A 47133-nucleotide genomic window follows, 5' to 3' on the forward strand; every position below is an offset into this window, starting at 1 on the left:
GAAAACGATTGATTGTCCGATAACTTGGTTCATAGCCTTGTGCCAACCACATCATCCGAATACTGTCCTTTAAAAGGGCTTCCATTTTCCGACCTGAAAAGACTGATTGGGAATAAGCACACAAAATCATTTTTAGCATCATGCGTGGATGATAAGCAGGACAACCTGTATTTCGAAGAAACGGCTGAAAGGCTTCATCGGGGATACTTTCAACTAAATGGTGAATGTGGAAAGCAATATCATTTTCTTGTAATTTTATTTCTAAATCTAGAGGCAAAACTAATTGATTCATGTTATAATATTTGAACATAAGGACACTTCCTTTGATAAAATTTTTTGGGGTAGATACTTAAATTTTATCAGAAGATGTCCTTATTTTTATTAAAAAAATAGTAATAGCCCATGAAATTTCATTCCAACATTTCATGGGCTGTTTCCATTTTAGAGGAGGGTTTTGTCCCAGCCTCTTTTTATTTTGAAAAACAACCGGAAAAAGAAAATTTTGGGGAACTTTGTAACCTTTTCCGCTTCCATTCGACTAATTGAACGAAAACAAAAAAGAAAGGAGAGAAAGCATGAAAAAAACCTTGTCAACTCTTTGTGCATTGGCATTGCTCGGCAGCTTTGCAGTGCTCCCGGACGCGCGCGTACAAGCGCAAGAAAACGCTCCCAACGAGACTGTGGAAAAAAAGGCGGAGGTTCAATTCAACTATTTTCAGGTGAGCGGAACAATCAGTAAAATCTCGAAACAAGAGAACGGCCAATTCTTTGCCACAATTGATTCGGAACAAAATCCTTTTGGTTTTTACTTCGATGATGAAACTTTGGTATTTGATAATGCCGGAAATGCGGTTGAATTGAAAGAGGGCATGAAGATAACCGCCTTTGTCGATGGTACAAAGCCGATGATCATGATTTATCCGCCTCAATATTCGCCGGATGTGGTCATTGTTAATACGGACAATCCGGGCACGGTTCAGTTGGACAAATTCGACCAAAAGTTTTTAAATGCGGCCAAAGATTTGTACATTCACTTTGATGAAAAAACGGAAATTATCAATTTATCCGGCAAAAAATTAAAGAAAGACTCGGTGATCGATAAGGAAGTACTGATTTTCTATGAAGTTGTGCTTGAATCCTATCCGGCACAAACAGGCCCGTCAAAGGTCATCGTGTTGGAACGGGATGAGAATGGGCAACAAGCATCAAATATAGAGAAAGCATATAAAATTGCGGAACAGGATCACTATTATATCAACAATGTGAAAATGGTGCCGTTAAGATTGATAGCCGAACAGCTTGGATACAGGGTGGATTCCACTGGGAATGGAGCGGTTGTATCCAAGGGCTGCGTTTTCTATATCATTACGAGAGGCAAAACAAGCTACATCCAAAACCAAACAACGAAGCAGTTCGCCAAGGCGCCTGCACTGTTGGAGCCACGTAAAACATACGTGCCATACGACTTTATCGAGGAACTTGCAGGGAATTAATTAGATACATCGGGTTACCAATCATGAATGGGACACTTCAAATCATTTGGGGTGTCTCTTATTTTTTTTGTTGAAATTATGAAAATTTTGTGACAACTTCATTTTTTTATTAATTGAAGTATGTGAAAACTATCATATTTGACCAAGTAAAATAGTGTGTTTTCCTTTTCACAATAAAAAGCTTGTGAAATCAAGGTTTCTATTGTGAAAAGTGAGTTATTTATTATATCAATATAATAAAAAATCCCGGTTTTTATAGAGAGTGAAGCCGTTTAAAAATCATGAAAGCGCTTTAAAAACCTTTGAATATCAATATTTTTTCGATGATTTACAAAAAATGTTATTGACTTCAATTGGGTAAAGTAATATTATACAAAAAACAATATTTTAAAAAGTGGTTGAGGGGATGAATAAGAATGGATTTAATGAAACAATCTTTGGAAATGCATCAGCGATTTAAGGGGAAAATGGAGATTATTTCAAAAGTGCCCGTAAATGATGCGCGGGATTTAAGTTTGGCCTATTCTCCTGGAGTTGCTGCACCTTGTCAGGAAATCGAAAAAAATCCAATGCGAGTATATGATTATACAATGAAAGGAAATTTGGTGGCGGTTGTATCTGATGGAACTGCCGTGTTAGGGTTGGGGGATATTGGTCCGGAAGCGGCACTTCCCGTAATGGAAGGTAAGGCGTTATTGTTGAAGCGGTTTGCAAATGTGGATGCGGTGCCAATCACATTAAATACAAAAGATGTGGATGAGATCGTCAGAACAGTGAAAGCAATGGAGCCTACATTTGGCGCGATCAATTTGGAAGATATTGCAGCTCCCCGCTGTTTTGAAATAGAAGAACGCCTTAAAGCGGAATGCAATATTCCGGTTTTCCACGACGATCAACACGGAACGGCAATTGTAGTTGCAGCAGGATTGGAAAATGCTTTAAAAATTGTTGGAAAACGGAAAAGAGAGGTAAAAATCGTCATTAACGGTGCAGGTGCGGCTGGGATCGCCACATTGAAACTGTTGAAGAATTTCGGCTATGAAAATATTGTCGTTTGTGATTCAAAAGGAATCCTTTATGAAGGCCGCGCTTCCATGAATCCGGTGAAGGAAGAAATCGCAAGGATTTCAAATCCGGAAAAATTGAAAGGGACATTGGATGATGCCATTGTCGGTGCGGATATATTCATCGGCGTTTCCGTTGCCAACATTTTGACGAAAGCCCATATCGATTCCATGAAACGGGATCCGATTGTTTTTGCATTGGCAAATCCACATCCGGAAATCACATATGAGAATGCGCAGCGTTGGGGAGTGCGAATCATCGGTACAGGACGTTCAGACTATCCGAACCAGGTTAATAACGTGCTTGCGTTCCCTGGTATATTCAGAGGAGCATTGGATGTGTTGGCTTCGGAGATTAACGAAGAAATGAAAATGGCTGCTGCCCGTGCCATTGCATCCCTTGTTGAGGAAAGTGAATTAAGGGAAGATTATGTGATTCCGAAACCATTGGATGAAAGGGTCGTACCGGCTGTTGCCAAGGCCGTGGCAAATGCGGCAATCGAATCCGGTGTATCGAAGCTCTACAGCAATCAACAAGCAAATGTCATTTAATGATTTGCGAAGGGATGATTATATTTAATCCTTTCGAAATATTCTGAACATTTTGGGATTAATATAAATACGGCTTGGAATTGAAAAGGAAATGCTTCCGTATCTTTTCAACTCCAAGCCTTTTGTCAATGATCAGAAAAAGTATGCGATTCCTAAGAACATGATGATTACACCGATAATGAGTCCGATGATGACGAATATGATTGTTAAAATAATAATGAATATCAATGCAGTGAAGAAAGATTTCCAATTGGAAAACTGATGCGCTTCAGCGATTGCCGCAATCATGATGACAATCGACCAGATGCTGACGGCAACGGTGAACAGTAAACCAATGATCGAGAAGGCTCCAAATTGATCGCTCATATTGAATAAACTTTCCGGATCGATGATCATCCAAAGCAGATAAATCGGAATCAACACGATGAATGGCCATGCGGTAAGGGAAGACGCTTTAAATATTTGTTCATAAGTACCTTGGCCTGAAAACAGTTTTCCGATGAGCCATACTCCTAATGCGGAAAAAGCATTGCTGATTATGCCAACGATCGGGGAAAGAATGATGGTGAGTAAAACGATTGCCCAAAGGGGGAAATCCGGATACAATCCCATGTCAATATATCCTGAAAAAAGGCTTCCAATATAACCGATGGATAAGAGTGAAATCACGAATGGGAATTTTTTATACTCTAATACATAACGTGCTGTCCGTTTCGGATGCAACCAAATGGTCAATAACGGATTGATTTTTTCTTGTTCTTGTTCTTGCTGGTAAGATTCGTTTTCGCTCATTAAAAAACCTCCTTAATATTCTCCCAATTTAAAGTAAAACATATTCCATATTTATGTATCAATAGGCAAAAAAAGCTAATTGCTGTGATAAAAATCACAACAATTGGCTCAAAAAATGTTATATATTTTAACCCCTTTTTTAAATAAATTCCCCTATTTTTTGAAGCGATTAATATACCCCTTCAGCAACCATACCGTTTGCGACTTTAATGAATCCCGCGATATTTGCACCAACCATTAAATTGCCTGGAGAACCGTATTTTTCAGCGCATTCTTTGCTTGTTCTGTAGATTTCTTTCATAATATCATGGAGTTTTGCATCCACTTTATCAAAAGACCAGTAAGTGCGGCTGGAGTTTTGCGCCATTTCTAAAGCGGAAGTTGCAACACCGCCCGCGTTGGCAGCTTTTGCAGGTCCGAATAATACACCATTTGCCAAATATTCATTGATGGCTTCCGGAGTTGAAGGCATGTTTGCCCCTTCTGCAACCACTTTTACGCCATTAGCGATCAAAGTTTTTGCAGATTCGCCGTCGATTTCATTTTGAGTTGCACAAGGCAATGCGATATCGCAAGGAATTGTCCAAATGCCTTTGCAGCCTTCTGTATAAGTTGCGTTTGGACGATATTCAAGATATTTTTTAATACGTTCGCCTTTTACTTCTTTAATTTCTTTGACTGCATTCAAATCGATGCCTTCTGGATCGTAAATGTAACCGTTGGAATCAGAACATGCAACAACTTTTGCTCCGAAATGTTGGGCTTTTTCGATAGCGTAGATTGCAACGTTACCAGAACCGGAAACAACAACTGTTTTGTCTAAGAATGATTCGTTTTGGTCGCGCAACATTTCTTCCACGAAGTATACTAAACCGTAGCCAGTCGCCTCTTTACGAGCTAAAGAACCGCCGTAACCAGGTTGTTTACCAGTTAACACACCTGCTTCGTGCATTGCTTTGATGCGTTTGTATTGGCCCCATAAATAACCGATTTCGCGTGCACCTACACCGATATCTCCGGCAGGAACATCGACATCAGGACCGATATGACGGTATAATTCAGTCATAAATGCTTGGCAGAAACGCATAATTTCCGCATCGGATTTTCCTTTAGGGTCAAAGTCGGAACCGCCTTTTGCACCACCGATTGGCTGTCCTGTCAATGCGTTTTTGAAAATTTGTTCAAAGGCTAAGAATTTCATGATGGATTCGTTTACGGATGGATGGAAACGGAGTCCGCCTTTGTATGGTCCAATTACATTATTGAATTGAACACGATAACCTTTGTTTACATGAACACGGTTTTGATCATCTTGCCAAGTTACGCGGAAGCTGATAATGCGATCCGGTTCAACGATTCTTGAAAGGATGTTGTGTTCGATGTATTCAGGATGTTGTTCAAATACCGGAACCAATGTGGAGAATACTTCTTCTACTGCTTGCAAAAACTCTGGTTGATAATCATATTTATTTTTGAGTTGGTTATAAACAGAATCGATGTACTCTTTTGCATTCGCTTTATTTTTTACAGTTGTTGTCATTGTTTGTTTTCCCCCTTAGAAATCTTATGAGAAAATGTTATTACGATTTTTCAAACAATTCAATCACCATTTTTTGTACTAAGGAAAATAAAATGTTAAATTATGTAAAATAAAATTATATTTAAATAATATTTATTTCCAAATATTAGTAAAGGGGATGGTGTGTATAATTTCCGTTCTAATTGATGCCGATGCCTGCCCAGTCCTTGATATTGCTGTGTTTGTTTCATCTCAATATGAGATAAAACCATTCTTGTTTTGCGATACTTCCCATCAAATAGAAATGGAGAATGCAATAACAATTCAAGTATCGGAAGGGCGGGATTCCGTTGATTTTGCGATAGTGAATGCGGTTTCAAAATACGATATTGTGATCACACAAGATTACGGTTTGGCTGCCATGTGTTTGGCAAAAGGTGCCTTTGTTTTAAACCAAAATGGAAAAGAATTTACAGATGAAAACATTGATCAAATGCTCTTTTTTAGGCATGAAAATGCAAAATTTCGTCGTTCGGGCGGAAAAACGAAGGGACCCAAAAAACGAACAGAGAAAAATAATTTGGACTTTGAAATAAAATTTCGACAAATTTGTGAACGGGCGCTTTTGGCGAAAAAGGAGGATGAAAATGCCTGACTTACCACGCAATCTTTCGGAAAATGAACAGTTGATGTTGGACAAAATGAAAAAATCTCAACCTGTATTATGGATAAACCCGAACAAAACGGATCAATTGCCACAAAATCATTCCTTTACTTTTCAGCATGTTCTTGAAGCGGAAAAACGCCTGAAAAGATTCAGCCGATATATACAGGTAGTGTTTCCCGAAACTCAAAAATTACAAGGGATCATTGAATCAAAAATAATTGAAATACCGAATATGAAGCCATTTATTGAGAAGAATGCAAATAAGAAGCTTTTGGGCAAGCTTCTATTAAAATGCGATCATGAATTGGCGGTTTCCGGTTCAATCAAAGCGCGCGGGGGCATTTATGAAGTATTGAAATTTGCGGAACAATGCGCCATCCAACACGGAATCATAAAAGAAACGGACGATTACTCCCAATTTGCCGGCGAAGAGTTTCAGAAGCTTTTCAGCCGATATAAAATTGCGGTCGGATCAACGGGCAATTTAGGGTTAAGCATTGGAATCATGGCCGCAAAATTGGGTTTTCAAGTGACTGTGCATATGTCCAAGGACGCAAAAGAATGGAAAAAGAATTTGCTTCGGGAAAAGGGTGTCCAAGTGATTGAATATGAGTCCGATTATAGTTTGGCCGTGGAAGAAGGAAGAAAGCAGGCCGAAAAAGATCCGATGTGCCATTTTGTGGATGATGAAAACTCCATCGATTTGTTCAGCGGATATGCTGTGGCCGCCCTTCGATTGAAAAAACAGCTGGAGGATTTAAAAATCCCGGTAGATCAAGAGCATCCTTTATTTGTCTATTTGCCTTGCGGAGTCGGCGGCGGACCTGGGGGAGTGGCATATGGATTAAAAGCTTTGTATAAAGAACATGTCCATATTTTCTTTGGGGAACCGACCGAGTCTCCATGCATGCTGTTAGGGATGATGACAGGGTTGCATGACCAAATATCCGTTGATGACATCGGATTAACGAACCGTACGGAAGCGGACGGGTTGGCGGTTGGCCGTCCATCGAAGTTTGTCGGGAAATTGATGGAACCGATTTTAAGCGGATGTTATACAGTGGAAGATGCATTTTTATTTGAAAGTTTGAAGGAAATGGTCCGGAGAGAGGGGATTTTTATGGAACCTTCGAGCCATGCAAGTGTATTCGGACCTATTCAATTGTTGAAGGAAGGCAAAGACTATTTGAAGGAACAGGGATTGATCGAGCGTTTCGATCAAGCCACCCACATTTTGTGGGGGACAGGCGGCAATATGGTTCCGCAAGAACAGAGGGACTCATATTTAAATAAAACATTGCGGTAACGAAAGAATTTTATGCATGCAAACAGTTTCAGGAGTGATGGCAATTATGGGATTTCGATTCCGAAAAAGTATTAAATTGGCTCCAGGTGTGAGGTTAAATGTCGGGAAAAAGGGTGTCGGCGTTTCTGTCGGCGGGAAAGGGGCGAGGATTAGTTCGAGCAGCCGCGGGACAACGTTTAGTGCGGGAATCCCCGGAAGCGGCTTGTCTTATCAAAAACAACTCACTTCCCGTTCCAAAACATCCCGGACAAACTACCAAAAAATTTTAAAAGAACAACAAAAACTTCAAGAACAGGAGAAAGCGAAAGAGATAGTCGGCATGTATGAAACGCTTATTCAATCCCTGACGAATCTCCATGAACGCGTTTCTTCCCCGATCAATTGGCATGAAATTGCATCTTCCAACCCTCCCTTTGACATTCATAGCGAAGAGGGCCCTACGGTAAAAGCATTGAAACAGAAGGCGGATCAGTTTTCGCCTTCTTGGAGGGATAAATTGTTCAATAGGGTGGAAGCGCGGAAGAAAGCCATTTTGGCAGATATCGAACTTGCCAAATTGGAAGATGAAAAGATATATAAAACTTGGGAGAATGACAAAAGATTGGCGGAAAAAGTTCTGGAGCATCAAAAGGATGCTTGGCAGGCCGTCATCACCAAATATGCTCCTTTTGAAGAGATTGAGGAACTCGGAAGCAAAGTCCGGTTTGAATTTGAAGGTCTTCGTGCTGTTGTGAAATTGGATATATTAAATCGTACGGTTGTTCCCGTCAATGTTCTGTCTTTAACAAAAACGGGGAAGCTCTCTGAACGGAAAATGGCAAAGGGAAAATATCTTCAACTATATCAAGATTATGTATGCAGTTGTACATTAAAAATCGCCAGAGAGTTTTTTCATTTATTGCCGGTCGATGAAGTGTTGATCCATGTATACGATGAGTCCCTTTCGGAGGAATCCAAGACATATGGATGCATTTTATCTGTCTTTTTCCCTGGAAATGAATTCCGACACTTGGATTTTACCGATATCGATTGTTCAGAGACCATTGAAAAATTCCCGCATCATATGCGGTTTTTAAAAACGAAGGGCTTTCAGTTTGTGGAGGAATTGAATGTATGAAAAAGTGGATCTGGTTTTTTTTGGCAATTATAGCTTTGCTGCTGTCATTGATCCAACCGGTATTGGCGATCGGATTAGGAATTGCCGTTTGGGGGCTTTATGAATGGAAGGTGAACAAACAATTAAAAGTTCATTCAAAAATGCCTCCCGTTATCTTCATTATTGGATTGGCTGTTGCAATGATAGGGCTGGCCAATATGGATGGACAAGAAGAAACCGTTAAGACAGACGTGGCTTCCGAAGAAAGGAACACTGAAAAACCGGAAGATGTGGAACTTGAAAACCATAAGGAAGAAAAGGAAACACTTCCGGAAGAACAAAAAGTGAATAAAGAGGATGAGAAGGGGACAGTTGGACAGGATAAGGAAAAGCTTTTGCAAAACTTGGGTCTAGCAGCGGCTACCGTATCACGGGTGGTAGATGGAGATACAATCGAACTTTCTGATGGCAGCAAAGTTCGATTAATAGGCGTCAACACCCCTGAATCCACTACCCGTACGGAACCTTACGGGAAAGAAGCGAGCAATTATACGAAATCAAAATTGGAAGGGAAAAAAGTATACTTGCAAAAAGACGTTTCAGAAACGGACAGATATGGCAGGCTTTTGAGAATCGTTTGGTTGGACATTCCGACCGATTTGATGGATGAAAATGAAATCCGGACAAAAATGTTTAATGCGGATCTTGTATTAAATGGCTATGCAGAACCATCCACTTATCCGCCTGATGTAACCTATGCCGAATATTTTAGAAAATTCGCCAGAGAAGCGCGGGAAAAGGGAACGGGGTTATGGTCTTATGGTCCGGAAGGGACGACGAAGGGGGACTTTGATAAGCAATCGGGTGGCTCTTCAACATCGTCTTCCGGTTCATCAAGCGGAACATCTGAACAGAAGTCGGATAGAGGCGCAACATCTGGGGGAACAGAAAATTTCAAAAACTGTACCGAATTGAGAAAAGTTTATCCGGATGGTGTTCCGGCAGGTCATCCTGCTTATCAGAGCAAATTCGACCGGGACCATGACAATTACGCCTGCGAAAGATGATGCAATAGTTTGGAAGAAGAGGGAATGATGAATGGGTCATTTTTCATTCACTCATTCTCTTTTTTGAAAACGGGTGTAAAGCGGGAAATCCAATCAGGGATGGACATTCCGCCAGTAGGATTGTCGAAGATTCCGCTAAAAAATTTCGGCTTATCCTCAAGTGTAAATCAGCATTTCACTTAAGGATAAGCCGTATTTTCATTCTGCCAAAATTTCTTTTACCGTTTCTTCCACTTCGCTGCGGCTCACTTTTTCCTTGCCATTTTTCAAAGCATCCAATGTTTTATGGGCAAGGGCAAGAGGTAAGCGGCAGAACAACAGAATGGAACGTTTCGATATATCATCCATATATTGATCGGCTTTTTGCAAATTTTCCTCGGTATATCGGAATAAATCTTCCCTCGTCCATCCTTGGGGGATGAAGCTTACGCCGCGTGTTTCCATATCTTCGTGTTGATTGCGCAAAATATTGACCGCTTGCAAGCCCCTGCCGTATCCGATTGCCAAATCGCGGTCCGTTTTGACTTGACTGTCCCATTCCCATAAATCTGAAAGCATGACACCGACAAGTCCTGCAACGTAATATGTATAATCGTCCAAATCTTCCTTTGTCCGGACTTGCCAGTTGGCTTTTGCCCATTTCGCCATACCAAAGGCCATTTCGCTGGCGGCATCACAGACGATTTTTTCGGATCCCGCGGGCAATAAAGAAATCCAGTCATTCATGCGCATCGTCACTTCAGGCATGTACTGCTTCACAGGCTCCAATAGTTGCAAATAACATTCATTATCAAAAGGTTCTTCCTTTAACAACCCGCTTACTTCCATTAAAAGAAAATGTTTCGTTTCGTTTGTCACCTCCGGATGCTCGTTGTCTTCAATTTCATCCAAAGCGCGCATAATCAAATAAGCATTCGCCACAGCCGTTTTCAAATCTTTCTTTAAAAAAGTAATCGGTATATAAAAGGTGCGACTCGTTTCTTTCAGTACTCTCATGGCATCTTTTTCGAGTGCTTTCATGTTCATATGACAAATAATCCTCCGATCATTACCCTTTCTATTTATCCTACATTAATTTTTTCAAAAAGAAAAACAAAACCTCTGAAATTATTATGGACAAGAAAAAGTTATTATTTTCATCCTTTGATTAATAAACACCGGAAATATTTTTGTGTAAATTTGCGTGTTTTTCTTTCAACTTTCCGATACAATGGGAGGGGATAGATTGATAGAAAAAAGGTGGATTCACTTGTGAGAAAGGAAACTTATATTTTTTTGGATATTGAGGCGGCTTTAGTCCGCGGAAAACAGCACATCATTGAAATAGGGGCGGTGAAATGGCTGCCGAATGATGAGGTTGAGTTTTTCTCGGAATTGATTCAGCCGTATAAATTAAAAAAATTGAGCAATAAAATACAGCAATTAACAGGCATCCAAACGGAAGATTTATTATCGGCCCCTTCCTTCAAACAAGTCATCAACCGGTTCAAGGAATGGTGCCAAGGGAATGCCATCTTCGTTACCTTTGGCGAATTTGACAGGAAAATTTTAGAAGAGGAACTTTTCCGCAATCGAATCCAACGGCGTTTTATATATCCAATGGTCGATTTTCAACAAAAATATATGATTGAGAATCAAATCAAGGTGCAACCGAGTTTGAACGAATTGATGGAAAAATTCGATATCGTTTCGGTTCAACAGCACCGGGCACTGGATGATGCAAAGACATTATTTCAAATTTTTAAATCTGTAGACGGCCATAAAGTCATTGAAAGACAAAAGACGAACCAATTTGCTGTATATTTGAGTGAGGTCCATCACGGCGAGAATGCAGCCGAGGTATATTTAACATATATCACCGGTGAAATTTTCCCTTCAAAAATCCACATCCATTCAATGGATACCATTCATAAGTCTTTATCGTATATAAAAAAAGAACGGGAATTCGTTCAAGAAGACGGCAGTGTTATCAAGACGGATTATGTTGAAGTTCTGCCAAACGCAGAGTTGGCCGAATATTTACGGAAAGTGGCCGAAGATATTGAAAATAAAGTGTTGATCACCCGTTCCGGTTTAAAACAAATTTCCCGCATCAACCGCCTGCATCAATGTGTCATGCCGAAAACGGAAGTGATGACATTGCAAAATTTGTTGATGGATGCCGAGGCGTTGAGCCAGTTTACAATCAATGGGCAGCCATTGGATACATATGAAAAATCTTTATGTAAATTATTATTCAGATATAAGCACAGACTAATCAAAGAATTCAAAAGAAGAAATTTGTTTGCAAGAGAAGGGGTAAAAGTTTAATTTTATCCACAAAAATTATATAATTTTACTATCATTCTTTTTTGTTTTGAATTTTAATAAAATTGTAAAAAAATATTGCAATAAAAAATTAATCCAGTTAAAGTGTAGAGAGGGAATCAATAAAGGAGAAAGTCTATGAGGAATACAATAGGAATTGATGCAGGCGGCACTTTAACGAAAGTAGCATTCTTGGACGATCATAATGAATTCCATTTTAAAGCGTTCCCATCAAAAGATTTGTCATTGGTGAAAGAATGGATTGAATCCCTTCCTGAAATTGAGGAAATCGGAATTACCGGCGGCAGAACCGAACAGCTTTTATCCAAGTTGAAGACCAATAAATCCATCGACTATGTTGTGGAATTTGATGCGACAATCAAAGGGGTAAAATACTTATTAAAAAAAGAAGGCCATAATATTCAAAAAAGCATCATTACAAATGTAGGAACAGGCACAAGCATTCATTATATGGAAAATGAAAATCATGTGCGCGTCGGTGGGACAGGCATTGGCGGCGGCACATTAACCGGCCTCTCCACCATCATTACAGGACTTACGGATTTCAGGGAAATTACAAAAATCGCAAAACAGGGGAAACGGGAATTCATTGATTTGTTTGTAAAGGATATTTTCGAAGGAATGGAACCTCCAATCGAGGGACATTTGACGGCAAGCAATTTTGGAAAGGTGAATATATTAAATCACAATTCGTATCCGATTCCTGACTTGCTTGCGACCATCCAAGCTTTGGTCGGGGAAGTGATTACGACTTTAAGCATCCAATATGCGGATATGAAAAAATCCGAAACCATCATTTACATTGGTTCCACATTGGCGGATAACGACCATTTAAAAGAAGTGATCGCCAATTACACCATTTTGAAAAAGCATACGCCCATCTTCTTGAATGATTGCGGATTTTCCGGAGCAATCGGGGCTCTATTGAATAAAGTTGAACAAAGAAAATTGCTTGAAGATAAAAATGGGATTCTTACTTGAATAAAGAAGAATCCCATTTATTTTTTATATTAAATTGTTTAAATCCCTTTTCGGATTGCTTGGCGCGCCAGCATATCAGCCGCTTTATTTTGTTGTTCCGGAATCCATTTGATAAAAAACAGCTCAAATTCTTCGATCAGTTTCAATGCGGTTTCCAAATACGGTTTGAACAGTTCGTTTTTCACATATTGCTTTTCAACGGAACTTACCACAATTTTCGAGTCGGAACGGATCGAGACGAAAGACGTTCCCAGTTTTTTCGCTTCTTCCAATCCGCGAATCAAGGCGATAAATTCCGCAATATGGTTGTTTGAATCGCCTATAAACTCTCCGATTTGAATGGAATGTCCTTCCCCTCTGATAAACAAACCGATTCCGCTCGGACCGGGATTTCCGCTGCTGGCACCATCGATGTAGACTTCTAACATATTTCCCCCATATTTTTTACATAAAATTATTTTCTAATCTTATTATAGCGCAAATATAGAAAATCAGTGAAAGGGAACGATTATGGATTTCAATTTTTTGGCCATCGATAATTATTTTTTGATCAAGTGAGATTTTTTCAACGTCAATTCCGTTTTATTAAGTGAAGAGGAAAAGGAGGAATAACATGGATGAGGACGTTCGTTATGTACGCCAAATCTTGGCAGGGAATAAGAGGGCATATATCCACATCATTGACCGATATAAAAATCCTCTCTATGCCACGATTTTACGGATGACAAAAAATCCGCAAACGGCGGAAGATCTTTTGCAGGAAATATTTTTTAAAGTATATGAACGATTGCCCAAATTTGATCAAAAAGGTTCCTTTAAAAGTTGGCTGTATCGCATTGCCATCAATCACTGTATCGATCAGCTCCGAAAAAAACAACCACAGACGGAACAAATTGAAGAGGCGGTCCTACATAGCAACGAAACACCGGAAGTAGTTTTATTGCAAACCGAGAAAAGCAGGGAATTGGAGAAAATGGTTTCAATATTGCCGGATGATGAACGGACCATTCTGCTTTTGCGTTACGCCAACGAACTCAGTTACGCCGAAATCAGCGAAACATTGGGCATCTCCCTGATAGATGTCCGCAATAAGTTATACCGCGCAAAGAAAAAGTTGCGGAAAAATGTTCAAGAAGGAGGGTATTCGTATGGTGTGTCCGAAAGAGGATAAACTGCTCGATTACGTTGAAGGGATTCTTGATGAGGATGAAAAAGCAATTCTGGAACGGCACCTTCATTCTTGTCCGTATTGCCAACAACAACTGGAATTTCTGAATAAAGAAAATGAACTGTTGGCACAAACGTTAAAGTTTCCAACGCTGCCCGAAGATTTCGCAGAAAAAATCGTGGACCAGTTGGAACCGTATAAATCGAAAAAGAAACGTCGTTTACCATGGATACTTGGTACGGCGGCAAGCGCACTCATTGCAGGGGGAATTTTGCTGTCAGTGAATCCAGGGTTTGCCAAACTTGTAGGGGGAATCTTTACGAGCGACAGTGTGGATGAAGGGTTGCGGATGGCTGCTGATACCGATATTGCCACACCGGTTAATCAATCTGTAACCGATGCAGGGATTACATTGGAAGTGGAAGATTTAATCGCGGATACTACAAGAATCGCCCTTTCATATCGTGTGACAAACGATCAAGGGAAAACGTTGAATCCATTTATCGACTTTGGACCTGAATCCATAAAATTATTGGATGAAGAGAATAAAGAAATCGAAGACATTTCGATCAGCTGGGCGCTTCATGATGATGATTACGGGATATTCGAACTTTCATTAGCAGATATTGAACATTTTGCTAAGGGAATGATCCGGTTAGATGTCGATCATCTTGCAGGGAAAGATGGACATTGGCAAATCGATATTCCGGTCGATTTATCATCCGCATACGGACATCAAAAAGTGGTTGAACTGAATGAATCGATTGAAATTGAAGATGTAAGAATAAATTTCAATCAAGTGAAATATGCGACATCATCCACAGAAATTGATTATACATTGGAATACACGGAAGATGCTAAAAAACGATTACAGCAACAATTGATGGCAAAAGAAAAACAATTCGGCAAAGAAATCATCGATCCGTTTTTCCCGTATTTCCCAATGATCGGTTTCCGCATTGAAAATAGCGGAGGGGAAGTGCTCGGATATGAAAACATTTATGCGGATGAGAACCGGGGACACCCTGTTTCGGAAAATGTGATTGGCGGCAGAGGCTTTTGGGATGGAAATCCCCGTGATTTAGTATCGGTCAATAACATCGATTCGTTTGTGCCGAAAAAGAATGCCGATGACGAGTTATTTATTGTGGTAGACACACTTTATCGCCCGACCGTTTCTGATTTTTCCATCACTTTCAAACCGGAGGAATTGCCGAAAACTTTCGATTATAATGGATATGAATTAACGATTGATTCCATTAAAGAAAAAACGGAAATTTCATTGGAAAAATCTTGGCTGCCAGTCCAAAGACATAAGACGGTTGAAATCAAAATGTCCGGTTTTGCCATACAAAAAGCGCCGGAATTGCGATTATGGGCGATTGTGGATAAAAGTGGAAAAGTATATGCCGTGAATAACACCGGCAATTCCGTATTCGATGAAAGAGATCAGCATGGCCGCTTCAAATGTGCAATTGAACTTTCAACTGAGGAGATGGAAGAGATTCCAGATGAATTGACGCTTCACCTCATCGCTGAAAGGGAAGTGATTCCGCTTCAAACGGAATGGCGGGTTCCATTATCTAAATAAGCTCTTCTTTGCAGAAGTTCCAGTGGTCATCCATTTGGGACTTCTGTTTTATTATTCCCCTTTTTATTTCGGGTATTGAATCGGCATTTTGTGAAATACTTTGCGTGGATTGTTTTATTGCGCAATAATTCATATTTATAATGAAGAAATGATGAAAAGTGCTTTGACAAATAAAAAATCCCGATAGTAAAATATAGAAACTAATAAAAGGGGGAACGGGTTTTGTGAACAAGAGTGCAGTGATTAAAGATATAGATGAATTGATTGATACCTTTTGTATAGATTGTCCCATCAAAAAAGAATTGCGGCAGACCCGGGGAAAAGCGGGAGCCCACCGCTTTTGTATAGAACAATGCAGTGTGGGGGAGCAATTAAAATTTTTGGGAAACGAGTTATTGAAAATGCAAGAGAAAGATTAAAATAGAACTTTAGTACCCTTTCTGTTTGATTTTTTGATAAAATAATGATACCATTATCAATGTAATATTAATACTCGCGGATATGATACAGTGGATTTCTACTAAAGCATATTGCGTGGGCATTAATTTACACGGTTGGTTACCATAGCTGAGCAGCTTCCGAACAGGGGCTGCTTTTTAATTATCATTGATTCTTTTGGTGAAATTGTTTTTTAAAATAGAAAATTTTCGATTTTAATAATGAAAATTGATATAAAGTTCAGTAAACTTAAGCTATAACGACAGATAAAATGATAGGTGATAGCTGTGAAGACATTGAATGGAAAAAAAGTGCTCATTACAAGCGGAGGAACCCTCGAAAAATGGGATCGGGTCCGCGGACATACCAATCTTTCAAAAGGAACGATGGGCTGCTTTTTGGCTGAAACGGCATATTCCATGGGAGCGGATGTGATCTATTTGCACGGCTATTTCACAAAGCTTCCTGAACATAAAGAATCCATGCGTTTAGTATGTTTTGAAGGTATTGAAGATTTGGGGGAAAAAATGAAAGAAATTCTCCAAAAGGAAAAAATCGATATCGTGATTATGGCAGCAGCAGGTTCTGATTGGATTGTGGACAAGGTTTATGATCAAAGCGGGAATTTATTGACGGAAAAAGGAAAAATGCCTTCCGATGAACCTCCGATCATCCATTTTAAAAAAGCGCCTAAAATTTTAGGGAAAATTAAAGGCTGGGATCCGGAAGTGCTCTTGGTCGGTTTTAAACTGGAAGCAACGGAGGATGTCGGCTATTTGATACAACGGGCAAAACTGCGGATGAAAGAATCCCAAGCGGACTTCATGGTGGCAAATAGTTCCCAATCCTTATACGGCGATGTCCAGCATTATATCGTCCCTTCCGATGGGGACCTCATTGAAGTTCAAGGAAAAGAACAAACGGCAAGAAAATTAATGGAAATTTTGGCTGAAAAAGTATAAAATTTAATGATATTGGAAGACTAGTCCCACTAGTCTTTTATTTTATCCAACAATAAATCATTTAAATATGTTTAATAGGGATTGGAGGATGGGTGGCATGTCACTTCAAAGTGTCAAAGAACATTTGAAAAAGTTTAACCGTGAACAAGATATATTGGAATATGATCAAATCAGTGCAACGGTGGACCAGGCTGCGGCCGCATTGAACGTTATTCCTGCAAGGATTGCCAAAACGTTGTCATTCAAAGATAAGGAAGGCAATGCTTTTCTCGTCGTGGCAGCAGGCGATGCAAAAATTGATAATAAAAAATTCAAATCCACATTTGGCGTAAAAGCGAAAATGTTGAGCGCGGAAGAAGTGGAACATTTCACTGGGCATGTAATCGGGGGAGTTTGTCCTTTTGGGTTGGCCCATGATTTGGATGTCTATTTGGATGTTTCGTTAAAGCGTTTTTCAACGGTGTTCCCTGCGTGCGGCAGCATCAATTCGGCGATTGAATTAACATGTGATGAGTTGTTTGAATATTCATACGCCAAAGATTGGGTGGATGTCGGAAAAGATTGGGATGCATCATTGACCGATATTGGCGAAATTGCGGCAACATCTGAAGTTTAATGGGGGATGAATATGTATTGGCTTGATCATATTGTTCATTTTGTTAAAGAGCCAAAATCCATGGCGGAAAAAACGAGAGAGCTTGGCCTTCATACGGTGGAAGGCGGAAAGCATGAAATGTGGGGAACGTATAATGCCCTCTGTTATTTCGGGTTATCCTACATCGAATTTATTGGCGTCTTTGATAAAGAACTGTTGGAACAATCTGCGAAAATTCCTTTCACTCTGCATGCGTCATACAAAAAACGGAACGAACAGGTTGGACTTACGCGGATTGCTTTAAGAACAAATTCCATCGAAGAAGACGCGGTAAAATTGCGGGAAAGAGGATATGAAGTAATTGGGCCGGATTCTTTTTCAAGGGTTCGGCCGGATGGAAGCGTACTGACTTGGAAATTATTGCATTTCGGAAAAAAAGATTCACCTTTTGAATTTCCCTTTCTCATCCAGTGGGATGGTTCCGACGAGGAACGTTACAATGATTTAGCAAAGAATGGAACTATTCAAAAACATCCGATCGGTGAAGTATCAATCAAGGAAATCTCTTTTACGGTCACTGATTTAAAGTGGGCGGAAGAGTGGGCCGATTTATTTCAGCATGAAATCGTGGAAAGCACGCCGGCATACATAAAACTGAAAGCGCCAAATTGCCATTTCAGCTTCAATTTGGGCCGGAAAAATGAAATTGCCGAAGTGACAATCGGCGGTGCAAAAGAAGAAAAGCAAGTGGTATTGGAGAAAGGAAAATATTTATTTGTTCGTTAAATCAATTAAAGGAAAATGCCTCCTAGATGAAGAAATATCTTCTTATAGGAGGTATTTTTTATGATAACCAATATTTTTGCTTCAATTCTTGTTTTGATCGTACTAGGTTTTTTCACTTTTGCCGGTGTTTTTATGGCATTGTTGATAGGAAACTTTGAGTGGATCCCATTCATGATCATATCAGCCCTTATTCTTTATTTGCTCTTTTTGGCCTTTTTGTTCCGCTTTTTCAAAACAAAGAAAAGGGTTCTGTGGTTTATCGGGATTTCTTTTGTTGCCCTTGCGGCCGGTTCTGTATGGCCGATTTACGAAAAATATATAGACAGCATTCCAACCGTTTCATCAGAAGTGGATATATTTGAATATATGCCTTTCGAGGAAGATTCGAAAGTGGTCTCTTTGGATGAGGAAGCATCCCTTCAGTTGACGGAACCGTTGCCGGTCATGGATGGAGCAACGGCATTGTATCCTTTGTATTCCGCCATAGCCCAAGCGACGTATCCAAAGAAAACTTACGATCCTTATAACAGTGAAGTGATGGTTAATACGACGCCGGAAGCTTATGAAAATCTGATCAACGGAAAAGTGGATTTGATTTTTGTCAATGAACCATCCAAAAATCAACTGCAACGGGCGAAAGCAAAAGGTGTCGAATTGCAATTGACCCCTATTGGAAAAGAAGCTTTTGTCTTTTTCGTAAATCAAAAAAATGAAGTGGATGGGCTGACACTGCAAGAGATAAAAGATATCTATTCAGGAAAAATTACCAACTGGAAAGAAGTTGGAGGAAAAAATGAGCCGATTCGTGCTTACCAACGGCCGGAAGACAGCGGATCCCAAACGGCGTTACAGTCGCTAATGGGGGATACGCCGATCATGGACCCGCCAAGGGAAAATGTCGCCAGCGGAATGGGAGAAATCATCAATGAGGTCGCCCAATACCGAAATTTTGAAAACGCCATCGGTTATACGTTTCGATATTATTCACAAGAAATGGTGGGGAATAAGGAAATCAAGTTATTGTCCGTTGACGGAGTGCCACCGACAAAAGAAACGATCCGCAGCGGAGAGTATCCGATTACCGGAGAATTTTATATTGTTACCGCGGGAACGGATAATCCAAATGTGCAAAAATTGATTGATTGGGTTTTATCTCCTCAAGGTCAAAAATTGATTGAAAAAGTGGGATATGTACCGATTCAGGAGGATTGAATGACGTGATAGCGGATTGGGAGAAGAAAAACTCTCTCTGGTCCGCTTTTTTGAAGCCTTGAGGAAAATGGGATGCAGGCCATCTCCATTCGGATCAATAGGCATTGGAATCCTTTATTCGGTTTTGATCGTTTGATGCGATCGAAACCGGATAAAGGATTTTTTTAAAAAATTTTGATAAAAAATAGATTAACCTATTGTCAAAAAATTTATACAATATATTAGTGTATATTAATATAATATAGATAAAGTTATGTTCATGCAGCAATCTGAGATATAAAGGTGAGATCTATGGCAAATATGGAAAAAGATAATTTGGGTTTGGCAAAAACGTTTATTCAGCAATTCTCTACCGCTTTAGATTTACAAAAAATTACGGATATGGATGCATTTTATAAAATTTTGGCTCCTCTTCTATATGCCATGAATCAATGGGCTGATATGACCATTATCAGCCGGGATGGCACAATCCTTTATGCAAATGAAGAATATTGTAAGCGCTTAAAATATGATCAAAATGAAATTATTGGGCTAAATGTCCGAACTTTTCATGCCGGATTTGAATCAAAGCACCTTTTCGACGAGATATGGGAAACGGTGAAATCCGGCCGCACCTGGAGGGGTGAAATGCAGCATAAAACAAAGGATGACAGCATCTTTTGGACTTCCACTATTATTGTGCCTTTTAAAGACGACAAAGGGAAACTGAAGTATATGATTGGATTCCATACGGATATTACTGAAATAAAGCAGCTTGAATCAAAAGGGAAATCGAATTTTATTCGAACATTGCAAAATCTCCAATATGGTTTTTTCAAAGTGCGAAAAGAGCAGGATGGTTCAATGAAATATACCATGTCAGAAGGAAGATTAATGGTTGAATTGGGGGGAAATACAGAGCGGATATTAATGAAAACACCTTTTGAAGTATTTGAACCAGACATTGCTGAACTGAAGCATACAATGTACATAAAAGCCTTTGAAGGGGAGAAAGTAAACTTTGAATTGGAGTTGAATGGCAAGCTGATTTACGTGGATTTAGATCCAATTATACATAACGGTGCGGTTATGGAAGTGTTTGGCACAATTTATGATTTTTCGGAATTTCGTGATGTACAGAAGCAGCTGAAAGTGAATGAAGAACGCTATCAATCTTTAATCCATTATAGCCATGAATATATTACGACCATCAATAAAGACGGGATTATCGTCGATATGAACCCGAAAACGATGGAGTTGATCGGCGTAAAGGAAGATATGTTCGGAAAATTGGGGTTGATTGAAGCCACCGTAGAAGAAGATCGGCCGATAATTGCGGAGTATTTTAACAAAGCGATCCGGGGAGAAGTGCAATTTTTTGAACATGAAGTGAAAAATAACGGACAACGGAGATTTTTAAATGTCACTTTGGTGCCAATCGTGGTGGATAATGAAATCGAAGGAGTCTATTCAATCGGCAAAGATATTACAGAACAAAAGCTTGTGCAAGAACAGAACGCCTATTTGGCCCATCATGATGAATTAACCGGGTTATATAATCGCCGTTGGATGGGAAAACAAATTCAGGAAACTTTGAAACTGGCGAAAGAAAACAATCAAAAGTTTGCAATTTTATCGTTGGATTTGGACCGCTTTAAATTTATCAATGATACGTTGGGGCATTTTGTGGGCGATGAACTGCTGCAGCAAATTGCGGAAAGGTTCCAACAGAATCTTCATAAAGACATATTTTTTGTAGCCCGGATGGGTGGGGACGAATTTATGATACTCTGTCCGAATATAGAATCGGAAGAGGAAGTGACTGAAACTGCCCAAAATATTTTGGACAGTTTAAAGCAGCCTTTTTATGTGCAGGGGTTTGAATTATTCGTAACCGCAAGTATCGGAATCGTTTTTCCATCCAATGATACGGATGTGACGAAGTTGATGAAAAGTGTGGATATTGCACTTTACAAGGCAAAAGAACTTGGCCGGAATATGTATCAAGTCTTTGATCGTTCGATGAACAAGGCTCATTATAAATCATTTATATTGGAGAGGGATTTAAGAAAAGCCATTATGAATGATGAGTTGGTGGCTTATTTCCAACCGAGGGTGGATGCAAAAAACAGGAAGATTGTCGGAGCGGAATCATTGATTCGCTGGAATCATCCGAAATACGGTTTATTACCGCCGGGTCAATTTATTCCGATTGCGGAAGAAACGGGCTTGATCGATTCCATTGGCGATTGGATGATGAAAAGGGTATGTGAACAGTTAGCATCCTGGAGAAACGAGGGATTTTCGCTCATTCCCATCAGTGTAAACATCACGTCCAAACGTTTTATTCAACAAGACTTCGCCGAAAGCATCCGAGAGTTATTAAACCGATTTGAATTGGAAGGAAAGTGGCTGGAAATCGAAATAACTGAAAACTCCATCATGCGCAACGAGGCAGTTGTACAAAAAACATTAAAGGAATTAAAAGAAATGNTAAAATCGATGGTGTAAAAATTGATCAAACCTTTATCCGCAATATATCCAACCATCCGGAAAATGCAAGTATCACATCAGCGATGATCAAAGTGGCACACCAGTTAAACTTGGAAGTGATTGCGGAAGGGGTGGAAACGGAAGAGGAATTAAATTTCCTGTTAAATGAAAATTGCCGCTATATACAAGGATATTATTTCGGCAGACCATGTCCGATTGAAGAATTCGAAAACATCTATTTGCAAAAGAAAATAAACATGATTTGAAAAACAAATTTTCATCCCGAATAATCATTGGGCTGTCTCAAATGGCAGCCCTATTTTTTGGAAGTTTACAAATACATATTGAATATTGCCAATTGAGGAAATTTGATATACTTATGGGGCATTTTTCTGGAATAATAGTATAATGGTGCTTGGATGTTTCAAAACAGATCAGCATCATAAAACATACGCTGGTGCAAATAATAATGTTCGTAGTAAAAAGGAATCATAAAGAATCACTGATGATGTCCGACAATAACCAAAAGAAAATTCGCATTATTATCATCGATCAGAAAGAGGAATTAGTATGACAATCACGAAACCTTTAACCGACTTAGAAATTGCTTACAACGCAGAAATAAAACCGATAACGGAAATTGCAAAAAGCGCAAATATTCCTGAAGATGCCCTTGAGCAATATGGACGCTATAAAGGAAAAATCGATCCGAATAAAATCCCAGGGGAGCCGAATGGAAAAGTGGTGCTGGTTACAGCAACCAATCCGACGCCGGCCGGAGAAGGGAAAACGACCGTTACGATAGGGCTAGCCGATGCTTTAAAACAATTAAATCAAAAAGTTGTGGTAGCCCTTCGCGAACCATCATTAGGTCCCGTTTTCGGATTGAAAGGCGGGGCAACCGGCGGCGGTTATGCCCAAGTGCTCCCGATGGAACAAATCAATCTGCATTTCAATGGAGACTTCCATGCGATTACAACGGCCAATAATCTGATTGCAGCCATCATTGATAACCATATCCACCAAGGCAATCAATTGAACATTGACCCAAGACGGATCATTTGGAAACGGGTTTTGGACATGAATGACCGTGCCCTTAGAAAAGTGGTGGTTGGGCTTGGAGGGCCGGCCCAAGGTGTGCCAAGGGAAGATGGCTTTGATATTACCGTCGCCTCCGAGATTATGGCAGTGTTTTGTTTGGCAACAAGCCTTGAAGATTTAAAAGAACGTTTATCCAATATTTTGATCGGATACACCTATGACCGAAAGCCCGTTTATGTGAAAGATTTGGGCATTGAAGGGGCATTGACCCTCATTTTGAAAGAAGCATTCAATCCAAATATCGTGCAAACGATCGAAGGGACACCTGCCCTTGTTCATGGCGGCCCTTTTGCAAACATCGCCCACGGCTGCAATTCCCTCATTGCAACACAAACGGCACGCAAACTTGCGGATATCGTGGTCACGGAAGCCGGTTTTGGGGCGGATTTGGGTGCCGAAAAATTCATGGACATCAAAGCGAGAATAGGCAATTTCCATCCTGATGCGGTAGTCATTGTGACAACCATCCGCGCATTAAAAATGCATGGCGGGGTGGAAAAGGCGGAGTTAACAAAGGGAAATGTTTCCGCTCTATTGCAAGGAATTTCAAACCTGGAACGTCATGTGGAAACGGTGAGAAATTTCGGCATTGAACCGATTGTAGCTGTAAACCGCTTTATCACAGATACGGAGGAAGAAATTCAGGCACTTTTGGAATGGGCAAAAAGAAATCATGTCCGGATGGCAAGAACGAATGTATGGGAAGAAGGCGGAAAAGGTGGAATCGACCTTGCCAAACAGGTGCTTGAGGTGTTGGATGAACCAAAACAATATGCTCCGTTATACGATTTATCCGATTCCGTGGAACAAAAGATTGCAACGATTGTTCAAAAAGTATACGGCGGTACGGGTGTCGTATTTACCGATCAAGCGAAAAAGCAGTTGAAAGTGATTGAGGAAAATGGTTGGGATCACCTGCCAATCTGCATGGCAAAAACCCAATATTCACTAACGGACAACCCAAAATTGCTTGGCCGTCCAAAAGAATTTGCGATTACTGTGAGAGAAATCATCCCGAAATTGGGGGCAGGGTTCTTAGTTTGTTTGACAGGTGAGATTATGACCATGCCAGGTTTGCCAAAAACACCTGCAGCACTAAATATGGACGTTGATGAAAAAGGAAATGCCATCGGGCTGTTTTAATATGGGAAAGCGAATTGAGAGAACACCTTGTTCTCCAATTCGCTTTATTTAATTCGGGCAACTCCTGAAATTAAATTGTTGAAGAAAAAAATGTCCCATCCGCGGCATCAGTGTAAATGATTCGATTGAAAAATTGCCATTTCGTTACAAAATATTGAACATTTTGTGAACTGTCATAATTGGTATAGCCTAAATGGATGAAAAGTGACATACTATAAAAGATTATTTCACCACTTGAATGAAAGAAATACTATTAGTAATGTGTAACCGATTACACATTTTTTCGGAGTAAGAATATGTAACCGATTACATATTTCATTAGCCCAAATGTGTAACCGGTACCACAATTTGCGGCGGGTGATTAGATGGCAACAATCCATGATGTAGCAAGAAGGGCCAATGTTTCTGTTGCAACTGTTTCCAGATACATCAACCAAAATGGGTATGTCGGAAAAAAATCAAAAGAAGCGATCGAGCGGGCAATCAAAGAGTTGAATTTCGTCCCAAATAATGTGGCGCGGACACTTTCAACCAAAAAATCAAATTTGATTGGATTAATCATTCCGGATATCAAAAACCCATTCTTCCCGGAACTTGCCCGCGCGGTTGAAGATACCGCTTACCGATTCGGCTATACCGTCATATTATGCAATTCGGATGAAGACCCTTTAAAAGAAAAACATTATTTGAAAGTGCTGACACAAGAATATGTGGCAGGCATCATCATCACTTCCACCGATGAAGGAATCAGCAGGGAAACGGATATTCCGATTGTTGCATTGGACCGTGCCCCAAAAACGGATATTCCATCTGTAACGACAAACAATAAGCTTGGGGCCGAATTGGCGGGCCGTTTTATGCTGGAGTGCGGAGCATCTGAACTGCTCATTTTAAAAGGGCCGAATCAATTGACTTCATCCGAAGAAAGGCTGGAAGGTTTTTTAAAAGCCGTTGAGGGAAAAAATATAAAAATACATGTTGTCGATAGTCCTTATGAATTGCATGATGCAGAAAACATAACATATGAATTTTTGCAGAAACATCCTAGCGTCGATGGAATTTTTGGGAGCAGTGATGTTTCGGCGATCGGTGCGCTGAAAGCCTGCGAAAAATTGGGGAAAAAAGTGCCGGATGAATTGCAAATCATTGGTTTTGACGGCATACAGCTTGGAAATTATACTACGCCGAGTTTAACAACGGTGGCACAAAAAATTTACCAATTGGGGGAAACAGCAACAGAATTGCTGATCAATGAAATTGAAGGAAAAAGCTTGGAGGAAAAAAATATTTTGATTAATCCGGAATTGGTTGTGCGTGAAACGACCCGAAAGGAGTTCAAACAATGATAACTGTAGTCGGAAGCATCAATATGGATTTAGCTGTCGAAACGGATATTTTCCCAAGACAAGGTGAAACGGTGCAAGGGAAACGGTTTTCAACAATTCCAGGCGGCAAAGGGGCAAACCAGGCCGTTGCGGCAGCAAGACTGGGCAGCCGGGTACGCATGATTGGAGCAGTTGGAAATGACAGTTTCGGGAAAGAACTTTACGACAATCTGAAAAATGAAAAAGTCGATGTGTCCGGAGTGGTAACAACAACGAATTCAACCGGAATTGCCAATATCTTGTTACATAATCGCGATAATCGCATCATCGTCATACCTGGGGCGAATTATGATTTAAGCAAAGAAATCATTGATGAACATATTCATCACATTCTGGAAAGTCAACTGGTGATGATGCAATTGGAAATTCCGGTAGAAACGATTGAACATGTGTTGACAATTTGTCAGGAAAAGCACATCCCCGTTTTGTTGAATCCGGCGCCAGCGAAAAACTTCAGGAAAGAATGGATGGATCAAATCACTTATTTGACACCCAATGAAACAGAATGTGAATTCATCTTTGGTGCCGATTGGGAAACGGTATTAAAAGAGCATCCGAATAAAATCATTGTCACATTGGGCAGTGAAGGCGCGGCATTTTACGATGGCAAAAAAATTGTGCGAATCTCCGGATATAAAACGGATGCCGTTGATACAACGGGAGCAGGGGATACGTTCAATGGCGCTTTTGCCCATGCGATTTGCAGCGGAAATACCATCGAAGAAGCGGTACAATTTGCCAATATTGCCGCATCCCTTTCCGTGGAAAAGTTTGGGGCCCAAGGCGGCATGCCAAAGTTGGATGAAGTATTAGCACGCTTAGGAGGACATGAACGTTGAAAAAACATGGAATTTTAAATAGAGAATTGGCCGGCCGGTTTGCCAAATTGGGACATACCGACCGGATCGTCATCGCCGATTGCGGTTTGCCGATACCGGATGGCGTGCCTTGCATCGATTTATCTTATAAATTGGGGGAACCGGGTTTCCTTTCCATCTTGGAAGTAGTGCTTGATGATTTGGTGGTCGAAGGTGCGGTACTTGCGGATGAAATCCAAACGGAGAATAGAGGGCTTTCAAATGAATTAATGAAAGCACTTCCAAATATTTCTTATGTTCCCCATGAGGAATTCAAACGGTTGACAGAAAAAGCGAAATTCATCATACGCACTGGCGAAACGACGCCTTATGCCAATGTCATTTTGCAATGCGGTGTGATTTTTTAATTGATTCCTTCCAAAAGTAGGTGATGAAATGATTGAAATGACAGGCATTTCAAAAGCGTTTAACGGCAATGCCGTATTAAAAAATGTTCAGTTTAATTTAAAAGATGGCGAAATCCATGCGTTGATGGGTGAAAACGGTGCCGGCAAATCGACATTAATGAAAATTTTGGGCGGCATCCATTCAAATGATGCTGGTGAAATCAAGGTGGATGGACAACCGGTGCACTTTAAATCCCCAAAGGATGCAGAAAAACATGGAATTGTCATCATCCATCAGGAATTAAATATATTGCCTGATTTGACTGTTGCAGAAAACCTGTTTTTGGGGAAAGAAAAAACATTCGGGTTTGGGATTTTGAAAAATAAAGAAATGGATCAGGAAGCCCAGGAATTGCTTGCCAAATTGGGTTTGGATATCCATCCGAAAACGATGGCCGGAGATCTTTCCGTTGGGAAGCAACAAATCATAGAAATTGCAAAAGCGATTGCAAGCAATGCCAAGTATATCATCATGGACGAACCGACTGCCGCTTTGACGGATCGGGAAATCCGAACATTGTTTGAAACCATTCGGGAATTAAAAGCCAAAGGAATTTCCTTCGTTTATATTTCCCATCGAATGGAAGAAATTTTCTCCATCTGTGACCGGATCACGATTTTGCGGGATGGTCAATATGTAGGGGAACGGAATATACCGGAGACAAACTTTGATGAAATTGTGGCCATGATGGTTGGAAGGGAACTTGGGGAACGGTTCCCTGAACGAAAAGCGGAAATTGGCGACGTTAAGCTGGAAGTTCAAAACTTGACGGTCAAAGGTTTGTTTGAAAATGTTTCATTCAACGTCCGCAAAGGCGAAGTGGTCGGTATGGCAGGACTGATGGGCGCTGGAAGAACCGAAGTGGCTGAAACCATTTTCGGCTACAGAAGAGCCCACGGTGGCGACATTTTGATTGATGAAAAAAAAGTTTCCATTAAAACGCCGATTGATGCAATGAAACACAAAATCGGCTATGTGACCGAGGACCGAAAAACAAAAGGATTGGTTCTTGATTTTTCCATCCAGGAAAATGTGTCCCTTGCCAACCTGAAAAAAGTATCTTCTTCGGGTGTGGTGAACAAAGAGAAGGAGACTTCCCTTGTCAACCAATATATTCAACAGTTGAAAATCCGCACTTCCAGTCCAAAGCAAAGTGCGAAATCGTTAAGTGGAGGAAATCAACAGAAGGTTGTGCTTGCGAAGTGGCTTGGCACTGAGCCGGAAGTATTGATTTTGGACGAGCCGACCCGCGGCGTCGATATCGGTGCGAAAAAAGAGATTTACCAGATTATTAATGATCTGGCACAGGCTGGTGTAGCGATTTTAATGATTTCATCCGAATTGCCGGAAATCATTGGCATGGCGGACCGTGTCCTTGTCATGCATGAAGGGAAAATAACGGGCCAAGTTTCAAAAGAAGAAATGACCCAGGAAAGAATTATGCATTTTGCTACTGGAGGTGAGCAAGTTGACTAAGTCGTCAAAAGAAATGATATCGAAACTGGGACCGTTAATCGGTTTAATTCTTTTAATTATCGTCGTAAGCATCATGAATCCCAGTTTTTTAACGATTTCCAATATTTTTAACGTGTTGAGACAAGTTTCCATCAGTGCCATCATCGCCTTTGGGATGACCTTTGTCATTCTCACAGGGGGAATCGATTTATCCGTAGGTTCCACGCTTGCATTGACGGGGGCTGTTGCCGCCAGTTTATTGGCAGGCGGAACGGACCCAATCGTTTCCATGGGGGTTGCGTTAATCCTTGGACTTGTGTTGGGAGCTTTCAACGGGGTGATTATTACAAAAGGAAAAGTGGCCCCATTTATTGCGACTTTGGCAACAATGACAATTTACCGGGGATTGACGCTTGTATATACAAACGGTAAACCGATTTCCGGTTTGGGAGACCATGCATCATTTCAATTATTTGGGAAAGGCTATTTCTTAGGTGTCCCTATTCCGGTGATCACAACTATCGTTTCTTTCGCCATTCTCGCTTTCATTTTGCACAAAACGACATTTGGCCGCCGGGTCTATGCGGTTGGCGGAAATGAAGAAGCGGCAAAATTATCCGGCATTAATGCCGACAGAGTGAAAATCGCAGTGTATGCCATTTCCGGATTCCTTGCTGCGTTATCCGCATTAATTTTAACTTCCCGCTTGAATTCTGCTCAACCAACGGCGGGCGAGTCCTATGAATTGGATGCCATTGCGGCCGTTGTATTAGGCGGGACAAGCCTGAATGGCGGGAAAGGTTGGATTTTCGGCACGTTAATCGGTGCATTGATTATTGGGGTTCTCAATAATGGTATGAACTTGATTGGCGTATCTTCTTTCTGGCAACAAGTCGTAAAAGGGATCGTCATACTGCTCGCAGTACTTTTAGACCGAAAAAAAGACTAAAAAGGAGTGTTTATGATGAAAAACATGAAGCTTTTATTTTTCGTTGTGATTGCAATGCTAGTGTTATCCGCCTGTTCGATGGATTCTTCATTGGAAAAAAAGGATGATGCGGCAAAAGGAACAAAAGAAGAAGGTTCTTACAAAATTGGTTTTTCCATTTCCACATTAAATAACCCATTCTTCGTCACTCTTAGCGATGGTGCAAAAGCGGTCAGCAAAGAAAAAGGCGTGGATTTAGTGGTTGTCGATGCGCAAGATGATGCATCCAAACAGGCTTCCGACGTGGAAGACTTAATCCAGCAAGGCATTGATTTATTATTAATCAACCCTGTAGACTCTTCTGCGGTTGGATCTGCCGTGGAATCTGCCAATGCCGCAGGAATTCCGGTCATTACGGTGGACCGTTCAGCAGACAGCGGTGAAGTGGTTGCCCACATCGCCTCTGACAATGTGGAAGGCGGCAAGCTTGCAGGGGAATATTTGTTGGAATTGGTAGGTGAAGGTGCCAAAGTGGCAATGCTTGAAGGCGTTCCAGGTTCATCTGCTGCCCGTGACCGCGGAGAAGGTTTCCTTAAAGCGGTGGAAGGAAAAGTGGATCTTGTTTCAAGCCAGCCAGCCAACTTTAACCGCAGCGAAGGATTATCTGTAATGGAAAACATGCTACAAGCCCATCCTGATATTGAAGCGGTATTTGCTCAAAATGATGAAATGGCTTTAGGTGCCCTTGAAGCGATTTCAGCTGCCGGCAAAGAGATTGTTGTCATCGGCTTTGATGCGACAGATGACGCATTGAAGAAAATTGATGAAGGAAAAATGGCTGCAAGTGTTGCCCAAAAACCTGAAGAAATTGGGAAAACTGCCATTGAAACGGCCGTGAAATATTTGAACGGTGAAAAAGTGGAAGAGTTTGTACCGGTTGAACTTGAATTGGTGACTAAAAAATAAAGGATGTAAGGTAGAACATAGTGGCGCGAGCTCGTGTTCTACCTTTTTTTTCATTTATTTTTTTTCTTTTTCTCTTCCACGATGAAGTTGTCAAGGGCAAGGAAACGATTGCTGGCAAACAGAAGATAAGCGGCCATGGCCATCAAAGCGACATCCAATTCATATCCATGAAGGAAACCGGCGTCATATTTCACGGTTGCAATGGCCCCCGCCATAAGCAGCACAAAAAGAAATGCGAAAAAGCGAATGGAAAACCCGATGATGAGAAAGATTCCGCCGATCGTTTCAAGACCGGTTACGCCGTAAGCCAATAGTTCTGCATACGGCAAATTGTAGTTGGCAAATCGTTCCGCCACCGTCGGAATCCCTTCCTGCCATTTTGCCAAACCGTGCATGATGAAAGTGGCCCCCAATACAAGCCGGAGAATAAAACCTCCAATTTCACTTTGCCTCAACACAATCCCCTTTCTACTTTTTTTACTATCATATTATCGCTCGTCCACATATAACACTGTTGCCCTGAATTTTCTAATCAGCCGTATCCTGAGTATAAAGTGCTTCTCCAATAAACAGGAAAATTGCATCATAAACCAAATGAGGGTTTGTCAAATGCCGAATGGTTGGGTTTAGAATTGGAAACAAAATAAAAAAACAAAGTTTTTTTATCGGAAAACTATTGACAAATGTTTCTCAGGATTGTAAATTGTTATCAACCAAATATTCGAACCGACTTTTCCAAAAGAGGTTTAACATTTTAGCGGATTATGATGCTGAAATTGTTAAACCTCTTTTGCTTTCCATCGTCGCTTTTCAGAATGTTTGCTTGAAGCAAAACTTTTGGATGCAGATGAAGGGCATGATGGATTCATTCTAAAATTTTGGTAATAAGTTAATTATTATTTATAAACCAAGTTATCTTATAAGAATAATAATATAAAAACGGAGGGTGATTTTGATGGCAACAAAATCAAAAATTGAAATCGTGAAAAAAGCGGGCCGCATCGGGGCAGAGGTGCATGGGGTGAAGTTGACGCCGGATATTGATGGGGAGACTTTATCACAAATCAAGGAAGCTTTAAATGAGCATTTGGTGCTATTCTTCCGTGGTCAAGAACATTTGGATGATGCTACACATGAGGAGTTTGCAAAACGTTTTGGTGAATTGTTCGCCCATCCAACAGTGCCGGTGAAGGAAAACACAGCAGCAATTCTTGAGTTGGATTCCCAATATGGGGGGAAAGCCAACTCTTGACATACAGATGTGACATTCGTTCCTGAAGTGCCCCGTTATTCCATCTTGCGCGGTGTGGAAATTCCATCCGTGGGCGGAGATACGATCTGGGCGAATACCCATACGGCCTATACTGATTTGCCTGAAGAATTGCAAGAATTGGCGGAAAAATTATGGGCAATCCATTCCAATAAATTCGACTATGCTGCTTTAGCATATGTAAACCAATCAAAAGAAAAAGCAAGAGAGTATATTGAAAAGCATCGGAGTGTATTTGCGAGAATCGAATATGAAACACGCCATCCGGTGGTAATCTTGCATCCTGAAAACGGCAAGAAACATTTGTTGCTTGGTCATTTCGTCCGCCAATTCGAAGGTTATTCAACGTCACAATCAGCGGCGCTTTATGAAATCTTGCAAAGCTATGTGACTCGCCCGGAAAACACAGTTCGCTGGAATTGGCAAAAAGGGGATCTTGTCATTTGGGATAACCTGGCATCCCAGCATTATGCAGTCGCCGATTACGATGAACGCCGCATCGTCCGCCGTGTGACGGTTTCCAAAAATACTCCGAAAAATGTGAATGGGGAAGAAAGTTCATTAATTAGAAAAAAATAAGGTAATAATTCACTTTAGATGAAGAAGATTTAGCTATGGCGTTATTATTAATTGGCGGGGAAGAGCAACTGGCGGATTTGATCCTGGGTTGCCACCTGAAAAGTGCATTGACACAGTGGCAAAGTTATCATTGATCCCTATGCTTACAGGTGATAACATTCCTTTTCCCGGCATATAATCTAAGCAGGAAGAAGTTTTACACGTTTTGGGAACTGATTCATTTTTTTCGACCTTATCCTTAGTATTTCAATAAGAATAAAAAGAAAGAAGTGGTGGTATGGCTAAATTAAAAGAAGACGTGTTAAAACAAATCATTAAACAATTAAATAATATAGATTACGGCAACTTATCAATTACAGTACACAATGGCGAAATTGTCCAACTGGATGTCACTAAAAAACAGCGATTCGACCGGGCATCGGTGGAAAGAGTATTAACAAAAGTTGCCCGTTAAAAGGAAGGCTGCCCAGTGGAAATCATGATTGGGCAGCCTTTCATATTGTTTAAGTTTCATTGAATCCAAAGTGTAATTTTATATGAAAGCCTTCACTTCAATTCCATTTTTCAGCAATTCCCCTTTGATAAATCTTGCAAAATCCACGGCATGTTCACCATCACCATGAATACAAACGGTATCCGCCCGTAAAAGCACATCCACGCCTTGGCGGGATTTTACTTTTCCTTCTTTCACCATTCTGATCACTTGTTGAACGGCTTCATTTTGGTCGGTAATCATTGCATCGGGCTGTTTTCGGGATGTTAACGTGCCATCCTTTTGATAAGTACGGTCAGCAAATACTTCGTGGGCAGTCCGAAGTCCGATTTTTTCACCCGCTTTTGTTAATTCGCTCGATGCAAGGCCGAATAAGATCAAATCGGGAGAAACGTCATATACCGCTTTTGCGATGGCCTCCGCAATTTCAGGATCTTTTGCCGCCATATTATAAAGGGCGCCGTGGGGCTTCACATGCTGCATTTTTTCTCCTTCAATCGTTAAAAAAGCCTGTAATGCGCCAATTTGATAGACCACCATATCATAAGCTTCTTGATAAGTGATGGCCATTTCCCTTCTTCCGAATCCCAATAAATCCGGCAATCCCGGATGGGCCCCGATTTTCACTCCATGATCCAGAGCCACTTTCACCGTTTCCCTCATGACGGATGGATCCCCCGCATGAAAACCGCAGGCGATATTCGCTGAAGAAACATATTGTAAAATTTCTTTTTGGTTGGCGAGCGTGTATCTTCCAAAATCCTCTCCGATATCACAATTCAAATCGACCCGGTTCACATCAATAACCTCCAATTTATTATTCCAGATACTCAATGGATTTATGGAAAAATATATCATAAAAAATGTGCTTTTGATATAATTCCTTTAATATTGATACAAATTGGAGGAAAGTAGCAAACATGGCCGTACAATTTAAACCACTGGGGGAAAGTGCTGTATTGGTCTATTTCGGAAATGCCATTTCAGAAGAGATCCATTTATCAATAAAAAAATTTCTTTCCCTTCTTGAAAAGGAGCCCTTCGATGGTCTGATAGAGGTTGTACCAAGTTATACGAATGTTTGTGTTTATTATGATGTAATGGCAGTGGATCAATGGGATATTGAAGGGCGCTCCCCGTACGAAAAAGTGGTCTCCCGGCTTCAAAGGCTGTTACAAAAAGAGATTGATTTGCCAAAGGAAAAAAACAGATTGGTTGAAATCCCTGTCTGTTACGGAGGAATCTATGGCCCGGATTTAACGGAAATTGCCCGAATTCACCATTTGTCTGAAAAAGAAGTCATTGAGATACATACAAAAAACGATTATCTTGTCTACATGTTGGGCTTTGCACCCGGATTTCCTTTTTTGGGCGGGATGGATGAAAGAATCGCAACTCCCCGCAAAGAAACACCCCGATTGAAAATCCCGGCCGGTTCTGTAGGGATTGCCGGAAAGCAAACAGGGATTTACCCCCTTGAAACACCTGGAGGGTGGCAAATCATTGGCCGCACCCCATTAAAATTGTTTCTTCCGGATCAAAACCCGCCAACGTTATTGCGGGCAGGAGACCGGATCCGTTTTGTCCCCATTACTGAAAAAGAGTTTATGGAATTAGAAGGTGAAAGGTCATGACGATGACAATACTGAAACCGGGTCTTTTAACGACGATCCAAGATTCAGGAAGAAGGGGTTTTCAGCAGTATGGCGTCATTGTTGGAGGGGCAATGGATACCCTCTCTTATCGCATGGGGGAAATGCTGTTACAGCAAGCGCCTTCTGCGGCACTGGAATTCACTTTAATCGGTCCGACGGTGAAATTTAATTGTGATGCGGTGTTTTGTTTGACAGGGGCCAATTTTCATCCGCTCTTGAATGAGAAACCATGCCGGATGTGGAAGCCGGTTTTTGCCGAAAAGGGCAGCATTTTAAAGCTGGGCTCCTGCAAAGATGGAGCAAGGGGCTATTTGCACATCAAAGGTGGAATTCAAGTCAAGAAAGTATTAAATAGTTACAGCACTTATATCCGTGCCGGGATAGGAGGATTTAAAGGCCGCCCTTTGCAAAAAGGAGACGAACTTCCAATTCCGGAATCGAAGCCAGTGCAAAAAGGAAAGTGGGGGATTCTTCCGGGAGATTGGTTGATTAAGAGTCGGGATGCGGAAATTCGGGTGGTAAAAGGGACGGAATATGATCGATTTGCGGAAAAAAGCAGGAATGCCTTCATCAATTGCATCTTTACGATTTCGAAAGATGCGGATCGCATGGGTTACCGTTTAATGGGGGATAGTCCACTAATTACGAAAGAACCTATCCAATTATTATCAGAGGCAGTCACCTTTGGAACCGTCCAAGTGCCTCCAAGCGGGCAGCCCATTATCTTAATGGCGGATTGTCAGACGACGGGCGGTTATCCTAAATTGGCTCAAGTGGTTTCCGTTGATTTGCCGAAACTCGCCCAACTTCAACCCTTTTCGAAAATACGCTTTCAACTCATTTCTTTGGAAGAGGCCCAAAAGTTGTACATTCAGCAGGAAAAAGCATTAAGACGATTGGAAATCATGCTTAAACATTAAGTTTTTCCAATTCCACTTGTATTTAACAAATCTGCATGTTACAATGTTACACGACAACACAATATATAGTATATTTGTTTATCAGGTTCTACTATATATAGTAGATTAAAAGGGAAATCAGTGAAAATCTGATGCTGTCCCCGCAACTGTAATTGCTGACGAAAAGTTCAAATCCACTGTGCCAATGGCATGGGAAGGGAACTTGTAGGATGATGCATGAGCCAGGAGACCTGCCTGATAAACGGAAATTGCTCATTTCTTCGGGGGCTAAGAAATGGAAGCAAAAGGTCCATTTCTTAGCGCCTGATTGTTTCCATTTCAAAGCCTTACCCGAAAAAGGGTATGGCTTATTTTTTTGTCATTGAATTGATGGAAAGGAGAAAGGATATGAAGTTATATTCCAAAAAAGTTTGTCCAAAGTGCATGTTGATGAAATTTGAGTTAAAGAAACTGGGTTTCGAAAGACAATATGAGGAAATAAACGTTGATTCCAATGAAGAAGCGAAAGAAAGATTATTGAAAGCCGGATTCTTTACTGTCCCGGTTATGGAAATTGACGGTGAGCTGATGGATGACATGGAAGAAGCCAAAAAAATCATCGGCATGATGAAGGTATGATCGCTTATGCCTCAAGAACCGGAAATGTGCGGTTTATCGTTCATCAATTAGGATTGCCGAACATTGAAATTCAAGAAGGGCTGATATTGGACGAACCCTTTTTGTTGTGCACTTATACCGATGGAATTGGGGAAGTGCCACCAATTGTAGAAGGGTTTTTAAAAAATAATGCCCACCTTTGCAAAGGAGTGGTGGCAAGCGGGAATTCCAATTTTGGTCATTCTTATTTTTGCCGTTCTGCAGATGTGATCAGTGAAACTTATGGCATCCCGATTGTTGAAAAGATTGAATTAAGGGGATTTCAAAAAAATTATCACGCCATTATGGAGTTTTATAAAAGAACGATACAAGGGGGGATTTTCAGATGAAAACATATTTAATGCTCAATAATGAAGTGTTGAATCACTATCGGCAAACGGGCCGCATCGACTTGGAGAAAGATCGGCAGGCCACCCGTCAATTTTTCTTCGAGTATATTCATCCCCGCATGCGCCAGTTTTCGGGCATAGAAGAAAAGGTTCGTTATTTAATAGAAGAAGGTTATTATGAGGAAGCTTTCTTGAAAAAGTATTCCATGGACTTTATCCGGCAAATATTTGAAATCGCCTATGCCTACCGGTTCCGTTTCCAAACGTTTATGAGCGCTAAAAAATTTTATGACAGCTACGCAATGAAAAGCCGGGATGGAAAGGAAATTTTAGAAACTTATGAAGATCGTATGAGCATTATTGCCCTTTATCTGGCGGATGGAAATGAACAAATGGCGGAAAAGGCGATCCGTGCCATCATGGAAGCTTTTCAACCGGCGACGCCAACTGCCCTGAACAGCGGGAAAAAAGCGCGGGGTGAATTGGTTAGCTGTTTCAAATTGTCGATGGATGATTCGATGAACAGCATTGCCGAAAACATTGGATATTGTCTGGAACTCTCAAGACTTGGCGGAGGAGTGGGGGTCAATTTGACGGATTTGAGGCCTTTGGGGGATCCAATCAAAGGAATCGCCAATCGGGCAAGCGGGGTCATGCCCGTTGCCAAACTGTTGGAAAACGCTTTTGCCTACTCCAATCAATTGGGCCAACGGAATGGCTCGGGCGTTGCCTATTTGAATATCTTCCACGGGGATATTGAAGAATTTATTTCTTCCAAAAAGCCGAATGCCGATGAAAAAATCCGGTTGCAAACTTTATCAACGGGCGTCATTGTACCTGATATTTTCTTTGAGCTGATGAAAAAGGATGAAGAGATGGCCCTTTTCAGCCCTTATGACATTTATCGGGAATACGGAAAAAGAATGTCCGAAATCAGCATGACGGAAATGTATGGGGAACTGCTCAATAACCCGAATATCCGAAAGTTGAAATGGATCAATGCACGAAAATTATATACAGAAATTAAGAAAAGCCAATTCGAATCCGGTTATCCATTTGAAATTTTCGATGACAACGTCAATAAGCGTCATCCTTTAAAACAATTGGGAAGAGTGAAGATGTCCAATCTTTGCACGGAAATTTTGCAATTGCAGCGGACAAGCGTCATTCATGACAAAGATGAGCCGAATGAATACGGATTGGATGTATCTTGCAATCTTGGTTCGTTGGATATTCACCATGCGACGAAGTTTCACCGTTTTGAAGAGCTGGTTGATACGGCAATGCGGCTGCTTACGCAAGTGTCCCTCATGACCAATATCAAAAATGTGCCTTCTGTCAGAAAGGCGAATCGGTTGATGCATTCGGTCGGACTGGGCGTGATGAATTTGCACGGCCATCTCGTTTCCCAAAATATTCGGTACGGTTCAAAGGAGTCCATCGAATTCATCGATTATTTCATGGAAGCATTGAACTATTATTCATTGAAATCATCCATGCAAATGGCGAAAGAAAAGGGAGAAACTTTTTTTGGGTTTGAAGAGAGCGAATATGCAAACGGCAACTATTTTGAAAATTACATCCATAAGACGGACAAAGAACCGGTTGGAGCGGTGAAAAGAGCCTTGGGAAACGTGCCGATCATCACCCGGGATATGTGGATAAAATTGAAAGAAGATGTCATGAAATACGGGCTATTCAATGCTTATCGACTGGCGATTGCGCCAACGGGTTCCATCTCATATATCCGTTCCTGCACCGCTTCCATCGCCCCCATTACGGAAAGAGTGGAAATTCGGGATTATGCGGATAGCCGCACGATTTATCCAATGCCATTCCTGAACAACGAAAATCAGGAAACTTATGTGGAAGCTTATGACCTGGATCCGTATAAAATGATTGATTTATATGTGGCGGCACAAAAACATGTGGATCAGGGCATTTCCATGACCGTTTATGTTACGGACCAGTGGACGACGGAAAGACTCGCCAAAGTGTATATTTATGCCTGGATACGCGGCATCAAAACGGTCTATTATGTGCGCCAACGACTACAAAAATTGGAGGAATGTGTAGCATGCACCATTTAACTTATGAAGCGGTGAATTGGAATCAGCCGACCAATGGCCTTGCCAAAGTATTTTGGGATCAGCAATGGAAGCAAATGTGGTTCCCGGAAGAAATCGCCGTGTCAAAAGATATACCGCAATGGAAAACTTTTGGGCATCAGGAAACGTATAAAAAGGTTTTTGGAGGCCTCACGCTGCTTGATACCATCCAAACCAATATCGGTATGAATGAAATAGCAAGGCATGTGCCGGATTTGCAAGTGAAAGCGGTATTGACGGTGTTTGGCGCTTTTGAAGCCATCCATGCCAAATCCTATTCCTATATATTTACAACCCTTTGCAACAAAGACGAAATCGAAGAAATTTTTCAATGGGTGAAAGAAAATGGACATTTGCAGTATAAAGCGCAAAAAATTGCGGAAATTTATCAAGCCATTCAAGAACATGATCCGGTGAGTTTATGGAAAGCCATGTTTGCCTCTGTCATGCTCGAATCCTTCCTGTTCTATTCCGGATTTTTCTATCCGCTCTATCTGGGCGGACAAGGGATTTTGCGAAACAGCGCAGAGGTGATATCCCTCATATTGAGAGATGAATCGATTCATGGAGTGGCTGTCGGAATCTTTGCCCAAAATCTATTCAACCAATTTACGAAAGAACAGCAAGAATCATTAAAACAATGGGGTTATGAATTACTGCTGGAATTGTACGACAATGAATTGCAATACACAGATGAAATATACAGGGGAACCGGCCTGGAGGATGAAGTGAAGGCGTACATTCGCTATAACGGCAATAAAGCGTTGATGAATTTGGGCTTGGATACCATGTTTCCGGAGGAGGAAATCAACCCCATTGTAATGAACGGAATCCGAAATGAAGGATCCACATACGATTTCTTTTCCCAAAAAGGTTCCACGTATGCATTGGCAAAAGTGGAACCGATCACGGATGATACATTCCGTTTTGATTTTTTGGCAAATGAATAAAAGGGACGGATTGCGTATTCCATTAAACTATGTTAATAATGTAAATGATAATTATTCTCAATAGAAAAAGGGGTTTGTTTTTATGTATACAGTGACAAATCGCATCAAAGTTAAAAAAGGATTTGCGAAAAAAATGGCTCCACGATTTACACAACCTGGCCCATTATTGACATTCAAAGGTTTCAAGAAAGTGGAAGTATTGGTGAGCACCCAATTTGAAGATTATGATGAAATGAGTGTAGTCATGTATTGGGATACACTGGAAGACTTCCAGGCATGGAGAGAGAGCGATTCATTCAAAGAAGCGCATAAACGTCCTGCAGGCGGAAGCGAAGAGAGTCCTACAATCGACAATATTGTGGTGATTGCGGAAGTCGCTTCCACATTGGAAAACAATTAATATAATAATAACCAAATAAAAGAGCCATCTTCAGGAAGTGGATGGCTCTTTTGATTTATTCCGATATTCATTAAAAATTTTGTAGGCTTCATCAATGGCACGTTTTATCATTTTATCAAAGGAATTTGTGGAATTTAACTCTTTTACAGCCGCTTTCACGAATTTTGATTGATCCTCCAAAAAGGCTTGGAGATCTTCCTCCGACCCTAAATGCGCATCAAAGTAGATCCGTCGTTTATTCCGTTCAATCATATGGGTTAAATCGTATTTTGTCATCACTTGCAAAATCCATTTATTTAAACCTGTAGCCAGTAAAAGAGAAATGATATAATATAATAATTCGGGGCGATTTTTTCGAGCTTTTAATTGATTAAAATGAACATTTTCTTGAAGTGCATTTAGTATGACGAAATTCGAGGAGTAGTATAGGGTTTTTTCGGCTGAGTGAATGATGTTATATTTATCGGGAAGTAATAAAAGCCAAATATTAAAGGCGATAATCCATGCATCTATGATATTAAGTGCTCCCTCTTTTACAAGATGATTGCATTGATTATACTTTTTTGCCAGGTTATTAAAATTGTCGATATGATATTGCTCGATATATAATAAGCTGCGATCTACTGTAATTTCCCTATACAACATTGACACCCCTTTACTATGAAAATCGGTAAAATTTTCCCCGAAAGTGGTTGAAGGATAATTGATAAAATACTTCTAATCTTAGTTTACCAAATTAATTTTCAAATAATAGACAAATTTTTTAAAAATAATAAAAAAGATACATTTTATCGACATTTTTTGAAATATTATCATTGATTTCTAGTAAAACTTAAAAAGGGTTATCAACAAAATTAATGCAAAAATAATATGTTTTCATAAAATAAAGAAAATATAGTTGTATAGTAGGATATAAGTCGGGAGGAAATAAAATGCAATCAGTATTTACTTTTAAACATATCGAACCTAAAGTGGAAAGTAAACAAAGTCCAGCGATCTTTTTGTTCCATGGATTGGGCAGTGATGAGGAGGATTTGCTGCAAATTATCGGGGGCATTCAGGAGGTTTGCCATGTTTTCAGTTTAAGAGGTCCGATCACCCATGATCCCGGTTACGCCTTTTATACGTTTGAGGAAGAAGGAAAGCCGGTACAGGAAATTTTCGATAAAGTGGTGGCCGTCACCAAAGATTTTATTTTGCAAGCGATCGACGAATATCAATTGGATCCGGAGAAAATTTTTGTGGCAGGTTTTAATCAAGGTGCTGTGATCGCACAAACTTTATGTGTGGCAATGGGGAACCGGATTAAAGCATGTGCTGCATTGTCCGGATATTTGCCGGACTTTGTCAAAGATCAATATTATAAACAGAATATGACGGAGACGAAAATTTTCATTTCCCACGGGGAATATGATTATGACTACCCAATCGTTTGGAGTGAAAAAAGCAAAGCGTTTTTTGAGGAATATGGGGCAAAGGTGGTCTATAAAACATATCCTGTGGGCCATGGGGTTTCACCCGAAAACATGAATGATTTTATTCATTTTATTCTTGAACAAATATAATTAAAAAAGCTGACGAATGTCAGCTTTTTTTGATGGGTGCACAGCATTGGCTCCATTCACATTTTTTCGCCCAAATAAATATCATAAAAGTAATGTAAAATATCTTCTCCTTTTTCATCCACCAATGTATCTTCTTTTAATTTCATTGTCACCGTTGTTTCGCCGGGAACCAGCTGATCCTCTTCAAATGTTAATGTAATCAAAATTTTTCCCGTAGTTGCAAGTTCTTCTTTTACTTCATCCGATAATTGCAAATAGTCGAAAAGAGGCTCTTTCCAAGTGCCCTTGATCAGCAATTGATGCTGATTTTGATTTTTTTCATATTCCCATTGGACATCACGTAGAATAGTTTTAAACAATTCTTCTACAGTAAAGGTTTCATCATTATATTCAATTTCAAATTCGCGCAATGAGTAAGCATCAACCGTTAAACCGCTTTTCGCTTTTTCCGCCTGAGTATGTATGCCGGAAACCGCCTCTTTAATATCGCTGCATCCAGCTAGTAGAAAAATAAAAAATATGAGTGCAAAAAAACAATGCATTCTCCGCATTACCAACCCCCCAGTGATGGAACTACCGTTCATTATCATAATAGCGAAAAAATTCATCGTTGGATTAGAGGAATATGAAATTTCCGTTAAAATTCAATGAAATCAACTCTAATAGAAGGGAAGTTTTCATGAAAATCAATGATGAGTTGCTGGAAAAACTGGGAATTTATTTTGTCTATCATGATATTTATAACCGCTATGGGATTACTTTTGAATCGTTTGTGGACCGTTGGGTGAGGGGGATTTTGGATATATAAAAAAACGCTAGGCTGGTCCGGCAAGATGGACAAGTCTAGCGATGCCATCAAAAATGGCGCTGAATCCATTGGTTCGCTTCTTTCCAATTTTGCACCCTTATGACATTGGAAGGAACGGCTTTGCGATTATAAGGGGTGTCAAATAACAGCACGGGAATTTTCAGTTCTTCCGCAAGTTCCACCGCATTATCGTGCTTATCTTCAAAAAATACTTCAATGCGGTATTTTTTTGCAGCCTCCAATTTATTGTGGCTGCCGATCAATTCAATGTGATCATAAGGCACCTGATGCTCTTCAAACCAACGTTTTGTTACGTCATACAAGTGCTGGTCCCGCGCGGAAATATAATATAACTCATATTGTTTATGCCAATGGTTTAAAATTCGTTGGGCATCGTTGGCAATTTTGCTTACAGAGTAGAGATACGGTTCATTTTCTTTGAACCATCGCGCAAACTCGTTCCGGTCAACGGGGTGGGGGAAAGCGCTTAAAAAGTCGTACTCAACCACATCGTCAAGCACGATATTTGTTTTGTATTGTTTATTGATATGCGGAATCAGCGTATCAGGAGTAGTCACTGTCCCATCGATATCAATACCGAAACGGGGCTTTTCCTGCTTCATGATAGACCCCCCTTAAATTCAGATTTGCTGCTGTTCCCGTTCAGCCAATTTTTCTGCCGCTAATTTGTCGATCTCTTTTTTCAATTCTTCCACCATCGTTTCCTCAGGGACTTTCCGTACGGTTTTGCCTTTCATAAAGAGCAGGCCTTCACCGCGGGCCCCGGCGATTCCGATGTCCGCTTCTCTCGCTTCTCCAGGTCCGTTTACCGCGCAGCCAAGCACAGCCACTTTCAACGGTACATTTAATTTGGAAATGTATTCTTCGATTTCATTGGCGATGGAAATGAGATCGATTTCGATTCGTCCGCAAGTAGGGCAGGAAACCAATGTTGCCATGTTGGATGCAAGACCAAAGGATTTCAATAATTCCCTTGCCACTTTCACTTCTTCCACCGGGTCAGCGGAGAGGGAAATACGGATTGTATTTCCGATGCCTCTTGAAAGAAGGGCACCTAAACCGGCAGCGGATTTGATTGTGCCGGAAAAGAGTGTTCCGGATTCCGTAATGCCAAGATGCAATGGATAATCAAAGGTGCGCGCCGCTTTTTCATAGGCTTCGATGGCAAGATTCACATCGGAAGCTTTCATGGATACGATGATGTCATGGAAATCCAAATCTTCAAGTATTTTTATATGATGCAAAGCAGATTCGACCATTCCATCCGCTGTAGGATAACCATATTTTTCAAGGATATGTCTTTCAAGGGAGCCTGCGTTGACGCCAATCCGGATTGGAACGCCCCGTTCTTTCGCCGCTTTGACAACGGCTTCCACTTTTTCACGGCGCCCGATATTTCCAGGATTGATGCGCACTTTATCAATGCCGTTTTCGATCGCCATTAATGCAAGTTTATAGTTGAAATGAATATCCGCCACTAACGGGATATGGATTCGTTTTTTTATTTCAGGAATGGCTGCTGCCGCCCGTTCATCAGGAACAGCAACCCGCACGATTTGACAACCTGCTTCTTCCAATCTCAATATTTCAGCGACAGTCGCTTCCACATCGTGGGTTTTTGTTGTACACATACTTTGAACAATGACTTCATTGTTCCCGCCGATTGTTAAATTACCAACTCGTACAGGACGTGTTTTTGTACGATGAATAATTTCACTCATCAAAACTCTCTCCTTTTTGAGGTACTTTTCCCGTACCTTCACTTCCATTATTTTAGCAGTGTAAAATAGTGTCGACAAGGAAGAAACATTTTATTTTTCGCAATTTTGATTGCTAGAATAGATTGGTATTTTGATCAATTCGCCAGGCACAATGACCTGTTTTTTTAAATGGGGATTCAATTTATAGAAATCCGCCATACGTTCCGGCAAGGAAATTCTCTCGTCGGCAGGATATTGGGCAAGCAAGCTTTGCACCGTATCCCCTTCTTCCGTAATGACCGGCACATATTTCACAGCCAGTTGTTCATTGCATGGGGCCGATTTGGAATAGGCGGTTACAGGAACCGTTCCTTCCGTCAAATCTATTTTGATGACCGTTATCAAAATGATTGCAATGGCGATTGATAGAAAGAGCCTCATAAAAAATCCCTCCTTGCTCCACTATATGAAGCAAGGAAGGATTCAGAACTTCGATTTTGCCAATTTTGGATAGTTTAATGAAGCAAAAATTAATAGAACAATGGTAAGGATCGAAGAAACCACTGTTGCAACCCAGCTAGAAATGGATAGGAAAGAAAATAGAATGGAAAGAAGGGTTGACCAAGTAATGGCGAAAGCGGTTGTTCTCCACATATGACGATATTCTCCCCGCCGTTTCAACAATTTCAGTAATAATGCCCCGATTGCCGAGTAAATCGAAATTCTGACAAACAGCAGGACGGTAGAGGTGAAAAATAATAAAAAAAGTGCGAATGGATAAAGAAGCCATTGAATATCTTTGACGTATTGCCGCAATCCTTTGAATTGGATCGCCGTTTCCGATACGCCCGTCAAAAATTGAATAAATGCAAATATCGTTACGATTGCAATCAAAATAAATACGTATTGAATCACTTTGCCGATTGGCAGCACACGATAAGCCGCCAGTTTTTTCGGTTGAAATAGGCTGTCTATGAACAATTGTATATGTGTGACCATCTTCTTCTCCTCCATTGAAAGTTTATCATGAAATAAGAAAAAATGGACAAATTTGTTGAAATGAAACTTTTTCAAAATCTTTACGTAAATACAGTTAAGATATGGAGGGAAAAGGATGGAAATACTGGCCTGGTTGTTGATTATCATTTGTTTTATCATTGCCTTTGCAGGGTTATTATATCCTGTCATACCATCAGTGCTGTTTTTATTGTTCGGGTTCATCTTGTATGGGCTGTTTTTCTCCTTTGCTGAACTTTCCTGGTGGTTCTGGCTGATTGAAATATTGTTCGTGGTTTTATTGTTTATGACGGATGCTTTAGCGAATCTTGTCAGTGTAAAAAAGTTTGGGGGCACGAAAGCCGGCCTCTGGGGCAGCACGATCGGGTTGTTGATTGGACCTTTCATCATACCGTATTTGGGCATAATTATCGGCCCTTTCATTGGAGCGGTGCTCGGGGAATTTATCGTTGCAAGATCTGATTTCCCACAAGCTGTCCGGGCAGGGATCGGTTCGCTTGTCGGCTTTTTGACATCCGTGATCACCAAAAGCATTCTTCAATTGGTGATGATTCTCATCTTTATCATTGCGATTGTTTTTTAATGAAGCATTTCATTGTATAAAAAACCCTTCATAAGGTTATAGTGAAGTTGGCTGAATTTTTGGGGTTGATCAAATTTCGGTCAAAAGTCTGAAAATCATTGAGCAGGTGAGCGTAATAATTGAACGGCTATCTTTATTCTGATAATCTTATAGAAGAGGTAAGAAATTACTGATTTATATAAAAGGAGGAAATTTTCATGGCTTTTGAATTACCAAAATTACCTTATGCATATGACGCTTTAGAACCTTATATTGATGCACAAACAATGGAAATTCACCATACGAAACACCACAATACGTATGTGACAAACTTAAATGCTGCTGTTGAAGGCACAGAATTTGCTGATAAAGATTTGATTGAATTAATCTCAAATCTTGATGCAGTGCCTGCAGATAAACAAACTGCGGTACGCAACAACGGTGGTGGACATGCTAACCACTCATTATTCTGGGAAATCTTGACTCCTGGCGGTGCAAAAGCTCCTGCAGGTGATTTAGCAGCTGCAATCGATGCAAAATTCGGCAGCTTCGATGCGTTCAAAGATGAATTCTCCAAAGCTGCAGCTGGCCGCTTCGGTTCAGGTTGGGCTTGGCTTGTTGTGGACAAAAACGGCGAACTAAAAGTTACTTCCACTCCAAACCAAGATTCTCCATACATGGAAGGTGAAACACCAATCCTAGGTTTGGACGTTTGGGAACATGCTTATTACTTGAAATATCAAAACCGCCGTCCTGAATACATCTCCGCATTCTGGAATGTAGTAAACTGGGACGTTGTAGCTGAAAAATACGCAGCTGCGAAAAAATAATATGATTCAATCATAAGAAGAAGGCGAATCCTGTTGGGGTTCGCCTTTTTTTACGTTCATCGGTCATTCAAAGTATAAATCGGCCATGATGAGGCAAATTAAGTCCGATGGAGGTGACCGATATGGCAAAGAAGAAAGAAAAACCATTGGACCGGGAAGAATACGGTTACGGATATGATTTAAGCCCGGATGATTTAGATGTAATCGGCCAAAACGAGAAAGCAAAAAAAGAAAACCAGAATGAAAATAAGGGAAATCCGTCCAGCAAGCAAAATCCGTCCATCTTAAATGAATAAAAGACGTTTAAGGAAAATCGCAGGCCTTACAAGAAAAAAGTACGATGAGCTTGCGATTTTTTTCATACTTGTTTTCGATTTTTCTCGATAAAAAGTTCTAAAATCCCTTATCTTTTCTTAAAGTATAACAATGAAAGATAAGGGAGAGGGTACATGGAAATTGATGGTGTATTTTCAGGCGGTGGAATAAAAGCGTTTGCCTTTGTCGGTGCCTATCAAGTGTTGACGGAAAAGGGATTCACCTTTAAAAGGGTAGCCGGAACAAGCGCCGGCTCAATTGTCGCAGCTTTTATCGCAGCGGGTTACACAGTAAAAGAAATCGAAAAGGCACTGGAAGAATTGGACACGAAATCGTTATTGGATCCGCCGAAATATTCTAAAACTCTTCCCTTTTTGAAATGGCTCAATCTTTATGTCCGATTAGGATTGTACAAAGGAAAAGCTCTTGAAAAATGGTTGTGTAAAAAACTGGCGGAGAAAGATGTATATACATTTGGAGACTTGCCCCACGATACTATCTTCCCGTAACTTTCTCTTTCCCCAACTTCAAAAGTTGGTTCCTGCTGATACTAAGTTGGTACCCGAAGTAGAGGTAAGAGGTTAGATAGGAAGCAAAATAAGGATCATACTCGAGCCATTTT

At 40.6% G+C, this 47133-nt stretch carries 48 protein-coding genes, 3 pseudogenes and 1 riboswitch; of the genes and pseudogenes, 38 read left to right on the forward strand and 13 right to left on the reverse strand.

What is annotated here, in order from left to right; all coding sequences use genetic code 11:
- A partial coding sequence (locus ACFPOH_RS03060) for a transposase (protein ID WP_390308824.1) occupies positions 1–310 on the reverse strand: 310 nt, incomplete at its 3' end.
- Between the two features lie 265 nt (positions 311–575).
- Here ACFPOH_RS03060 and ACFPOH_RS03065 point away from each other — a divergent pair.
- On the forward strand, positions 576–1493 hold the full coding sequence (locus tag ACFPOH_RS03065) for a stalk domain-containing protein (RefSeq protein WP_328215237.1): 918 nt from the start codon (positions 576–578) through the stop codon (positions 1491–1493).
- Between the two features lie 416 nt (positions 1494–1909).
- The gene (locus tag ACFPOH_RS03070; RefSeq protein ID WP_342469637.1) at positions 1910–3109 is read left to right on the forward strand and encodes an NAD(P)-dependent malic enzyme; all 1200 of its coding nucleotides are present in this window, start codon (positions 1910–1912) and stop codon (positions 3107–3109) included.
- 132 nt (positions 3110–3241) lie between these two features.
- Here the strand turns inward: ACFPOH_RS03070 and ACFPOH_RS03075 are convergent, their stop codons facing one another.
- Together ACFPOH_RS03075 and gdhA are read right to left on the reverse strand one after the other, a co-directional pair.
- Complete coding sequence (locus tag ACFPOH_RS03075; protein WP_342581283.1) at positions 3242–3901, reverse strand: YIP1 family protein; 660 nt, start codon at positions 3899–3901, stop codon at positions 3242–3244.
- Positions 3902–4070: 169 nt separating this feature from the next.
- On the reverse strand, positions 4071–5441 hold the full coding sequence (gene gdhA / locus ACFPOH_RS03080; RefSeq protein ID WP_342469635.1) for an NADP-specific glutamate dehydrogenase: 1371 nt from the start codon (positions 5439–5441) through the stop codon (positions 4071–4073).
- A 157-nt stretch (positions 5442–5598) separates the two neighbouring features.
- Here gdhA and ACFPOH_RS03085 point away from each other — a divergent pair, with 157 nt between their 5' ends.
- Genes ACFPOH_RS03085 through ACFPOH_RS03100 form a run of 4 tightly spaced genes read left to right on the forward strand, consistent with a single transcriptional unit; the run spans position 5599 to position 9556 of the window.
- A complete protein-coding gene (locus ACFPOH_RS03085; protein WP_342469634.1) occupies positions 5599–6075 on the forward strand; it encodes a YaiI/YqxD family protein in 477 nt (158 codons plus the stop codon).
- On the forward strand, positions 6068–7393 hold the full coding sequence (locus ACFPOH_RS03090) for a D-serine ammonia-lyase (protein WP_390308826.1): 1326 nt from the start codon (positions 6068–6070) through the stop codon (positions 7391–7393). Before ACFPOH_RS03085 ends, ACFPOH_RS03090 begins: the two co-directional genes overlap by 8 nt.
- A gap of 46 nt (positions 7394–7439) precedes the next feature.
- Complete coding sequence (locus ACFPOH_RS03095) at positions 7440–8510, forward strand: DUF4236 domain-containing protein (protein ID WP_342469632.1); 1071 nt, start codon at positions 7440–7442, stop codon at positions 8508–8510.
- Positions 8507–9556, forward strand: coding sequence for a thermonuclease family protein (locus tag ACFPOH_RS03100; protein ID WP_342469631.1), 1050 nt, complete (start codon positions 8507–8509; stop codon positions 9554–9556). Before ACFPOH_RS03095 ends, ACFPOH_RS03100 begins: the two co-directional genes overlap by 4 nt.
- A 198-nt stretch (positions 9557–9754) precedes the next feature.
- On the opposite strand, the gene ACFPOH_RS03105 is transcribed toward ACFPOH_RS03100, so the two are convergent.
- A complete protein-coding gene (locus ACFPOH_RS03105) occupies positions 9755–10582 on the reverse strand; it encodes a squalene/phytoene synthase family protein (RefSeq protein ID WP_390308828.1) in 828 nt (275 codons plus the stop codon).
- A gap of 225 nt (positions 10583–10807) precedes the next feature.
- Here ACFPOH_RS03105 and ACFPOH_RS03110 point away from each other — a divergent pair, with 225 nt between their 5' ends.
- Both ACFPOH_RS03110 and coaW read left to right on the forward strand, forming a co-directional pair.
- Positions 10808–11866 (forward strand): 3'-5' exonuclease, encoded by a 1059-nt coding sequence (locus ACFPOH_RS03110; RefSeq protein WP_390308829.1) that lies wholly within the window; start codon positions 10808–10810, stop codon positions 11864–11866.
- A 135-nt stretch (positions 11867–12001) separates the two neighbouring features.
- Entirely contained in the window at positions 12002–12865 is an 864-nt protein-coding gene (gene coaW / locus ACFPOH_RS03115) for a type II pantothenate kinase (protein WP_342469628.1), read from the forward strand.
- 38 nt (positions 12866–12903) lie between these two features.
- On the opposite strand, the gene ACFPOH_RS03120 is transcribed toward coaW, so the two are convergent.
- Complete coding sequence (locus ACFPOH_RS03120; protein ID WP_342469627.1) at positions 12904–13293, reverse strand: ribonuclease HI family protein; 390 nt, start codon at positions 13291–13293, stop codon at positions 12904–12906.
- A 185-nt stretch (positions 13294–13478) separates the two neighbouring features.
- On the opposite strand from ACFPOH_RS03120, the gene ACFPOH_RS03125 reads away from it, so the two are divergent.
- From ACFPOH_RS03125 to rbsB, 15 genes and pseudogenes are all read left to right on the forward strand, one after another.
- Positions 13479–14036, forward strand: coding sequence for an RNA polymerase sigma factor (locus tag ACFPOH_RS03125; RefSeq protein ID WP_342581290.1), 558 nt, complete (start codon positions 13479–13481; stop codon positions 14034–14036).
- Entirely contained in the window at positions 14014–15624 is a 1611-nt protein-coding gene (locus ACFPOH_RS03130; RefSeq protein ID WP_390308830.1) for a DUF4179 domain-containing protein, read from the forward strand. The genes ACFPOH_RS03125 and ACFPOH_RS03130 overlap by 23 nt, the downstream gene beginning before the upstream one ends.
- A gap of 224 nt (positions 15625–15848) precedes the next feature.
- Positions 15849–16043, forward strand: coding sequence for a zinc-finger domain-containing protein (locus ACFPOH_RS03135; protein WP_342469618.1), 195 nt, complete (start codon positions 15849–15851; stop codon positions 16041–16043).
- 306 nt (positions 16044–16349) lie between these two features.
- Complete coding sequence (locus ACFPOH_RS03140; RefSeq protein WP_342469617.1) at positions 16350–17024, forward strand: phosphopantothenoylcysteine decarboxylase domain-containing protein; 675 nt, start codon at positions 16350–16352, stop codon at positions 17022–17024.
- A gap of 97 nt (positions 17025–17121) precedes the next feature.
- Positions 17122–17640, forward strand: coding sequence for a YbaK/EbsC family protein (locus ACFPOH_RS03145; RefSeq protein ID WP_342469616.1), 519 nt, complete (start codon positions 17122–17124; stop codon positions 17638–17640).
- Positions 17641–17652: 12 nt separating this feature from the next.
- Positions 17653–18405 carry a VOC family protein gene (locus ACFPOH_RS03150; RefSeq protein ID WP_390308832.1) on the forward strand — a complete coding sequence of 251 codons (753 nt, stop codon included), beginning with the start codon at positions 17653–17655 and terminating at the stop codon, positions 18403–18405.
- Positions 18406–18465: 60 nt separating this feature from the next.
- The gene (locus ACFPOH_RS03155) at positions 18466–19617 is read left to right on the forward strand and encodes a PstS family phosphate ABC transporter substrate-binding protein (RefSeq protein WP_342469614.1); all 1152 of its coding nucleotides are present in this window, start codon (positions 18466–18468) and stop codon (positions 19615–19617) included.
- 441 nt (positions 19618–20058) lie between these two features.
- A pseudogene (locus ACFPOH_RS03160) lies at positions 20059–22355 on the forward strand (sensor domain-containing protein).
- A gap of 304 nt (positions 22356–22659) precedes the next feature.
- Positions 22660–24333 (forward strand): formate--tetrahydrofolate ligase, encoded by a 1674-nt coding sequence (locus ACFPOH_RS03165; protein WP_390308833.1) that lies wholly within the window; start codon positions 22660–22662, stop codon positions 24331–24333.
- A 365-nt stretch (positions 24334–24698) separates the two neighbouring features.
- Positions 24699–25679 (forward strand): LacI family DNA-binding transcriptional regulator, encoded by a 981-nt coding sequence (locus ACFPOH_RS03170; RefSeq protein WP_342581295.1) that lies wholly within the window; start codon positions 24699–24701, stop codon positions 25677–25679.
- Positions 25676–26557 carry a ribokinase gene (gene rbsK / locus ACFPOH_RS03175; protein ID WP_342469610.1) on the forward strand — a complete coding sequence of 294 codons (882 nt, stop codon included), beginning with the start codon at positions 25676–25678 and terminating at the stop codon, positions 26555–26557. The genes ACFPOH_RS03170 and rbsK overlap by 4 nt, the downstream gene beginning before the upstream one ends.
- Positions 26554–26943, forward strand: coding sequence for a D-ribose pyranase (rbsD, locus tag ACFPOH_RS03180; protein WP_390308835.1), 390 nt, complete (start codon positions 26554–26556; stop codon positions 26941–26943). The genes rbsK and rbsD overlap by 4 nt, the downstream gene beginning before the upstream one ends.
- Before the next feature lie 28 nt (positions 26944–26971).
- Complete coding sequence (locus tag ACFPOH_RS03185; protein WP_390308836.1) at positions 26972–28459, forward strand: sugar ABC transporter ATP-binding protein; 1488 nt, start codon at positions 26972–26974, stop codon at positions 28457–28459.
- Complete coding sequence (gene rbsC / locus ACFPOH_RS03190; protein WP_390308837.1) at positions 28452–29387, forward strand: ribose ABC transporter permease; 936 nt, start codon at positions 28452–28454, stop codon at positions 29385–29387. Before ACFPOH_RS03185 ends, rbsC begins: the two co-directional genes overlap by 8 nt.
- A gap of 15 nt (positions 29388–29402) precedes the next feature.
- Positions 29403–30332 (forward strand): ribose ABC transporter substrate-binding protein RbsB, encoded by a 930-nt coding sequence (rbsB, locus tag ACFPOH_RS03195; protein WP_390308838.1) that lies wholly within the window; start codon positions 29403–29405, stop codon positions 30330–30332.
- Positions 30333–30382: 50 nt separating this feature from the next.
- On the opposite strand, the gene ACFPOH_RS03200 is transcribed toward rbsB, so the two are convergent.
- On the reverse strand, positions 30383–30787 hold the full coding sequence (locus tag ACFPOH_RS03200) for a DoxX family protein (RefSeq protein ID WP_342469606.1): 405 nt from the start codon (positions 30785–30787) through the stop codon (positions 30383–30385).
- A gap of 500 nt (positions 30788–31287) precedes the next feature.
- On the opposite strand from ACFPOH_RS03200, the pseudogene ACFPOH_RS03205 reads away from it, so the two are divergent.
- Together ACFPOH_RS03205 and ACFPOH_RS03210 are read left to right on the forward strand one after the other, a co-directional pair.
- A pseudogene (locus ACFPOH_RS03205) lies at positions 31288–32181 on the forward strand (TauD/TfdA dioxygenase family protein).
- Positions 32182–32458: 277 nt separating this feature from the next.
- Positions 32459–32635 carry a YezD family protein gene (locus tag ACFPOH_RS03210; protein WP_342469604.1) on the forward strand — a complete coding sequence of 59 codons (177 nt, stop codon included), beginning with the start codon at positions 32459–32461 and terminating at the stop codon, positions 32633–32635.
- A 78-nt stretch (positions 32636–32713) separates the two neighbouring features.
- Here the strand turns inward: ACFPOH_RS03210 and pxpA are convergent, their stop codons facing one another.
- Positions 32714–33472, reverse strand: coding sequence for a 5-oxoprolinase subunit PxpA (pxpA, locus tag ACFPOH_RS03215; RefSeq protein ID WP_342469603.1), 759 nt, complete (start codon positions 33470–33472; stop codon positions 32714–32716).
- Positions 33473–33594: 122 nt separating this feature from the next.
- Between pxpA and pxpB the strand changes: the two genes are divergently transcribed.
- The 7 genes from pxpB (at position 33595) to ACFPOH_RS03250 (ending at position 39693) form a co-directional block, all read left to right on the forward strand.
- A complete protein-coding gene (pxpB, locus tag ACFPOH_RS03220; protein WP_342469602.1) occupies positions 33595–34308 on the forward strand; it encodes a 5-oxoprolinase subunit PxpB in 714 nt (237 codons plus the stop codon).
- Positions 34305–35249, forward strand: coding sequence for a 5-oxoprolinase subunit C family protein (locus tag ACFPOH_RS03225; protein WP_342469601.1), 945 nt, complete (start codon positions 34305–34307; stop codon positions 35247–35249). Before pxpB ends, ACFPOH_RS03225 begins: the two co-directional genes overlap by 4 nt.
- A gap of 66 nt (positions 35250–35315) precedes the next feature.
- Positions 35316–35501: riboswitch (cobalamin riboswitch) on the forward strand.
- A gap of 135 nt (positions 35502–35636) precedes the next feature.
- Entirely contained in the window at positions 35637–35867 is a 231-nt protein-coding gene (locus ACFPOH_RS03230; protein ID WP_342469600.1) for a glutaredoxin family protein, read from the forward strand.
- Complete coding sequence (gene nrdI / locus ACFPOH_RS03235) at positions 35864–36235, forward strand: class Ib ribonucleoside-diphosphate reductase assembly flavoprotein NrdI (RefSeq protein ID WP_342469599.1); 372 nt, start codon at positions 35864–35866, stop codon at positions 36233–36235. The genes ACFPOH_RS03230 and nrdI overlap by 4 nt, the downstream gene beginning before the upstream one ends.
- Positions 36232–38325: a class 1b ribonucleoside-diphosphate reductase subunit alpha gene (nrdE, locus tag ACFPOH_RS03240; RefSeq protein WP_390308839.1), complete on the forward strand. Its 2094-nt coding sequence runs from the start codon at positions 36232–36234 to the stop codon at positions 38323–38325. Before nrdI ends, nrdE begins: the two co-directional genes overlap by 4 nt.
- Positions 38313–39293, forward strand: coding sequence for a class 1b ribonucleoside-diphosphate reductase subunit beta (gene nrdF / locus ACFPOH_RS03245; protein WP_342581303.1), 981 nt, complete (start codon positions 38313–38315; stop codon positions 39291–39293). Before nrdE ends, nrdF begins: the two co-directional genes overlap by 13 nt.
- 82 nt (positions 39294–39375) lie before the next feature.
- A complete protein-coding gene (locus tag ACFPOH_RS03250; protein ID WP_342469598.1) occupies positions 39376–39693 on the forward strand; it encodes a heme oxygenase in 318 nt (105 codons plus the stop codon).
- 30 nt (positions 39694–39723) lie between these two features.
- Here the strand turns inward: ACFPOH_RS03250 and ACFPOH_RS03255 are convergent, their stop codons facing one another.
- Positions 39724–40338: a hypothetical protein gene (locus tag ACFPOH_RS03255; protein WP_342469597.1), complete on the reverse strand. Its 615-nt coding sequence runs from the start codon at positions 40336–40338 to the stop codon at positions 39724–39726.
- 287 nt (positions 40339–40625) lie between these two features.
- Here ACFPOH_RS03255 and ACFPOH_RS03260 point away from each other — a divergent pair, with 287 nt between their 5' ends.
- Complete coding sequence (locus tag ACFPOH_RS03260) at positions 40626–41258, forward strand: alpha/beta hydrolase (RefSeq protein WP_342469596.1); 633 nt, start codon at positions 40626–40628, stop codon at positions 41256–41258.
- A gap of 56 nt (positions 41259–41314) precedes the next feature.
- Here ACFPOH_RS03260 and ACFPOH_RS03265 read toward each other — a convergent pair whose 3' ends face one another.
- Positions 41315–41809, reverse strand: coding sequence for a 23S rRNA methyltransferase (locus tag ACFPOH_RS03265; RefSeq protein ID WP_342469595.1), 495 nt, complete (start codon positions 41807–41809; stop codon positions 41315–41317).
- A 128-nt stretch (positions 41810–41937) separates the two neighbouring features.
- Here ACFPOH_RS03265 and ACFPOH_RS03270 point away from each other — a divergent pair, with 128 nt between their 5' ends.
- On the forward strand, positions 41938–42066 hold the full coding sequence (locus tag ACFPOH_RS03270) for a hypothetical protein (RefSeq protein ID WP_342469594.1): 129 nt from the start codon (positions 41938–41940) through the stop codon (positions 42064–42066).
- 47 nt (positions 42067–42113) lie between these two features.
- Here the strand turns inward: ACFPOH_RS03270 and ACFPOH_RS03275 are convergent, their stop codons facing one another.
- The 4 genes from ACFPOH_RS03275 to ACFPOH_RS03290 form a co-directional block, all read right to left on the reverse strand.
- Positions 42114–42689 carry a 5' nucleotidase, NT5C type gene (locus tag ACFPOH_RS03275; RefSeq protein ID WP_342581306.1) on the reverse strand — a complete coding sequence of 192 codons (576 nt, stop codon included), beginning with the start codon at positions 42687–42689 and terminating at the stop codon, positions 42114–42116.
- A gap of 18 nt (positions 42690–42707) precedes the next feature.
- Positions 42708–43808: a flavodoxin-dependent (E)-4-hydroxy-3-methylbut-2-enyl-diphosphate synthase gene (gene ispG, locus ACFPOH_RS03280; protein WP_342469592.1), complete on the reverse strand. Its 1101-nt coding sequence runs from the start codon at positions 43806–43808 to the stop codon at positions 42708–42710.
- A gap of 90 nt (positions 43809–43898) precedes the next feature.
- Positions 43899–44228, reverse strand: a complete 330-nt coding sequence (locus tag ACFPOH_RS03285; protein WP_342469591.1) for a hypothetical protein — start codon at positions 44226–44228, stop codon at positions 43899–43901.
- A 42-nt stretch (positions 44229–44270) separates the two neighbouring features.
- Positions 44271–44786 carry a DUF1189 family protein gene (locus ACFPOH_RS03290; protein ID WP_390308840.1) on the reverse strand — a complete coding sequence of 172 codons (516 nt, stop codon included), beginning with the start codon at positions 44784–44786 and terminating at the stop codon, positions 44271–44273.
- A gap of 115 nt (positions 44787–44901) precedes the next feature.
- On the opposite strand from ACFPOH_RS03290, the gene ACFPOH_RS03295 reads away from it, so the two are divergent.
- From ACFPOH_RS03295 to ACFPOH_RS03310, 4 genes and pseudogenes are all read left to right on the forward strand, one after another.
- Entirely contained in the window at positions 44902–45387 is a 486-nt protein-coding gene (locus ACFPOH_RS03295) for a DUF456 domain-containing protein (protein ID WP_390308841.1), read from the forward strand.
- A 197-nt stretch (positions 45388–45584) separates the two neighbouring features.
- A complete protein-coding gene (locus ACFPOH_RS03300) occupies positions 45585–46196 on the forward strand; it encodes a superoxide dismutase (protein WP_342581308.1) in 612 nt (203 codons plus the stop codon).
- 122 nt (positions 46197–46318) lie between these two features.
- Positions 46319–46492, forward strand: a complete 174-nt coding sequence (locus ACFPOH_RS03305) for a hypothetical protein (protein WP_390308842.1) — start codon at positions 46319–46321, stop codon at positions 46490–46492.
- A 153-nt stretch (positions 46493–46645) separates the two neighbouring features.
- Positions 46646–47011, forward strand: a pseudogene (locus ACFPOH_RS03310) (patatin-like phospholipase family protein); the annotation flags it as partial.
- Between the last annotated feature and the right edge of the window lie 122 nt (positions 47012–47133).

The organism is Ureibacillus suwonensis, assembly GCF_042655065.1.
Classification (GTDB): Bacteria; Bacillota; Bacilli; order Bacillales_A; family Planococcaceae; genus Ureibacillus; species Ureibacillus suwonensis.

Excerpts from the sequence above, each read along its gene's own strand:
- ACFPOH_RS03065 (WP_328215237.1), top strand. The coding sequence starts at position 576 with ATGAAAAAAACCTTGTCAACTCTTTGTGCATTGGCATTGCTCGGCAGC.
- ACFPOH_RS03070 (WP_342469637.1), top strand. The coding sequence starts at position 1,910 with ATGGATTTAATGAAACAATCTTTGGAAATGCATCAGCGATTTAAGGGG.
- ACFPOH_RS03075 (WP_342581283.1), bottom strand. The coding sequence starts at position 3,901 with ATGAGCGAAAACGAATCTTACCAGCAAGAACAAGAACAAGAAAAAATC.
- gdhA (WP_342469635.1), bottom strand. The coding sequence starts at position 5,441 with ATGACAACAACTGTAAAAAATAAAGCGAATGCAAAAGAGTACATCGAT.
- ACFPOH_RS03085 (WP_342469634.1), top strand. The coding sequence starts at position 5,599 with ATGGTGTGTATAATTTCCGTTCTAATTGATGCCGATGCCTGCCCAGTC.
- ACFPOH_RS03090 (WP_390308826.1), top strand. The coding sequence starts at position 6,068 with ATGCCTGACTTACCACGCAATCTTTCGGAAAATGAACAGTTGATGTTG.
- ACFPOH_RS03095 (WP_342469632.1), top strand. The coding sequence starts at position 7,440 with ATGGGATTTCGATTCCGAAAAAGTATTAAATTGGCTCCAGGTGTGAGG.
- ACFPOH_RS03100 (WP_342469631.1), top strand. The coding sequence starts at position 8,507 with ATGAAAAAGTGGATCTGGTTTTTTTTGGCAATTATAGCTTTGCTGCTG.
- ACFPOH_RS03105 (WP_390308828.1), bottom strand. The coding sequence starts at position 10,582 with ATGAACATGAAAGCACTCGAAAAAGATGCCATGAGAGTACTGAAAGAA.
- coaW (WP_342469628.1), top strand. The coding sequence starts at position 12,002 with ATGAGGAATACAATAGGAATTGATGCAGGCGGCACTTTAACGAAAGTA.
- ACFPOH_RS03120 (WP_342469627.1), bottom strand. The coding sequence starts at position 13,293 with ATGTTAGAAGTCTACATCGATGGTGCCAGCAGCGGAAATCCCGGTCCG.
- ACFPOH_RS03125 (WP_342581290.1), top strand. The coding sequence starts at position 13,479 with ATGGATGAGGACGTTCGTTATGTACGCCAAATCTTGGCAGGGAATAAG.
- ACFPOH_RS03130 (WP_390308830.1), top strand. The coding sequence starts at position 14,014 with ATGGTGTGTCCGAAAGAGGATAAACTGCTCGATTACGTTGAAGGGATT.
- ACFPOH_RS03145 (WP_342469616.1), top strand. The coding sequence starts at position 17,122 with ATGTCACTTCAAAGTGTCAAAGAACATTTGAAAAAGTTTAACCGTGAA.
- ACFPOH_RS03150 (WP_390308832.1), top strand. The coding sequence starts at position 17,653 with ATGTATTGGCTTGATCATATTGTTCATTTTGTTAAAGAGCCAAAATCC.
- ACFPOH_RS03155 (WP_342469614.1), top strand. The coding sequence starts at position 18,466 with ATGATAACCAATATTTTTGCTTCAATTCTTGTTTTGATCGTACTAGGT.
- ACFPOH_RS03165 (WP_390308833.1), top strand. The coding sequence starts at position 22,660 with ATGACAATCACGAAACCTTTAACCGACTTAGAAATTGCTTACAACGCA.
- ACFPOH_RS03170 (WP_342581295.1), top strand. The coding sequence starts at position 24,699 with ATGGCAACAATCCATGATGTAGCAAGAAGGGCCAATGTTTCTGTTGCA.
- rbsK (WP_342469610.1), top strand. The coding sequence starts at position 25,676 with ATGATAACTGTAGTCGGAAGCATCAATATGGATTTAGCTGTCGAAACG.
- ACFPOH_RS03185 (WP_390308836.1), top strand. The coding sequence starts at position 26,972 with ATGATTGAAATGACAGGCATTTCAAAAGCGTTTAACGGCAATGCCGTA.
- rbsB (WP_390308838.1), top strand. The coding sequence starts at position 29,403 with ATGAAAAACATGAAGCTTTTATTTTTCGTTGTGATTGCAATGCTAGTG.
- ACFPOH_RS03210 (WP_342469604.1), top strand. The coding sequence starts at position 32,459 with ATGGCTAAATTAAAAGAAGACGTGTTAAAACAAATCATTAAACAATTA.
- pxpB (WP_342469602.1), top strand. The coding sequence starts at position 33,595 with ATGGCCGTACAATTTAAACCACTGGGGGAAAGTGCTGTATTGGTCTAT.
- ACFPOH_RS03225 (WP_342469601.1), top strand. The coding sequence starts at position 34,305 with ATGACGATGACAATACTGAAACCGGGTCTTTTAACGACGATCCAAGAT.
- ACFPOH_RS03230 (WP_342469600.1), top strand. The coding sequence starts at position 35,637 with ATGAAGTTATATTCCAAAAAAGTTTGTCCAAAGTGCATGTTGATGAAA.
- nrdI (WP_342469599.1), top strand. The coding sequence starts at position 35,864 with ATGATCGCTTATGCCTCAAGAACCGGAAATGTGCGGTTTATCGTTCAT.
- nrdE (WP_390308839.1), top strand. The coding sequence starts at position 36,232 with ATGAAAACATATTTAATGCTCAATAATGAAGTGTTGAATCACTATCGG.
- nrdF (WP_342581303.1), top strand. The coding sequence starts at position 38,313 with ATGCACCATTTAACTTATGAAGCGGTGAATTGGAATCAGCCGACCAAT.
- ACFPOH_RS03250 (WP_342469598.1), top strand. The coding sequence starts at position 39,376 with ATGTATACAGTGACAAATCGCATCAAAGTTAAAAAAGGATTTGCGAAA.
- ACFPOH_RS03255 (WP_342469597.1), bottom strand. The coding sequence starts at position 40,338 with ATGTTGTATAGGGAAATTACAGTAGATCGCAGCTTATTATATATCGAG.
- ACFPOH_RS03260 (WP_342469596.1), top strand. The coding sequence starts at position 40,626 with ATGCAATCAGTATTTACTTTTAAACATATCGAACCTAAAGTGGAAAGT.
- ACFPOH_RS03265 (WP_342469595.1), bottom strand. The coding sequence starts at position 41,809 with ATGCGGAGAATGCATTGTTTTTTTGCACTCATATTTTTTATTTTTCTA.
- ACFPOH_RS03270 (WP_342469594.1), top strand. The coding sequence starts at position 41,938 with ATGAAAATCAATGATGAGTTGCTGGAAAAACTGGGAATTTATTTTGTC.
- ACFPOH_RS03275 (WP_342581306.1), bottom strand. The coding sequence starts at position 42,689 with ATGAAGCAGGAAAAGCCCCGTTTCGGTATTGATATCGATGGGACAGTG.
- ispG (WP_342469592.1), bottom strand. The coding sequence starts at position 43,808 with ATGAGTGAAATTATTCATCGTACAAAAACACGTCCTGTACGAGTTGGT.
- ACFPOH_RS03285 (WP_342469591.1), bottom strand. The coding sequence starts at position 44,228 with ATGAGGCTCTTTCTATCAATCGCCATTGCAATCATTTTGATAACGGTC.
- ACFPOH_RS03290 (WP_390308840.1), bottom strand. The coding sequence starts at position 44,786 with ATGGTCACACATATACAATTGTTCATAGACAGCCTATTTCAACCGAAA.
- ACFPOH_RS03295 (WP_390308841.1), top strand. The coding sequence starts at position 44,902 with ATGGAAATACTGGCCTGGTTGTTGATTATCATTTGTTTTATCATTGCC.
- ACFPOH_RS03300 (WP_342581308.1), top strand. The coding sequence starts at position 45,585 with ATGGCTTTTGAATTACCAAAATTACCTTATGCATATGACGCTTTAGAA.
- ACFPOH_RS03305 (WP_390308842.1), top strand. The coding sequence starts at position 46,319 with ATGGCAAAGAAGAAAGAAAAACCATTGGACCGGGAAGAATACGGTTAC.